Origin of the sequence: Thioalkalivibrio sp. ALJ1 (assembly GCF_000745395.1) — a bacterium.
Classification (GTDB): Bacteria; Pseudomonadota; Gammaproteobacteria; order Ectothiorhodospirales; family Ectothiorhodospiraceae; genus Thioalkalivibrio.
This window is the reverse complement of the sequence record NZ_KN050684.1, coordinates 1,756,547-1,812,284: the sequence shown is the minus strand read 5'-3', so window position 1 is coordinate 1,812,284 and position 55,738 is coordinate 1,756,547. Positions and strand designations below refer to the sequence as shown.

The 55,738-nt window shown below is 65.6% G+C and carries 58 protein-coding genes (1 of these 58 only partly in view); 21 read left to right on the top strand and 37 right to left on the bottom strand.

Features of this window, described 5'->3' with window-relative positions:
• Positions 1 to 599: the final stretch of an L-lactate permease gene (locus F462_RS10915; RefSeq protein ID WP_026181523.1), read on the top strand. 937 nt of this gene lie to the left of the window's left edge; only the last 599 of its 1,536 coding nucleotides appear in the window; its start codon lies off the left edge, out of view; the stop codon is at positions 597 to 599.
• A gap of 17 nt (positions 600 to 616) precedes the next feature.
• Here the strand turns inward: F462_RS10915 and F462_RS10910 are convergent, their stop codons facing one another.
• Positions 617 to 1,312, bottom strand: coding sequence for a DUF4197 domain-containing protein (locus F462_RS10910; protein ID WP_038054066.1), 696 nt, complete (start codon positions 1,310 to 1,312; stop codon positions 617 to 619).
• 141 nt (positions 1,313 to 1,453) lie between these two features.
• On the opposite strand from F462_RS10910, the gene F462_RS10905 reads away from it, so the two are divergent.
• Entirely contained in the window at positions 1,454 to 2,518 is a 1,065-nt protein-coding gene (locus tag F462_RS10905) for an alpha/beta fold hydrolase (RefSeq protein ID WP_038054065.1), read from the top strand.
• Here the strand turns inward: F462_RS10905 and F462_RS10900 are convergent.
• A complete protein-coding gene (locus tag F462_RS10900; protein ID WP_038054062.1) occupies positions 2,515 to 2,967 on the bottom strand; it encodes a hypothetical protein in 453 nt (150 codons plus the stop codon). The genes F462_RS10905 and F462_RS10900 overlap by 4 nt on opposite strands.
• Before the next feature lie 140 nt (positions 2,968 to 3,107).
• On the opposite strand from F462_RS10900, the gene F462_RS10895 reads away from it, so the two are divergent.
• Positions 3,108 to 3,539 (top strand): SRPBCC family protein, encoded by a 432-nt coding sequence (locus tag F462_RS10895; RefSeq protein WP_038054059.1) that lies wholly within the window; start codon positions 3,108 to 3,110, stop codon positions 3,537 to 3,539.
• A 10-nt stretch (positions 3,540 to 3,549) separates the two neighbouring features.
• Here the strand turns inward: F462_RS10895 and F462_RS10890 are convergent, their stop codons facing one another.
• From F462_RS10890 to F462_RS10870, 5 genes are all read right to left on the bottom strand, one after another.
• Positions 3,550 to 4,923, bottom strand: coding sequence for a YihY/virulence factor BrkB family protein (locus tag F462_RS10890; protein ID WP_038054057.1), 1,374 nt, complete (start codon positions 4,921 to 4,923; stop codon positions 3,550 to 3,552).
• 39 nt (positions 4,924 to 4,962) lie between these two features.
• Positions 4,963 to 5,592, bottom strand: coding sequence for a YdbL family probable chaperone protein (locus F462_RS10885; protein WP_018140762.1), 630 nt, complete (start codon positions 5,590 to 5,592; stop codon positions 4,963 to 4,965).
• Between the two features lie 88 nt (positions 5,593 to 5,680).
• On the bottom strand, positions 5,681 to 7,759 hold the full coding sequence (locus F462_RS10880) for a hypothetical protein (protein WP_038054056.1): 2,079 nt from the start codon (positions 7,757 to 7,759) through the stop codon (positions 5,681 to 5,683).
• On the bottom strand, positions 7,759 to 8,550 hold the full coding sequence (locus F462_RS10875; RefSeq protein ID WP_038054055.1) for a YdcF family protein: 792 nt from the start codon (positions 8,548 to 8,550) through the stop codon (positions 7,759 to 7,761). The genes F462_RS10880 and F462_RS10875 overlap by 1 nt, the downstream gene beginning before the upstream one ends.
• Positions 8,551 to 8,574: 24 nt before the next feature.
• A complete protein-coding gene (locus F462_RS10870) occupies positions 8,575 to 9,057 on the bottom strand; it encodes a Crp/Fnr family transcriptional regulator (protein ID WP_018140759.1) in 483 nt (160 codons plus the stop codon).
• Positions 9,058 to 9,164: 107 nt separating this feature from the next.
• Here F462_RS10870 and F462_RS10865 point away from each other — a divergent pair, with 107 nt between their 5' ends.
• Complete coding sequence (locus F462_RS10865; protein WP_038054050.1) at positions 9,165 to 9,623, top strand: DUF6231 family protein; 459 nt, start codon at positions 9,165 to 9,167, stop codon at positions 9,621 to 9,623.
• A 1-nt stretch (position 9,624) separates the two neighbouring features.
• Here F462_RS10865 and F462_RS10860 read toward each other — a convergent pair whose 3' ends face one another.
• Both F462_RS10860 and F462_RS10855 read right to left on the bottom strand, forming a co-directional pair.
• Positions 9,625 to 10,941 carry an MFS transporter gene (locus F462_RS10860; protein WP_038054047.1) on the bottom strand — a complete coding sequence of 439 codons (1,317 nt, stop codon included), beginning with the start codon at positions 10,939 to 10,941 and terminating at the stop codon, positions 9,625 to 9,627.
• Positions 10,938 to 11,624 carry an ArsR/SmtB family transcription factor gene (locus F462_RS10855; protein ID WP_038054043.1) on the bottom strand — a complete coding sequence of 229 codons (687 nt, stop codon included), beginning with the start codon at positions 11,622 to 11,624 and terminating at the stop codon, positions 10,938 to 10,940. Before F462_RS10855 ends, F462_RS10860 begins: the two co-directional genes overlap by 4 nt.
• A 237-nt stretch (positions 11,625 to 11,861) precedes the next feature.
• Here F462_RS10855 and F462_RS10850 point away from each other — a divergent pair, with 237 nt between their 5' ends.
• A complete protein-coding gene (locus tag F462_RS10850) occupies positions 11,862 to 12,311 on the top strand; it encodes a hypothetical protein (protein ID WP_018140755.1) in 450 nt (149 codons plus the stop codon).
• A 120-nt stretch (positions 12,312 to 12,431) separates the two neighbouring features.
• Here the strand turns inward: F462_RS10850 and mnhG are convergent, their stop codons facing one another.
• From mnhG to F462_RS10805, 9 genes are all read right to left on the bottom strand, one after another.
• The gene (mnhG, locus tag F462_RS10845) at positions 12,432 to 12,827 is read right to left on the bottom strand and encodes a monovalent cation/H(+) antiporter subunit G (RefSeq protein WP_038054039.1); all 396 of its coding nucleotides are present in this window, start codon (positions 12,825 to 12,827) and stop codon (positions 12,432 to 12,434) included.
• Positions 12,820 to 13,095 carry a cation:proton antiporter gene (locus tag F462_RS10840; RefSeq protein ID WP_018140753.1) on the bottom strand — a complete coding sequence of 92 codons (276 nt, stop codon included), beginning with the start codon at positions 13,093 to 13,095 and terminating at the stop codon, positions 12,820 to 12,822. The genes mnhG and F462_RS10840 overlap by 8 nt, the downstream gene beginning before the upstream one ends.
• 14 nt (positions 13,096 to 13,109) lie before the next feature.
• Positions 13,110 to 13,583 (bottom strand): Na+/H+ antiporter subunit E, encoded by a 474-nt coding sequence (locus F462_RS10835; protein WP_018140752.1) that lies wholly within the window; start codon positions 13,581 to 13,583, stop codon positions 13,110 to 13,112.
• A complete protein-coding gene (locus tag F462_RS10830; RefSeq protein ID WP_038054036.1) occupies positions 13,580 to 15,079 on the bottom strand; it encodes a Na+/H+ antiporter subunit D in 1,500 nt (499 codons plus the stop codon). The genes F462_RS10835 and F462_RS10830 overlap by 4 nt, the downstream gene beginning before the upstream one ends.
• Positions 15,076 to 15,423 (bottom strand): Na+/H+ antiporter subunit C, encoded by a 348-nt coding sequence (locus F462_RS10825; protein ID WP_018140750.1) that lies wholly within the window; start codon positions 15,421 to 15,423, stop codon positions 15,076 to 15,078. Before F462_RS10825 ends, F462_RS10830 begins: the two co-directional genes overlap by 4 nt.
• The gene (locus F462_RS10820; RefSeq protein WP_018140749.1) at positions 15,423 to 15,848 is read right to left on the bottom strand and encodes a Na+/H+ antiporter subunit B; all 426 of its coding nucleotides are present in this window, start codon (positions 15,846 to 15,848) and stop codon (positions 15,423 to 15,425) included. The genes F462_RS10825 and F462_RS10820 overlap by 1 nt, the downstream gene beginning before the upstream one ends.
• A complete protein-coding gene (locus tag F462_RS10815) occupies positions 15,845 to 18,145 on the bottom strand; it encodes a putative monovalent cation/H+ antiporter subunit A (RefSeq protein ID WP_038054033.1) in 2,301 nt (766 codons plus the stop codon). Before F462_RS10815 ends, F462_RS10820 begins: the two co-directional genes overlap by 4 nt.
• 211 nt (positions 18,146 to 18,356) lie before the next feature.
• A complete protein-coding gene (locus F462_RS10810; RefSeq protein WP_038054031.1) occupies positions 18,357 to 19,055 on the bottom strand; it encodes a TIGR04211 family SH3 domain-containing protein in 699 nt (232 codons plus the stop codon).
• A 110-nt stretch (positions 19,056 to 19,165) separates the two neighbouring features.
• Positions 19,166 to 20,500 carry a hypothetical protein gene (locus tag F462_RS10805; protein WP_038054946.1) on the bottom strand — a complete coding sequence of 445 codons (1,335 nt, stop codon included), beginning with the start codon at positions 20,498 to 20,500 and terminating at the stop codon, positions 19,166 to 19,168.
• A gap of 211 nt (positions 20,501 to 20,711) precedes the next feature.
• Between F462_RS10805 and F462_RS10800 the strand changes: the two genes are divergently transcribed.
• Together F462_RS10800 and fabA are read left to right on the top strand one after the other, a co-directional pair.
• Positions 20,712 to 21,026 (top strand): hypothetical protein, encoded by a 315-nt coding sequence (locus F462_RS10800; RefSeq protein WP_038054029.1) that lies wholly within the window; start codon positions 20,712 to 20,714, stop codon positions 21,024 to 21,026.
• 394 nt (positions 21,027 to 21,420) lie between these two features.
• On the top strand, positions 21,421 to 21,933 hold the full coding sequence (gene fabA, locus F462_RS10795; RefSeq protein ID WP_018140744.1) for a 3-hydroxyacyl-[acyl-carrier-protein] dehydratase FabA: 513 nt from the start codon (positions 21,421 to 21,423) through the stop codon (positions 21,931 to 21,933).
• A 186-nt stretch (positions 21,934 to 22,119) separates the two neighbouring features.
• On the opposite strand, the gene F462_RS10790 is transcribed toward fabA, so the two are convergent.
• Together F462_RS10790 and F462_RS10785 are read right to left on the bottom strand one after the other, a co-directional pair.
• Entirely contained in the window at positions 22,120 to 23,718 is a 1,599-nt protein-coding gene (locus F462_RS10790; RefSeq protein WP_038054027.1) for an alkaline phosphatase family protein, read from the bottom strand.
• A 5-nt stretch (positions 23,719 to 23,723) separates the two neighbouring features.
• The gene (locus F462_RS10785; RefSeq protein WP_038054021.1) at positions 23,724 to 24,305 is read right to left on the bottom strand and encodes a cytochrome b; all 582 of its coding nucleotides are present in this window, start codon (positions 24,303 to 24,305) and stop codon (positions 23,724 to 23,726) included.
• 125 nt (positions 24,306 to 24,430) lie between these two features.
• Between F462_RS10785 and F462_RS10780 the strand changes: the two genes are divergently transcribed.
• The 5 genes from F462_RS10780 to F462_RS10765 all read left to right on the top strand — a co-directional run bounded on the left by F462_RS10780 (position 24,431) and on the right by F462_RS10765 (position 31,477).
• Entirely contained in the window at positions 24,431 to 25,153 is a 723-nt protein-coding gene (locus F462_RS10780; RefSeq protein ID WP_038054017.1) for an HAD family hydrolase, read from the top strand.
• A 148-nt stretch (positions 25,154 to 25,301) separates the two neighbouring features.
• Entirely contained in the window at positions 25,302 to 26,582 is a 1,281-nt protein-coding gene (locus tag F462_RS10775; protein WP_038054015.1) for a metallophosphoesterase family protein, read from the top strand.
• Between the two features lie 7 nt (positions 26,583 to 26,589).
• Entirely contained in the window at positions 26,590 to 30,042 is a 3,453-nt protein-coding gene (locus tag F462_RS10770; RefSeq protein WP_038054012.1) for an AAA family ATPase, read from the top strand.
• Positions 30,043 to 30,278: 236 nt separating this feature from the next.
• Entirely contained in the window at positions 30,279 to 30,434 is a 156-nt protein-coding gene (locus F462_RS13835) for a hypothetical protein (RefSeq protein ID WP_018874864.1), read from the top strand.
• A gap of 182 nt (positions 30,435 to 30,616) precedes the next feature.
• On the top strand, positions 30,617 to 31,477 hold the full coding sequence (locus F462_RS10765) for a PA4780 family RIO1-like protein kinase (protein WP_018140737.1): 861 nt from the start codon (positions 30,617 to 30,619) through the stop codon (positions 31,475 to 31,477).
• A 201-nt stretch (positions 31,478 to 31,678) separates the two neighbouring features.
• Here the strand turns inward: F462_RS10765 and kdsB are convergent, their stop codons facing one another.
• Genes kdsB through cysM form a run of 9 tightly spaced genes read right to left on the bottom strand, consistent with a single transcriptional unit; the run spans position 31,679 to position 38,971 of the window.
• The gene (gene kdsB / locus F462_RS10760; protein ID WP_038054009.1) at positions 31,679 to 32,446 is read right to left on the bottom strand and encodes a 3-deoxy-manno-octulosonate cytidylyltransferase; all 768 of its coding nucleotides are present in this window, start codon (positions 32,444 to 32,446) and stop codon (positions 31,679 to 31,681) included.
• Between the two features lie 9 nt (positions 32,447 to 32,455).
• Complete coding sequence (locus F462_RS10755) at positions 32,456 to 32,650, bottom strand: Trm112 family protein (RefSeq protein WP_018140735.1); 195 nt, start codon at positions 32,648 to 32,650, stop codon at positions 32,456 to 32,458.
• 3 nt (positions 32,651 to 32,653) lie between these two features.
• On the bottom strand, positions 32,654 to 33,676 hold the full coding sequence (lpxK, locus tag F462_RS10750) for a tetraacyldisaccharide 4'-kinase (RefSeq protein WP_038054005.1): 1,023 nt from the start codon (positions 33,674 to 33,676) through the stop codon (positions 32,654 to 32,656).
• Between the two features lie 2 nt (positions 33,677 to 33,678).
• Positions 33,679 to 34,821, bottom strand: a complete 1,143-nt coding sequence (locus tag F462_RS10745) for a glycosyltransferase N-terminal domain-containing protein (RefSeq protein ID WP_038054002.1) — start codon at positions 34,819 to 34,821, stop codon at positions 33,679 to 33,681.
• Between the two features lie 20 nt (positions 34,822 to 34,841).
• Positions 34,842 to 35,270 (bottom strand): ExbD/TolR family protein, encoded by a 429-nt coding sequence (locus F462_RS10740; protein ID WP_018140732.1) that lies wholly within the window; start codon positions 35,268 to 35,270, stop codon positions 34,842 to 34,844.
• Complete coding sequence (locus tag F462_RS10735) at positions 35,267 to 35,905, bottom strand: MotA/TolQ/ExbB proton channel family protein (protein ID WP_018140731.1); 639 nt, start codon at positions 35,903 to 35,905, stop codon at positions 35,267 to 35,269. Before F462_RS10735 ends, F462_RS10740 begins: the two co-directional genes overlap by 4 nt.
• A 29-nt stretch (positions 35,906 to 35,934) precedes the next feature.
• Positions 35,935 to 37,257, bottom strand: a complete 1,323-nt coding sequence (gene rlmD, locus F462_RS10730; protein WP_038053999.1) for a 23S rRNA (uracil(1939)-C(5))-methyltransferase RlmD — start codon at positions 37,255 to 37,257, stop codon at positions 35,935 to 35,937.
• Entirely contained in the window at positions 37,257 to 38,063 is an 807-nt protein-coding gene (locus tag F462_RS10725; RefSeq protein ID WP_038053997.1) for a 3'-5' exonuclease, read from the bottom strand. The genes rlmD and F462_RS10725 overlap by 1 nt, the downstream gene beginning before the upstream one ends.
• Entirely contained in the window at positions 38,060 to 38,971 is a 912-nt protein-coding gene (gene cysM / locus F462_RS10720; RefSeq protein WP_038053993.1) for a cysteine synthase CysM, read from the bottom strand. The genes F462_RS10725 and cysM overlap by 4 nt, the downstream gene beginning before the upstream one ends.
• Positions 38,972 to 39,385: 414 nt before the next feature.
• On the opposite strand from cysM, the gene F462_RS10715 reads away from it, so the two are divergent.
• Positions 39,386 to 40,093, top strand: a complete 708-nt coding sequence (locus F462_RS10715) for a MarC family protein (protein WP_038053987.1) — start codon at positions 39,386 to 39,388, stop codon at positions 40,091 to 40,093.
• Between the two features lie 54 nt (positions 40,094 to 40,147).
• Here the strand turns inward: F462_RS10715 and F462_RS10710 are convergent, their stop codons facing one another.
• Positions 40,148 to 40,912, bottom strand: a complete 765-nt coding sequence (locus F462_RS10710; RefSeq protein WP_038053985.1) for an HAD family hydrolase — start codon at positions 40,910 to 40,912, stop codon at positions 40,148 to 40,150.
• 168 nt (positions 40,913 to 41,080) lie between these two features.
• Here F462_RS10710 and dksA point away from each other — a divergent pair, with 168 nt between their 5' ends.
• From dksA to thpR, 6 genes are read left to right on the top strand one after another with little or no spacing between them, the layout of a single operon-like run.
• Positions 41,081 to 41,533 (top strand): RNA polymerase-binding protein DksA, encoded by a 453-nt coding sequence (dksA, locus tag F462_RS10705; RefSeq protein WP_018140725.1) that lies wholly within the window; start codon positions 41,081 to 41,083, stop codon positions 41,531 to 41,533.
• A 28-nt stretch (positions 41,534 to 41,561) separates the two neighbouring features.
• The gene (gluQRS, locus tag F462_RS10700; RefSeq protein ID WP_026280145.1) at positions 41,562 to 42,500 is read left to right on the top strand and encodes a tRNA glutamyl-Q(34) synthetase GluQRS; all 939 of its coding nucleotides are present in this window, start codon (positions 41,562 to 41,564) and stop codon (positions 42,498 to 42,500) included.
• Between the two features lie 38 nt (positions 42,501 to 42,538).
• Positions 42,539 to 42,712, top strand: coding sequence for a hypothetical protein (locus tag F462_RS13830; RefSeq protein ID WP_018140723.1), 174 nt, complete (start codon positions 42,539 to 42,541; stop codon positions 42,710 to 42,712).
• The gene (locus F462_RS10695) at positions 42,702 to 45,626 is read left to right on the top strand and encodes a sensor histidine kinase (protein WP_018140722.1); all 2,925 of its coding nucleotides are present in this window, start codon (positions 42,702 to 42,704) and stop codon (positions 45,624 to 45,626) included. The genes F462_RS13830 and F462_RS10695 overlap by 11 nt, the downstream gene beginning before the upstream one ends.
• A complete protein-coding gene (locus F462_RS10690; protein ID WP_018140721.1) occupies positions 45,626 to 46,993 on the top strand; it encodes a sigma-54-dependent transcriptional regulator in 1,368 nt (455 codons plus the stop codon). Before F462_RS10695 ends, F462_RS10690 begins: the two co-directional genes overlap by 1 nt.
• A gap of 11 nt (positions 46,994 to 47,004) precedes the next feature.
• The gene (gene thpR / locus F462_RS10685) at positions 47,005 to 47,568 is read left to right on the top strand and encodes an RNA 2',3'-cyclic phosphodiesterase (protein WP_018140720.1); all 564 of its coding nucleotides are present in this window, start codon (positions 47,005 to 47,007) and stop codon (positions 47,566 to 47,568) included.
• Between the two features lie 730 nt (positions 47,569 to 48,298).
• Here the strand turns inward: thpR and F462_RS10680 are convergent.
• Together F462_RS10680 and F462_RS10675 are read right to left on the bottom strand one after the other, a co-directional pair.
• Positions 48,299 to 48,589: a P-II family nitrogen regulator gene (locus F462_RS10680; protein WP_018140719.1), complete on the bottom strand. Its 291-nt coding sequence runs from the start codon at positions 48,587 to 48,589 to the stop codon at positions 48,299 to 48,301.
• A 4-nt stretch (positions 48,590 to 48,593) separates the two neighbouring features.
• Entirely contained in the window at positions 48,594 to 49,541 is a 948-nt protein-coding gene (locus F462_RS10675) for a sodium-dependent bicarbonate transport family permease (RefSeq protein WP_018140718.1), read from the bottom strand.
• A gap of 145 nt (positions 49,542 to 49,686) precedes the next feature.
• Here F462_RS10675 and F462_RS10670 point away from each other — a divergent pair, with 145 nt between their 5' ends.
• The gene (locus F462_RS10670; RefSeq protein WP_038053982.1) at positions 49,687 to 50,265 is read left to right on the top strand and encodes an NAD(P)H-dependent oxidoreductase; all 579 of its coding nucleotides are present in this window, start codon (positions 49,687 to 49,689) and stop codon (positions 50,263 to 50,265) included.
• 107 nt (positions 50,266 to 50,372) lie between these two features.
• Positions 50,373 to 51,629, top strand: a complete 1,257-nt coding sequence (codB, locus tag F462_RS10665) for a cytosine permease (RefSeq protein ID WP_038053977.1) — start codon at positions 50,373 to 50,375, stop codon at positions 51,627 to 51,629.
• 547 nt (positions 51,630 to 52,176) lie between these two features.
• Here the strand turns inward: codB and F462_RS10660 are convergent.
• The 5 genes from F462_RS10660 to F462_RS13985 form a co-directional block, all read right to left on the bottom strand.
• Positions 52,177 to 52,689 carry a phosphatidylglycerophosphatase A family protein gene (locus tag F462_RS10660; RefSeq protein ID WP_018874876.1) on the bottom strand — a complete coding sequence of 171 codons (513 nt, stop codon included), beginning with the start codon at positions 52,687 to 52,689 and terminating at the stop codon, positions 52,177 to 52,179.
• Positions 52,690 to 52,709: 20 nt separating this feature from the next.
• Positions 52,710 to 53,705 carry a thiamine-phosphate kinase gene (gene thiL, locus F462_RS10655; protein ID WP_038053976.1) on the bottom strand — a complete coding sequence of 332 codons (996 nt, stop codon included), beginning with the start codon at positions 53,703 to 53,705 and terminating at the stop codon, positions 52,710 to 52,712.
• 21 nt (positions 53,706 to 53,726) lie between these two features.
• Entirely contained in the window at positions 53,727 to 54,263 is a 537-nt protein-coding gene (gene nusB / locus F462_RS10650; protein ID WP_081911395.1) for a transcription antitermination factor NusB, read from the bottom strand.
• A gap of 47 nt (positions 54,264 to 54,310) precedes the next feature.
• Positions 54,311 to 54,790: a 6,7-dimethyl-8-ribityllumazine synthase gene (gene ribE, locus F462_RS10645; RefSeq protein ID WP_038053975.1), complete on the bottom strand. Its 480-nt coding sequence runs from the start codon at positions 54,788 to 54,790 to the stop codon at positions 54,311 to 54,313.
• Positions 54,791 to 55,262: 472 nt separating this feature from the next.
• On the bottom strand, positions 55,263 to 55,469 hold the full coding sequence (locus F462_RS13985) for a hypothetical protein (protein WP_081610811.1): 207 nt from the start codon (positions 55,467 to 55,469) through the stop codon (positions 55,263 to 55,265).
• Between the last annotated feature and the right edge of the window lie 269 nt (positions 55,470 to 55,738).

Here is a 55,738-nt window from a genome sequence, read left to right as displayed (position 1 = left end):
CACCGGGTGACACCCTCGGGATCGAACTGGGCCAGAGCCTGTCGCCGCTGTACACACCGTATTTCTACTTCGCCCTGGCCCTGATCACGGCGCTGATCCTGTTTCGGGTGAGTCGAGCCTCGCTAGGGGAGGCCGTCGTAGCCACCTGGAGCAAGCTGCGCGTCGCGGCCATCGTACTGGCGTTCATTATCGCCCTAACCCAATTGCTCCTGGTCTCCGGTCAAAATGCCGCGGGCCTGCCCTCCATGCCGCAGGTACTGGGACAGGGCCTGGCCGAACTGCTGGGTGGGACGTTTGTGCTGCTCAGCGCCTTCCTGGGGGCACTGGGCTCGTTCATGACCGGGAGTGCCACGGTCTCCAACCTCCTGTTCGCGCAGCTCCAGGTGGATACGGCGGATGCCCTGGCGATCACCCTGCCCTCGGTGCTGGCCCTGCAGCTGATTGGCGCCGGAGTAGGCAACATGATTTCGCTGCACAACATCGCCATGGCCGCCGCCGCGGCAGGGCTGCAGGCGCGCGAAGGCCAGGTCATACGCGAGACCATCATCCCAGTGATCGTCGTGTGCCTGGGCGCCGGATTGCTGGCGCTGGTCTGGTAAGCGACTCGGCCGAACCGCTACTGGCCGAAATAGTCGCGCAGGAGCTGCGTGGTGCGGGCAGCGGGGTCCTCGCGGATGCGGCGTTCCTCGTCGGCCAGGATGGTGAACAACCCGTCCAGGGCGTGATCGGTCACATAGCGATCCAGATCCACGTCCAGGCTGGACAGACCGGGGATACGGCCCGCGGCGTCACGCAACGGTTGATACACGCGATAGACATCGGCCCGTTCCATCTGCTCGCGCACAATGGGCATGTAGCGCTCGCGCAGGGTCGATTCCGACGCGCCCCGCAGATACTGTGTGGCGGCATCCTCTTCGCCGCGCAACACGCCTTGTACATCCTCCGGGCGCATCTGCCGTATGGCACTGACGAACACCGGAACCGCCTCCTGCGCGGCAGCCTCCGCCGCCCGGTTCATACGCCGTTGCAGATCGTCGACCTCGCTGGCAAAGCCCACCCGGCGCAACGTATCGCCCGCCTGTTGCAGCTCCTGCGGTAGTCCGATCCGAATCAATTCATTGCCCCAGTACCCGTCCTCGCGTCCGGTCCGGTCGACCGTGCGCTCGGTCCCCACGCGCAGCGCCTCGCGGATGGCATCCTCGGCGCGGTCGCCCCCGCCGTTCCCAAGGCCAAGGTCACGCACGTCCAGGCCGGCGCAGGCCGTCAACAGAAAGGGTAGAAGTAGAAACGGGACAAACTTCGATAGGCGCATGCCAGAACTCCTTTGAGGCCAACGCCGTCATCATACACAGCGCACTACCCAACCCCGGAAAGAAACGCCAGCGCATCAACCGCTACCGGTCCATCGCACCGCTTGCTGTACACGCCCAATTGCCCGATCGTGTGGAACGAAATGAAGCCGAAGAACACACATCCATCCCGGCGCCGCCGACGCCTGACCGCCTTCCTGGTATTGCTAGGCGCCCCCCTGCTGGTCCTGGCCATCTGGGTGGGCTGGGCCGAGCAGAACCCGGAACAGGAGCGTGAGCTGCGCGTCGAGGTACAGGACCGCCTGCAGCAGTGGTTCCCTGAGGCGATGGAGTTGCCCGACGAATTGGTCGGCTTCGTGCCCCGCTCCGAGACCTTCACCGCCGACCAACCGCCGGACGTGCTGATGCTGCACGGGCTCGACGAGCCGGGCGATATCTGGGACGCCCTCTCCGAAGCGCTGGACGACACCGGAACCAACGCCTGGGAGTTCCGCTATCCCAACGACCAGGCCATCGACCACAGCACCGACCTCCTGGCCCAGCATTGGGACCAACTCGAGGGTGACGACCCGCTGATCCTGATTGGCCACAGTATGGGGGGGCTGGTGATCCGTGATTTCGTAACGCGTTACCTCCACCCTTCGGCAGCACCGCCGCAGATCGGGGGCCGCCCGGTAGCCGGCGTCATCCTGGTCGCAACCCCCAATCATGGCTCCGAGTGGGCCCGCCTGCGCGTCTGGCTGGAGGTTCGCGAGTGGCTGGCCGACATCCAGGAACAGCGCTTCTCGCTATTTGCGGGCCTGCGCGACGGCACCGGCGCGGCCAAGATCGACCTGCGTCCGGACAGCGCCTTCCTCGCCGATCTGAATGCGCGCCCATGGCCGGAGGGCATACCCATACGCATCATTGGCGGCATACTCCCCGAACCCACCCCAGCGATGCGTGAGAGCCTGGCCGCCCTGGACGACCAAATCGATCTCGAGGCCGTGGCCGGCCACATCAGCGAATGGTGGGAACAGACCGACGAAGAACTGGGAGACGGCGTGGTGCCGGTGGAGTCGCTTACCCTGCAGAGTCACCCCGAACCGCTCATCCTGGAGGCCTCGCACCGCGGACTTCTGGTCCCCGGCCCGCTGACCGACGAACCGCCGGCGATCGACCCCGTGCTGGAGATCGTCGACAAATGGCGCGAGCAGCGAATCAACTAATCTCCGAACAGCCGCTGCCACCAGCGACGGCGGCTTCCGGTGGGCGGCATCGCCGCCTCCAGGTCCACCGGCCGCACCCGCGAGATCACCCAGCCCGGCAGCACACGAAGCCCCGAGGAACCGCAACTCGATCCAAGGTTATTGGGATCAAAGATCTTTATGAATGCCGGGTTCTCGCGGTCATCGACGTAGACAATCCCGCAATACTCCTCGTCGTGGTCCCGACGCAGCAGCGCATCCATCTCGTCGATAAAACGCAAAAAGCGTTCCGCGGGTGCCGGTTCCCGGGGCACCTCTTCACCAACGGCATAGACATACCAGGCACCGTCCGCCCGCTCGCGCAGTTGTGCCCACAACCGATCCAGTTGCTCCCAGTGGAGGATACCGGTCGAACCCGCCTCGAAACGCTGAAGAAAGTCGGGGTCGGGCAAGGGTTGCGCAAGGGACATGCTAGGAATCCGGGGCCAGGGCAGAGAGGGTCATCCTAGGCTGCCGTCCACGAGCCTACAAGCATCCAGCACTTGCATGGAACCCCGCACGCACGGGATGCTCTTAGACGATAGAACCTGGCCGCAAAGACGATCCACTCATGCGAACCATCAACCACGCTACATCCCTGCGCGCCGAGCCGCAGCGGGTCTTCGATCTTCTCAGCCATGTGCCGAACTTCGTGGAGTTGTGCGACCACGTCGAGCACATTGAGGATCTGGGGGACGATTGTTACCGCTGGACCATCCGGGCGGCCGGGATGCGCCTGGATTTCGACGTCGAGGTCTGCAGCGCGATCGCCCCGGAACACTTCGCCTGGCGCTCCATTCGAGGGATTCACAATCGCGGCAGCTACCGGCTGCAGCCAGAAGGCGATGGACACACGCGGGTAGAGTTCGAACTGGAATACAAACTGAACCCGCTGCTCGACGCAGCGGTGCGCCGCGCAGCCCAGTCACTAGTAGATCGGGTATCGGGCCAGCTAATGGCGCGCGCTCAACAACGTCTCGATGCCGAGGCGGCGCGTTCCTGATCGACGCGATTCAGGCGCCGTCGGTCGCAACCGCTGGGCGGGTCTGGTGGCTGCTGGCGAGCAGATCGCGAAGAGTACGGCCGTCCAGGCGCTCCTGCCGCGCCACATCGACTTCCTTCAACGTCGTCTCCACCGCCGGGCTACCGCGTAGCCTCCGGATCGCGTGATCATCCGTGTCCTCGCGCAGGGCCGCGAGGATCTCCTCCACGCGGATGGCATCCAGATCACGCGCCGGCACCAGATGCTGCCCCTCCGCGCCTGCCTTGAGCAGGAGCCCGGCATCCTCCAGACGCCGCGCTGCATCACTCAGCGCATTGCCCGGCACCGCCAGGGCCACCGCGACCTCATCCAGCGTCGGCGCGGGTTTGCCATCATGGAAAAGCTGCCCCACCTGCTGCATCAGATGCAGCCCCATACGCTCGCGGGCCGCACCGGACAGGTGCAACCGCAGGCCGCGTACATTCATGTACTCGGGGTGCTGGACGAAGAAGGCCACGTTCGCGCCGATCAGCAGGATCAACCAGGCCAGGTAGATCCAGATCAGCAGCATGATCATGATGGCGAAGCTGGAGTAGATCGCCGCATAGCGGGTGGAGCCCGCCACCATATTGGCAAACACCCAACCCACGCTCTGCCACAGCAACCCGGCCACCACCGCGCCAACCAGCGCCGGGAGAATCTTCACGCGCGTGTTCGGAACGAACACATAGATAAAGGCGAAGGCGGCGATGATCAGCAAATACGGCACCAGCCGCGAGATCTCGGTAATCAGCATGCCAAAGGGCTCGACCCCGGCAATCGCCTGCATCGCCGCCGACGACATCACCGTGGCAGTGACCCCCAACGCCGAGACCACCAGCACAGGCCCGATCAGGATCACCGACAGATAGTTCGAGAAGCGCTGCGCCAGGCTGCGGCTGTTTTCCACCCGCCAGATGGTGTTGAACGCCAGCTCGATCTTCTGCACCAGCGCGATCACCGTATAGACCAGGAACAGCAAGCCCACAAAGCCGAGTACGCCCACTCGCATGTTGTCGACGAAATCGAGCACGTTGTGCGCAATCTCGACGCCTTGCTCGCCCAGCGGCTCCAGCACGCCAAGCAGGAACGGCTCGACCGCGTTGTGCGCCCCAAAGGCCTTGAGTACCGAGAACGACAGCGCCAGCAACGGCACCATCGATAACAGCGTGGTGTAGACCAGGCTCATCGCGCGCAGGGTCAACTGGCCTTCGCCGACTTCCCGCGCCAGGGCAAACAGGCCCCGCACCATCCCGAGAGGGACCGCCTTCCAGCGCGGGAGCACGGACAAGTCGGTGTCGTGGATCAGCTCAAGGATCCGCCGACGGCGTGCATCCAGTCGTTCGGCCCAGGCTACACCGGCCACGCAACCCCCTTGCGATGATGATCGTGCGTCACGACCCGGCTACTTCTGCTGCCACTGACCGTTGCGATCCTGATACCAGTAACCCGACGGGGCCTCCTCCACCCAGACGCGGGCGAAGGTCTCGCGAATCTGACGCTCCCAGTCCGGGCGGTCATTGGCCCGGGCAATCTCGCGGTACAGGGAATCGCGGTCCGAGTTCTCCTCGCTCACCAGGCGCTGCACTGTGCTGCGATCCCGCAACGGGATCTCGGAGAGATCGCGGATCACCACGTCACCGTTGTTACCGAAACCGATTGCGCCACTGCGCAAGTGCGGCGACAGTTGCGGGGCCCGTTCCCGGATCGAGGCGCGGATGCGATTGATCGCGGGCGTCTCGATCTGCAGGTTCGGGCTTTGTGCCGCCGCCGGGCTCACCAATCGCTCCAGCACCCAAGCCACTACCGGGGTCCCATTCGCTGCCGCCGCCTGACGAACCTCCGGCGCATCCAGGCGCGCACCCGGCTCGGACTCCGGCGTGGACTCGGCGTCCGGCACCTGCAGTGCATCACGCACGATGGCACGAGCCGCCTCCTCCGCCGCAGCGGTGGGGAAGTAAATATTGATGGTCACGCAGCCCGCGAGCAGCGCGAACATCAGGGCCAACCCCGGAACACTCCACAAAGCCTTCATGCCTGTCATTCCTTGTTCGGGCGGGTAATTCCCGCATGTGTCCAATCTACACCATCAACCTGAACCACAACCAAATGCCGAGGCGGGATCATTGCACCGTGGGGCCCTCTCCGGCCTGGATGGTCGCCAGACGATTGATCAGCTCCGGCCAGTCCACCCGCCGGTTGTAACCAATCACCTGAATCTGTGGCAGCCCACCACCCTGCACCAGCACAAACCCACCGTCGGGCCGGTCCGCGACCCCGGAGGCCGTACATACCTCTCCGCGCAGCTCGCAGCGAAAACCCAACCGGCGATAGCTGAAGTTCTCGAAAAAGCGCAGGAAGATGGAGGAAGCCGCCGCCTGGATCCCACCGCCCAACTCGGTGATGTTCTCCACCGCGCGTTGGCTAATGCGCCGGCGGCCCGGATGATCCATCGGCGTCATCAGCTCCAGATCCATGTGAACCGGGGACCAGTCGATCATGACCAAGTCGTTCACATGTCCTGACAACCGTCCCTGAACGCGTCCTATATCGAACGCCCGCGTGACCAGCTCCAGATCTAGCCGCTCGATCTGGGTCGATAACCCAAGCTCCGGGGCATACCCGAACAGATCGTGGATATAGACATCGCGCAAGATGACCTCGCCATCGAACACCTGGACCAGCAAGCGACCATCGACGTTCAGATCCCCATCCTCCAGGCGCACGCGCGGGATCATCCCGGCGATCTGCCCCGAGAATCGAGGCCAGCCCAGGACCTCGGTCAACGGCTCCAGACTGATGGCGCGAATCCCGCCCTGGAACTGCACATCCGGTCCGGTCTCAGTCTGCTGCACATTGAAAGCCCCGATCCGCAAGCCACCATCCAGGATCGGGATCTCGGTCGGCTCCAGAAGCTCCAGGCCCTGTGGGCGCGCTCGTACCTGGGCAACGAAACCCTCGAACGGCAATCCGTACAGATGGGCACCTTCCAGCGCAATCCGGCCCGGCTGACCCGGCACGCTATCCGACCAATCCAGGTCGCCGGACGCGCCGTGGATACCAAAACGCCCACGCCGATCCTCGGCTTCCAGAGAGGACCATTGAGCCCGGGCATTGCGCGGCGCGGACGCCTGCAGCTCTAACCCGACGTTCATGCGCCCCTTCGTCTCCAAATCACCCAGGGGCGTGCCCACCAGCCAGGGAGACAACAGCGCATCGTAAACCACCTCCAACGCCCGGACCTCTGCGTCGAATACGCCATCCAGCCCCCGCTCCGGCGCGAACTCCAGGGCCCGACCGCGCACCGCAAGCGCCTCGCCATAGTCCAACGCCAGCGTGTCGGCACGCCCCTCCTGGGTAGCCGCATCGGCTACCAGGCCACGCGCCGCGAGCACCAACGGGCCATCGGTTTCGACATCCACAAACCATGGATCGACGAAGACCACCCCCGCCGTCAACGAAGCGTCCACATCCCAGCCCCGGGCATCCCCCACGAGCTGGAGACGGCCGTCCAGCTCCTCGCCAGCCTGCAAGCCAAGGGCATCACTAAAGGCGAGGTCGCGTATCACCAGGGTCGCCTGAGAGCGCCTTCCTTCGCGCCAGTCCAGTGTCAGATCCGCGAGGCCCTGTCCTAAGTCGACCGGGAGCTCCAGTGGTAACCGCGGCGAAGCGGCGAGCGCTGCCAGGTCGAACTCCCGCAGGTCGGCGCGCACCTCCCAGCCTCGTGCTGGATCGAGATGCGCACGCACTTCGCCCCGCGCCCCAAACCAGCCAGGCCATGAGCCCACCAAGGTAAGCTCACCGCTCTCTCGCCCCCAGCGCAGGCTCACCAAGGCGCCGCGCAGGTCCAGATCCCCGGCATCGCCCCACAGTCGCGCGGCATCGCAACGTATCTGTGCCCGACTGACCCGCAGATCGGGACACTCCACACGCACCCGCTTCAACACCCCGACGGGCTCGGGCAAGGTGAACTGCTCGGCCCTGACCTCCAGCGACAACCCCGCCTGCGACCACCGAACTCGCGAACTCAGACCACGGGCATCAAGACCATCACGCAACAGCGATTCGATCTTCAAGTCCAGTTGAATGCCCTCCTCCGGGGAAGGCTCGGAATCCGCCGCAACACTCAGGCTCGTCCATCCGCAAAGCAGCAGACCGACCGCCGCAACACGCCACACCGGTGGACGGCGCCATCGCTGCATCAGGCGGAGCCGCTCCGCCCTGGCAAGCGGTCACGCAGGGGCCGCGCCAGCCGGGCGAGCCATTCGCGCAGGGCAAATTGGGAGGTCTCCAGTGCCTCCCAACGCGGCAGAAAGTCCGTGATCTGGCGCGGATCCCCGGTCGGACCACGAAAGCCCGCGGGGGCCGGGTCGGCCGCCATGCCAGCGCGTTCGAAGCAGGCCAGAGCCCTCGGCATGTGAAGTGCCTGGGTCACTACCAGGACTCGTTGCACGTCGCTGTTTTGTAGGCGCTGGCGGGTATGTGTGGCGTTCTCGCAGGTATTGCGTGAGGTGTTCTCCAGCCAGCGCACCGGCACCCCAAGATCACCCTGTAATGCCGCCGCCATCAGCTCCGCCTCCGACCGCCGACCGGGCAGGGCACCAGGACTACCACCCGAGACCAGGATTGGCAGCCCGGTGTCCCGGTGCAGCCGCGCGGCGTGGCGCACACGTTCGTGGGTCTGGGGATTCAGCGCATCACGGCCGCCATCCTCGCCACGCCCGGGCAGGCGCCCGCCCCCCAAAACCACGATGGCATCCGCCCGCCCTACGGCCAGGACCTGATCGCGCAGGTCGCGTTCGATGCTGTGAGCCAGCGGCTGAGCGACAATATTGAGACTGGGCAGAACGAGGGCCAGCAACCCAACCGCCAGCAACGGCCGGCCACCGCGCCAGTCCGCCCGCCAAAAGGCGATGCCAACCAGGGTCAGCACCATGCCGAGCCCCGGTGGCAGGAGCAGGTGTTCGGCGACCGTCTGCAGGCTGGCGAACACGCGGGTCTCGGCTCCCGGCCGCCGTTACTTCTTGCCCGGCGAGTAGAGGTAGTGGGCGTAGGTGGCCACGTCCTCGGAGACCCGACGGATCAGGTGATCCAGACTGATGATTGCGAACTCCAGCAGGTTCACCGCGATGTAGGGCTGCTCGACACGCAGGCGATCGTACATCGAGCGCGACAGGCGCAGCAGGCGCGTATTGTCGCTAAGGGCGCGCATACGGACCCCGCGCGGCACCCGGTCAAAGAAGGACATGGACCCGGCCAGCTCGCCGGTCTGCATGCGGCCGACCTCGATCTCCTGGCTCCCGTCATCGTGGTATAGCGCGGCGGTCCCACTGACCACGAAGAACAGCGACTCTCCGACCTCGCCAATATCGGCGATCACCTGCTTGTGGTGGGTCTCCAGCACCTCCAGGTATTCGAGCAGAACCTCGACCTCGGCCGGCGTCAGCGACGCGGAGATCGGGTGTTTGGAGAGGAATTCGGTCAGCAGTTCCTTGGACATGGAGAGGCTTCCTTCTGACGGGTCCGCAGTAGAAGTGAGAGTCCTTTAGAGTATAACGAACGCGGCCCCGGGACGGGGCCGACGCCGAATACCGGGGGAGGTATCACTTGATCGACATCGACGTCCTGCGCCGCCACCTGCCGCAGCGCCTGCGCGACGGGCGCGCCGTCCTGCTGGTCACCGCCCCAGAGACCGCGGGCAGCCCGCCGGACGTGGAGCAGGAGACGGTGGCGGCATTTCTCGACCGGCCACCCGAACAGCGTATACCGCTGGTGCTGCTTCCGGACACACTCAGCGAACTGGACGTCACCACGGGACAACAACTGCTGGGAGGCCTGCGCGACCGCTGGGCCGACGAGGTGCTAATCCTGCACCGGCTGGACGATCCACGCTGGGACCTGAACGATTTCCTTGCGCTCGGATTCCGGCGTGATCCCGAGGCGGAGGCCGCCGCGCCGGATCACGCCGTCTATCGCACCAGCCTGTACGACTACAAGCTCACCCCGGACTGGCTGAACGCCCGCTTTTGGGCCAACCCGGAGATGTGGGACCGCGCGCGCTGGTGATTCAGTCCTCCGGATTCAGGCGCGGATGCGTCTCCTCGCCCCACCACCAGACCAGGGCGCCGGAGAGGAACATCGCGATCACCACGAACCAGAAGCCCCAGATCACGGAGCCGCCCAGGTGGGCGACGATGCCCAGCCCCAGCGCACCTACGCCATAGCCAAGATCACGCCAGAACCGATAGGTCCCGATCGCCGAGCCGCGCCAGTTCGGATGGGCGATATCCGCCACCGCCGCACTCAGGTTGGGATACAGCAGCGCCATCCCGAAGCCGGTCATCGCCGCGGCAAATGACCACCACAGCACGCCCTCGCCAAGCAATGTGAGCGCCACCCCACCACCGCAGATCCACATGCCCCAGACAATCGGCTGCAGGCGCCCGATGTGGTCAGACAGCCGACCCGTGACGAACTGCGATCCGCCCCAGACGAAGCCGTAGATGCCCACCACCCAGCCGATCGCCGCCAGGCTGAGGCCCTGCTGGTAAAGGAATACCGGGTAGAACACCCAGACCAGGGCATCCACGAACTTCTCCACCAGCCCCGCCTGGCTGAACGCCGCCAGGCGTCGGTCGCGCCAGGACATCAGGGTGAACACCTCCCAGGTGGTCGGTGTGTCGGAAATATTCTTTGGGTAACGAGCGACTGGACCGGTGGACTGCCCCGCAGCATGCCGAGCGCCCTCGGCTTTGGCCCAATCGAGGGTCTCGCGTACGAAGACCGCGGTCATCACGATGGCCAGGGCAATCACCACCAGACCGAAGATCAAGAGACCCATGCGCGGGCCAAGGGCGGCGGCCATGTAACCGGTCACGATCCCGGCCACGGCGACCCCGACATAGCCGGAGAACTCGTTCATGCCCATCGTGAAGCCGCGCTCGTCCGCGCGGGTGATATCCATCTTGGACGTCTGCGTCATCGACCAGGCCAGCCCCTGATTAACGCCCAGCAGCACCGTAGCCGCGATAATCCAGCTCCAGGACGGCGCATAGAGGATCATGAACGGGATCGGGATGGCGGCAATCCAGCCCAGCATCAGAACCGTCTTGCGTCCGAACCGTTCGGACAGGCGCCCGGCCACGAAATTGAGCACCCCCTTCACCACCCCGAAGGCAACCACGAACGCCGTCAGCAGCATGAACGAGCCCTCGGCCACGCCGAACTCGCTCTCCGCCAGCGCCGGCACCACCGTGCGCATCATCCCGATGGTCAGGCCCACGAAGAAGACCTGGATCAGCTGCTGACCAAACTGACCGAGGTTATCCCGAATGCCGTGCGTCAGATGGGCGTAGGCCTCAGTGGCCTTGTGATCGTCGGTCATTCCGTGGCCTCCTTTTGATCCGACTCCATCTCCAATGGCAAGCCTTGATAACGCCATTCGGCAATGCCGTCGTCGAATCGACTGGCGTGGATGCCGTGCTCACCCAGAATCTCCACCGCCTCCCGGGCCATCAGGCAGTAGGGTCCACGGCAATACGCCACCACGGGTCGGTCCTTCGGCAACTCTCCGAGGCGAGTACGCAGTTCATTGACCGGTATCGAGCGCGCATAGGGCAGATGCCCATTCGCATATTCCATGCCCGGGCGCACATCCAGCACGATCAAATCCCCTCGCCGCGCCTGATCCAGCAACTCGGCTCCGGCCATCGGGGCCAGCTCTCCTGGGCCCTCGGCCATCTTCCGGGTAGCGGCCTGTAGTTCAAGCAGCCGCTCCTCGGCAAGCGTGCGCAGCAGCACCCAGAAATCGGCCACATGCTGTTCCACCAGGCGATAGAACATCCGGCGACCCTCACGCCGGACCTCGACCAGACGGGCCTGGCGCAGCTGTTTCAAGTGGGCACTGGTCAGCTTCACGCTCATCTCGGCGTCGGCCGCCAATTGCTCAACACTCTTTTCGCCCTGCACCAGCACCTCGATCAATTCGAGGCGCTTGGGGCTCGCTGCGGCCCGAGCAATGCGCGCGACCTGGTCATACAGCAAATCTTTCAGTTCACGACCCGACATGATTAGTAATTCTAATATTCGTTTGAATACACGATAGAGGGAAGATCAGAGATCAGCAAGGGTGCGCGACGTGGCGGCGCAAAGCCCCTTCGAGGCCGAGTCCGCCCATTTAGTAAGCGATATTTTGACGCCACCGAATAACCGAGTAACGTACTCAGGAACTTCAATTAGAAGTTGCTTACTAACTGAATGAGCTTCCCGTGCCTTCGGGCACCTTCCCCCGAAAAGGAGGACGTTATGAGCCAGCTGATCAACAACTTCCCGGCCGACGGTGTGGTCACCATCAACCGTGTAATCCTCAAGCCGGAATACACCATCGACGACCTGCAGGAGCGGGTCGCGGTGCTCTGCGAGAACGTGAAGACCTACCACTCGGACACGGGCTTCGTCGGCGGCTTCGTCGCCCTGAATTCCGGTTCCGTCTCCAACGAGGGCTCCACCATTGGGCAGGCGGTCGAAAGCCCGATGAAGGACAAGGAAGCGCTGATTATCACCTTCTGGAACAGTTTCGAGGAACACGAAGCCTCGCACCAGAGTGAGACGTTCCAGCCGCTTTTCCAGCAGGTCCTTGAGCTGTGCGAGAACGGGAACGAAGAGATTGCCTACGAAATGCTGTGGTCCGGAGCCGCCTATGATCCGGAGCAGGCGCAGGCCGCACGTGAGGCGAAGGAGACACACGCGGCCTGAGGGTCGCCATCCAGGAACTGTCGTCTCTCCAACGACTGTACCCATTGCCGGGGCCTTGCGCCCCGGCTTTTTTGTGCTCGCCTTACCGCGTATGCCGCTCCCCGTACCGCCAAGCCCGGATTAGCGCCCCGGCTTGTCGTCCTGCGAACCGTCCTGCATCTCGGGGGGAGACGCGAGGGTGTGGGTCTTCTCGTCGTAGCGCCCCTTCAGCTCGTCGGTCTTGCTGTTTTCCCACAGCGGAACACCGACGAAATACCCGGCGCGCCCGATCGCATGGGCGGCCACAGGGGCGGTCAACAGCAGGAAGCCGATCACCGCCACCGCGCGCGTGGTCACGCCGCCGTCACCGAAGTACACCGCGACCCCGACCATCATCAGGCCGGCCCCCAGTACGCCGGCCTTGGTGGTCGCATGCAACCGCATCGGCAGATCCGGCATACGAACCAGACCCAGGGCCGCGACCACCATAAAGGCCGCGCCGACCACCAGGAACAATCCGGTCAGGAACTCAATCATTTTCGCGATGCCCCCCTTTCTCGAGGTAACGGGCAAAGCCGACTGCCGCCAGGAAGGCCGTCAACGCCAGCACCATGGCCACATCGATAAACGGCGTACGGCCGCTGGAGATCACATAGACTGCAATGAAGCCGATGGTCAGCGAGGCAATGAGCTCCAGGGCGACCACACGATCCGGCAGCGTCGGCCCCTGCAGCAGGCGCCAGAACCCCAGCACCAGTGCGAGACTCAAAAGACCATTGGCCGTCAGCAGTGCAATCTCGAACATCGTCACACCCCGCGTTAACGCAGGACCTCCAGGGCTCGGTGCTCCAGGTACTTGATGGACCGAATGACCTCATCCCGGTCCTCCAGGTACATCACGTGGATATAGAGCACCTTCTTGTCGGTGGACACGTCCAGGCTCAGGGTCCCCGGCGTCAAAGAGATCAGATTCGCGACGATGGTGATCTCCCCGTCGGTCTTCGCTTCCAGTGGGAACGCGATGACACCCGGCACCATATGGTGGGTCGGCGTGATCACGTCGTAGGCCACTTTCAGGTTCGACAGGAATAGCTCCCACAGGAAATAACCAATAAACGCGATGAACTTCGGCACCCGCCGCGCGTAACTGGCAAACCCCGGCATGTCGCGCAGGGCAAAGGCCAGCAGCACGTAGCCAAGAAAGAACCCCACCAGCAGGTTCCCGGCGGTAAAGGTACCGGTCAGGAAGACCCAGATCAGGGCCAACGCGATATTCCAGGTCAAGGCGATCATTGGCGGCTCTCCCCGAGGACCGCTTCAATGTATTGCGATGGATCCAGCAGTTGCTCGGCCGACATCGCCGCCATCTGATAGATCGGCTCGCCGTACAGGCCAATGGCCACGGTCATCAGTGCGAGCATGATCACCGGGACCCACATCCAGACCATCGGACCGGAGGTCACATCATCGGTCTCCACGCCTTCCGGCTGGGCCTTCCAGAATACCTCGGCCCAGATCTTGATCATCGAATACAGCGTCAGCAGCCCCACCACCAGTGCGACCGCCACCGCCCAATAGGCCTCGGCCTCGATACCGGCGCGGATGATAATGAACTTGGCGAAGAATCCGGACAGCGGCGGCAGACCGGCCAGCGACAGCGCCGGGATCAGGAACAACACGCCGAGCATCGGGTGGGTGCGATAGATCCCGCCCATCAGCTTCAGCTCGTGGGTCCCCTTCATCACGAAGGTGATCCCGCTGATCAGGAACAGATTCGCCTTCACGATGATGTGGTGCATGATGTAGAACACGCCGCCCACGATAGCCAGCGGCGTGAACAGTGCCAGACCCAGGATCATGTAACCGATCTGGCTAATGATGTGGAATGACAGGATGCGCCGGAACTCGTAGTGCGCCGCCGCCCCGAGCACGCCGGTCAGCATGGTCGCGGCCGCCACCCACAGCAGGATCTCGTGGGTAAAGTCCACCTCTTGATTGAAGATCAGCGTGAACACGCGATAGAGCGCGTACACCCCCACCTTGGTCAGCAGGCCCGCGAACAGCGCGGAGACCGCGACCTTGGGCGTGTGATAAGACGCCGGCAGCCAGAAGAAGAACGGGAACGCCGCCGCCTTCACCCCGAACGCGACCAGGTACAGCATCGCGATCACGGTGACCAGCCCGGTGTCCTCCACCGTAGACAGCTTGTCCGCGATGTCGGCCATGTTCAGTGTGCCGGTCAGCCCGTAGGTCAGGCCGATTGCGGTCAGGAAGATCATCGACGACAGCAGGTTCAGGGTGACGTACTTGATCGCCCCTTCCATCTGCGCTCGCTCCCCCCCCAGGATCAGCAGCGCGAAGGAGGCGACCAGCATCACCTCGAACCACACGTAAAGGTTGAAGATGTCGCCGGTCAGGAAGGCGCCGTTCACGCCGGCCAGCAACAGATGCAGCAACGGGTAGTACCCGAACTTCTCCGACATCTTGCCGATGCCCGAGAGCGAATAGATTGCGGTGGCAAACCCGATGATGCCGGTCAACACCACCATGATCGCCGCCAGCATGTCGGAGACCAGCACGATGCCGAACGGCGCCGGCCACGAGCCCATCTCCATCACCACATGGCCGTGCTCCCAGGTATCGGCCAGCAGCCAGACGGACACCGCCAGCATCGCGCCGGTCCCGATCACGCCGAGGGAGCGCTGCGCGAAGTGCGAGCGCCAGAGCATCACGGACAGTGCGCCAAACAGCAGCGGCAGCACGACCGGAAGGGCCACCGAAATCATCATCGATCGGTGTCCTTCATCTGGTCCATGTCGTCGGCCTGCACCACCTCATAGGCGCGGTGGATCAGCACCACGGCGAACGCCAGCACCCCAAACCCGATCACGATCGCGGTCAGCACCACGGCCTGGGCCAGCGGATCGGCGGATACGCCTTCGGGCACCGTGTCACCCGGTGAAATCAGTGGTGGCGCCCCCGAGGTCATGCCGGCCACCGTGAAGATCAGCAGATTCGCAGCATTCGACAGCAGCACCAGCCCGATCACCAGCTTCACGATCGAACGGCGCAGCATCATGTAGATGGCCGCGGCGTAGAGGCCGCCGACCACGATGGCCATGACGACTTCCATTACTCCTCCGCCTCCGCGAGGGTCAGCATGATGGTCAATACCGAGCCGATCACCACGAGGTACACCCCAATGTCGAAGATCAGCACGGTCGAAAGCTTGATCTCGCCAAACAGCGGCGCGGTGAATTCCCACCACTGCGCAGTAAAGAAGGGCTGGCCCCGGAAAACCCCCGGGATCGCACTGATCACCGCCAGCACCATCCCGGTGCCGAGCACATCGCGCGGATCCACTCGCAACACCTTGCGTGCCGACTGGATATCCATCGAGAACAGGTACAGCACGATCGCGGCGGCCGCGACCAGGCCACCGATAAAGCCACCGCCCGGCTCGTCATGCCCACGCAACAGCAGGAATACGGAGAACAGCAGCAGCAGCGGCAGCAGGAAGTGCCCCGCCGTGCGCAGGATTAGCGAGTGCATGTTCATCGGCGGTCCTCCGCACGGAACCGGATCATCGCGTACACCCCAATCGCGGCCAGGGCCAGCACGAAGATCTCGCCCAGCGTATCCAGCGCGCGGAAGTCGACCAGCACCACATTCACGATGTTCCGGCCATAGCCCGAGGGCACTGACTCATCAATGAAGTACTGCGAGATCGACGGAAACAGGCGCGCGTCCAGGGTGCTCAGGATCAGCAGCGTGATCATGCCGCCCATCACCAGGGCAATGCCGGCGTCGCGGATACGCAGCGCGGTGGACGACAGATTGAGGAAGCCCGGGAGGCGGAACAGCACGAGCACCAGCAGGATCACGGTCAGGGTCTCGACCAGCACCTGGGTAATACCGACATCCGCCGCACTGTAGAGCACGTAGACCAGCGCCACGGTGAAGCCCAGTGAACCCAGCGCGGCGACACCGCCCAAGCGGGATCGGGTCAGCACGGCATACAGCATGGAAGCGACCAGGATGGCGAGGATCGCCATCTCATGGACCTCCAGGCGCTCGAGGTTCAACGAGCCCACCCCAACTCCGAACAGCTGAGCGGTAAAACCAACCAGACCCGCAGTCATGACCACAATCACGATCACGTAGTAGCGCAGGTAGCCGTTCTGCAGCACGCGGGTCTGCCACTCGGAGATCCAGACCAAGCCGTCCATCATCTTGAAATAGCCCTTCTCGGGGCCGTATTCGGCAGCGCGATCCACCCAGGCCAACGCGCGGCGCGCCTGCTCCCAGCGCCAGTACAGCACCCCGCCCGCGACCAGGCTGAAGGCCGAGATCGCCAGCGGCCAGTTGATGCCGTGCCACAACGACAGGTAGCCGTCCACCGGCGCGCCCTGCACGCTGGCCGCCGCGGCGTTGACCAGCCCCTGATCCGCCAGACCCGGCCCCAGGCCGAAGATCAGGCCGAGACTGGCGAGTACGGCAGGACCCGCCAGCATCGCCACCGGGGCATCGTGATGCGGGGTTTTGGGCGTTTCCACCCGTGCCCCGAACCAGGGACGGATACCGACGATCGCGGCCACCGCCACCCCCAGGATCGCAGTCAGCACGGCCAGCAGCGCCAGAATACCGCCCAGACTCGGGGCCTCCAGCACTGCCTCCAGCATCAGTTCCTTGGCGACGAATCCGAACAGAGGGATGACCCCACCCAGCGACAGGGCCGCCAGGATCGCGAACGCCGCCGTCACCGGGAGCGCACTGCGCAGCCCCCCAGTCTGCAGGAAGTCCTTGGCCCCGGCCTCGTGATCGAGAATGCCCGCGACCATGAACAGCGCGCCCTTGTACAACGAATGCGCCAGCAGGAAGGCCATCGCCGCCATCAACGCGGTCTCGGTGCCGATCCCGATCAGCATGGTCAGCGTACCCAGTGCCATCACGGTGGAGTACGCCAGGACCTTCTTCACGCCGGTGGAGCGAAAGGCCAGGAACACACCGGTAAACATCGTCACCGCGCCAAACAGCGCCAGCGTGGTGAACCAGATATCGGTCCCGCCCAGCGAGGGATTCAGGCGCGCCATCAGGTACACGCCGGCCTTCACCATAGTGGCCGAATGCAGGTAAGCGGAAACCGGGGTCGGCGCCGCCATCGCGCGCGGCAACCAGAAGTGGAACGGGACCTGGGCCGACTTGGTGAAGGCCCCCAACAGGATCAGCAACGACAACGGCAGGTACAGCGCATGCTCGCGGACCACGTCGCCGTTGTTGAGGATCTCCGACAGCTCCCAGGACCCGCCGGCCATCGCCAGCATGATGATCCCGGCCAGCAGCGCCAGACCGCCGCCTACGGTGACGAACAGGCCCTGCAGCGCGTACTTCCGCGCGTCCGCGTTCTCGTGGTTGTAGCCGATCAGCAGGTAGGACGTGATGCTGGTCAGCTCCCAGAACACGAACATCGCGACCAGGTTATCCGCCAGCACCAGGCCCAGCATGGAGCCCATGAAGGCGAGAATAATGACGTAGAACCGCCCGAGATCGCGGTGCCCCTCAAGGTAGCGACCGGCATAGGTAACGATGAAAAAGCCGATGCCCGAGATCAGCAACGCGAACAGCAGCGACAGGCCGTCGACCAGGAACGAGAGCTGGATATCCAGCCCCGGCAGCCACGGCCAGACCAGCACAATCGACTCGCCGCTGGAAACGGCGGGCAGGAAGCTAAGGAAGTAAACGAACAGCGCAGCCGGCAACAGGCCCAGCACCCAGCCGCTGGAGCGGCCGGTCACGCGATGGACCGTGGGGGCAATCGCCGCCACCAGGAATGTTGACAGAATCGCGTACAGCATCCGGCCAGCTCAGTCCTTTCGATTCCGCGCCATGGACGCGGCCGCTCGCCGCGCGTGAAGGGTACTGCGTTACCGCTCAACGCCGTTCAGCACGCCTTGAGGCGCGACGCCCAGGTCAAACGGTTGCGGAAGCCTAACGACTCGGGTGGGGCCGCGCAAGAAACTTGATATTCCTCACGTCCGCCCCAGTCAAACCCAGTCGCTCTGGCGTCTACCAGTCGCTGCGGCGCCTACGGGCGGGGATTCGGGTCAGGATGATTCCGAGGATGACCGAGCCCACGGTCACCAGGGCCCCAGTCATGAACCACCTGCGCTGACTGTCGGCCTGCATCACTTCGACCTGGCGGCGATACTCGTCGGCCGAGTCGCGCGCCTCGATCAGGTCCTCTTCCAGACGACGGTTCTCGCGCTGGATCTCCTGCGGGCGTGCCGCAATCTCGCGCAACTCATCCAGCTCGGTTTCCATATCCCCGATCTGTCCCTGCAGCTCGTCACGTTCGCTGGTCAGGGCATTGCGTTGATCCAGCAGCTCCGCAATCCGGCCTTCCTGGTCATCGGATCCTGACCGGATCTCGGCCAGCTCGGCTTCGACTTCTTCCAACCGTTCCCGCGAATGTGGCTCGTCCTGCAGATAGCGTGTCAGGATCCAGGCCTCCGTTCCACTCGGGAGTCGCACCCGACTCCAGCCATCGCCGGACTGCTCCATCACCGTAAGCGGCTGCCCCGCACGCACCGAACTTATGATTCGGTTCTGGTTGGACGGGCCACCGCGCACACCCACTTCCAGCTCTTCGCTGACGTACCGGGTCTGTTGCGCGGAGGCGCCACTCCAAGCCAACACCAGCAAACCACCCAGAACCAGTGCTAGCGCGCGCATCGGCCACCCTCTTATCGTCATGTCTGCTGCCATCTCTTGATTAGTCGGGATCAACGGCGCCGCATTCTACCGCGCGAATCGACCGCCGAGTGGGCGGCGCATGTCAGGTGTTGATCGAGTTCACATTCCCGGCAACGTATGTTTCACGCAAAGCGTTCGCGCACCGCTCGAGACGGGAACGTGATCAGATCAAAGACCACCGGCAACAATCGGCGGATCTGTGCCGCGGTCACCGCCAGCAGATACAACACCCCGGCCAGCAGGGCCAGTAGCAGGCTCAAAAGCCCTCCCAGCATTACCCGGGTCGCCTGCAGTACCCCCACCAGCCACACGGGCGCCAACGCCACAATCAACGGAATCACCAGCCCGAGAAGCGCCCCTACGGACTGCTCGAACAGGTCCAGCATCAATGGTGGGGATTCCTCCCCTTCCAATAGAGTCGCCATCAGCTCCTGACGATAGGCCACCCACTCCAGGTGAAAACCACCCAAACCGGAGATCAGCACGATTGCGGCCAACACCCCGACCGCAACGGCCACCAGTGCCCGGCGCACACCCTCGCTGCCGTCCATCAGGGCTTGCGGCAACAACCTTGAAGCCCCCCGTGCCTCGGCCAACAACCAACCGCTGACCGCTGCGGTCCCCAGCAAGATCGCAACCACAAGATCCGGGAAGGCGACGCCTCCGGCCTCGACCGAGGCCGGAAACTGCGCGCCCAGGGCCGGATCGAACAGACGCTGATACACCACCACTGCGGCCCCGGTCAGCACGAGTCCGGCGACGCCCAGCAGCCATTGGCTACCGGCCTGGGCATATGCTGGCAAATGCCGCTGTGCTGGATGATCACGGCTCTCACACCGTGCAAGCCCATTGTCCAGCCGCTCCCCCTGACGCTGCAGGTCCGCCAGCCTCCGGTGTACTTGTTCCAGCCGCGCGGTCAGCTCGTGCAGCGGTGCTTCCATCCGGCGCCGGGCTGACAACAAGCCACTCGCCATCTGGCGGTGCTCTTCCATCCCCAGTCGCGCGATCCGCAACACGGTTTCCTGCATGTCATGCGCCAGTCGCTGACCCTGAGGATTATTGCTTACCGGCGTGCTGATCAGCGCCTCCAGCCGACTCACCCAGGCCGGCTCGGCGGACAGACGTCCCTCGTCACGCGTAAATGCATCCTCCAGCTCCCGCAGCGTCTCGTGCACCTGCTGGCGCAGGTCCGGGATCTCCGCCAGGTCATGCCCCACCAGATGCCCATAGCGCCGCTCCAGGGCATGGACCGCCACATGCACACGTTCCGCCTCCAGGCGCGCCAGATGGGTGTGGTGCCAGCGCAAGGCCGCGTCGCGCAGGTGCAGGACCTGGCGCCGTAAGGCGCAAACCAGGCGTGTAGCGCCACCCGTCACCCCCACCAACAACCTCCGCAAGGGTCGCCGTGCCAGGTCCAGCACCACAATCGCGACAACAACCCCCAGCACCCAAAGCAACACAGTGACGGCCACGGCAACCCCTTGCTTGTTGTTCTTTTACCTCATGGTCCGTGCCCGCCATCCCCAGCGCAACTCCGAACTCCATACGGCCCGCCGATTATGTCGGATCATCCCCGCAGATGCCCGTTCTCGACCAGACCCGTGGATCTTAGTCTCAAGTTTGTGCCACTGACGCCGATACTCGACTTAAATCCCCGGAGACTTCGCGATGCTCAGCCTCGACCTTCTGCCAGCCCCACTACCGGCCCGCACCGAGAATCCCGCCTGGCTGGATGCCGGCTTCACCGCCGGCTGGCTTCCGGCCTTTCGCGACCGCCAAACCGGCGAAGTACACGCCAGCCACCTAGAAGATGGCCGTCTGGCCTGCACCCACATCCTGGATACAGTCCCTTCACACTGGGTCGCCGAACGCGACAATAAGGGCCGCCCAGGGGCACTGGTCGCCGACATCCAGGCCGGTTACCTGCGCGGCGATCGCTTCTTTACCCTCGCCGAACTGCTACGGTATCCCTCCGACGCCTGATTAAGGAAACACTGATTACTGTGCACGCTCGCGCTCGAGTCGCTTTTGCGTGCGAACAAGGCGCGGTGACTGCCGTGCAGTCATTCTGCACAAGGGAACCGCAACGCCGTTCCCACGCCCGTTTTGATCAACAACGGGCGGCCGAGCTCCTGGTTTCAATGACTTGTGGGATTGACACCCCAGGTTCCCCGATCCGGCGTTGCGGCCCTTGCCGGTAGAACCAACTACCGGCTGCGGACCGCTCCTGGTCTCGGAAAACCTGGGATGCCAACGCGGACGTGCGATTCAATCAGCGTCTCCTTAAGGGCCATCAGCGCGCCACCGAAACCCGCCGCAATTGCTTTTGTGCGCGGGTTTCGGTCCAATACCGGCCTTTTCCCCGAGCGGCGCTCCCATGCAGAAGAATCAGTACGATCGCGACGAACTCCTGGCCTGTGGCCACGGCAACATGTTCGGCCCCGGCAATGCCCAGCTACCGGTCCCCAACATGCTGATGATGGACCGCGTGCTGGAGATCAACAGCGACGGTGGCCAGTACGGCAAGGGCGAAATGATCGCCGAGCTGGATATCCATCCCGATCTGTGGTTCTTCGCCTGCCACTTCCCCGGCGATCCGGTGATGCCCGGTTGCCTTGGACTGGACGCCATGTGGCAGCTCGTCGGCTTCTATCTGGCATGGCTGGGCAACCCAGGCCGCGGCCGCGCCCTGGGCGTCGGCGAGGTCAAGTTCACCGGTCAGGTCCTGCCAACCGCCAAGAAGGTCACCTACCACATCGACATGAAGCGGGTGATCTCGCGCAAGCTGGTGCTCGGCATCGGCGACGGCATCGTCAAGGTCGACGGGCGGCCGATCTACGAGGCCCACGACCTCCGCGTCGGCCTGTTCACCTCCACCGAGAACTTCTAGTCCCACCGGCTTCCGCCATCGCGAGCGCGGGAGCCGGTGTTCTTTGTCCTCCCACGTTTCCTTGCCTCCGACCCGCCGCGTGCCTCGCGGTGGCTGGTCCTGGTTCGGCCTCTGTGTTTACGGTGCCTTCGGTCCACACAAACACCGGAGGACGAACCAGGACCAGCCACTACCAGGCAGACGGAGTCACCCATCCACTTCGGAGGACGCGCCGAACGCGTCGTGCAGCCAGCCTCGCAGGGCATCAAACCCGTCTTCGGCAAACTCGGACGGGGGCTGCATCCCCGGCACAAAGCCGCGCTCGCGGAACGGCTCCAGCAACTCTGGATCGCCCGAGATCACATGCACCGGCACCGCCCAGCTCGCGTCCTGGCCAGTGACCAGGGCGGCCGGCTGATGATCCCCCAGCATGAAGAACAGCGCCTCGTCATCGACATGCCGCACCGCATAGGCTCCGGTGACCTCCAGCGAATAGCGCACCGACTCCGCGTAGTACTCCCGCACCCGATCAAAGTCCCGCCACAGGGCTTCCGGCGTCGGCCCCTTCCCGGCCCATTCGTGGAACACCTCACCATCGCCGATCGTGTCCCAGTCCTCGATCACGGGGAGGATTGGTGTCCACGGCGCATGCGAACTCACCAGCGCCAGCATGGCGAAGACCGGCTCATCGCTCGGGGCCCGCACCCGCTCCTCGAAGAACGACCAAGTGTACTGATCCGGCATGGTCACCCAGAAGAAGGGCGGGCCCGCGTAGTTAAAGGCATGCATATCGACGATCCGGTCCCAGCCAAACCAACGCCCTTCGGGCCAGTCGAGCTGAATGGCCGGGGCCAGCATCGCGGTGTGATGCCCGGCTTCCTGGAAATCCTGCACCAACGTGTCGCGCGGTTGTGTCTGCAATGCCGCGTAATGCCCGGCGTAGCGCACCTGCAGGCCGGCGAGCAGCGAGGCCTGTGCCAACCAGGACTGTCCGCCGGCAATCGGCGCCTCCAGCACTCCGGTCGCCACGTGCAGATCGGCGGCCTCCAGATCGGCCTTGAGCGCGTCGAGTACGGGACGAATGACGGGCGCATAGCGATCGTCGAACACCGCCGAGACCCCATAGGACTCGATCAGGCCCAGCGTCACGTCCACCCCCGAGAGTCCCGGGAGCGGTTGCGCAGTGGCCTCGTGGGACAAACGCTGCAGTTCATCACGGAAGCGGCGATTATCGGCGGCGGCGCCCTGTGCGGCAGCCACCTGTTGCGCTACCAGTCCCGCGCCAGGCGCCACCGTCCCGGGAGGCGCAACGCCACGCAGGTCCGCCAGGGTCCCGACCAATCCCGCGACCAGCAGGCCCGCCGCAGCGGCCGCTGGCACTCGCTGCCATCTCGAGCCGCCCGATGAAAGTGCGAACAGACCGCGGTGGGCACCCCAGATCACGGCCATCAAGCCCACCACTAGCGCGATTCCCAGCAAAATAGTGGCGAGAAGGCCGAGATTGCCGGTGACCAGACGGTACACCGCATCCAGCAGGATCCAGTCCTGCCAGACGTTCAAGGGGCGTGTGAGGCTGGCCCGGGTGAGGGCGTCAAACAGGGTCAGCACCACCAGAGAGAGCAGTATCAAACCAGCGGCCCAGGCCAGAAAGCGGGCCAAACGGCCCGCCGGAAGCAGGGCAAAAAGCCCGGTCAGGAACAACGCCTCCCATGCCAGCCAGTGCCCGCCGAAGGCCGCGTACTGCGGGACCTCAAGCGCCAGCAGGACGATGTTCAGCGCCGCCAATACCAGTAGCAAGCGCAGCATGACGGTCAGGACCGATACCCGCCGAAAGTCATCCGCTGCATCACACCGTCCCGACGCACCAGCGCGTGATGTAACGCCGCCGCGATGTGTCCCAGCGCCAGCAGGGTAATGGCAATGCCCAACGCCCGGTGCCAGCCAAACAGGACCTCCGACAACGCCTCGTTCTCCGGGAACAACCCGGGCAGGAACAACGGACCCAACTGCACGGGGTAGCCGCCGGCAGCGGTGGCCCACCAGCCGATGACCGGCATCACGATGAGTAGCACATACAACAGACCGTGTACGGACTCGGCGGCGATTCGTTGAGCCCGCGGCAGCGCCATGGCGTAAGGCGGTTTGCCATGACGCAGGCGCAGGCCCACTCGCGCCACCATCAGAAACAGGATCAGCACGCCGAAGGACTTGTGCCAGGTATAGATCCGGTCCGTCCCCGCCGCTCCAAATCGCTCCTGCAACCCCTCGAACCCAAACCAGCCAATCGTTCCGCCGAGTACCAGCGCACCCAGCACAAGGGCAGCGATCAACCAGTGCAGGACCCTTTGGCTGCGGGCGTAGCGCGGCCAACGCTGGGCATTTTCGGTATCCATATCCTGCTCCCACTCAAACCGGTCTTCAAAATGCAGAGGGTGTTCGTTGATCGCAACCGGAAGGGTTTCCCCAACCCCACTGGCGGCATGCCCCTCAAGGCGCGCAGCGCCGCTAAGCTACGGGCATGCTACCGAAGAATCCACCCGACCTGTCCGGCATCCGGTGCCTGACGTTCGACCTCGACGACACCCTGTGGCCGGTGATGCCGGTGATCCATCACGCCGAGGCGCGGTTCTATGCCTGGCTTCGCGAGCATGCCCCGGCCGTTTGTGAACGGTTTGACGCCGAAGCGCTGATCCAGGCGCGCACAGCCTTCATACGCGCCGCGCCCGCCCACGAGCGACATGACCTCACCCGCCTGCGCAAACAATGGCTGCGCGAGCTAGCCGACACCTGCGGCTGCTGTCCGGATCACCTCTCCGGCGAGGGCTTCGAGGTGTTCTGGCATGCGCGCAACGAGGTCACGCCCTACCCCGAGGCGCAGGATGTCCTCGAACAACTGGGTCGGCACTTCCGGCTCGGTGCGATCAGCAACGGCAACGCCGATGTCTTTCGCACACCGCTGGGGCACCATTTCGATTTTGCGATCGCCGCCGGCGAGGCCGGGGCCGCCAAACCGGACCCGCGCATCTTCCACCAGGCCCGCGAGCAGGCGGGCGTGACGCCTGGGGCCATCCTCCACGTCGGCGACGACAGCACCGCCGATGTGCTGGGCGCCCTGCAGGCCGGCTTCCGCGCCGCCTGGTTCAACCCGCAATCCCTGCCCTGGGAGCACGGTCACCCTCGCCCTTGCCTGACCCTCGGCCGCCTCGGCCAGCTCCCCCACCAGCTCGGCCTCGAAACCTGACCCCGCGCACGACCACACCCGTGGGAGCCTGCTTGCAGGCTCCCACAAGGGCAGAACCGATGAAGGGACCCATCCCATGCTCCGGGATTGGCTTTACCCCACGATTCTTCCAAACTGCGCCCATGACCCCGACTGCCTCCCCGCGTCCATGAAGCTCCTGTGCGTGGGCGATATCCACCTCGGCCGCCAGCCCTCGCGCATCCCGCCGGCGGTGGACGAGGCGCTGGGTATCGCGAACCTCAGCCCGGCCGCTGCCTGGCGCCGCACCGTCGACTACGCCGTGGAACAGGACATGGACGCGGTGCTCCTGGCCGGCGACGTGGTCGAACAGGAAGACGACTTCTACGAGGCCTACCGCGACCTCCGAGCAGGGGTCGAACGCCTGACCGAGGCGGGCATACGTGTACTCGGCGTTGCCGGCAATCACGATGTGCAGGTCCTTCCACGGCTCGCCGAATCCCTGCCTGCCTTCGAGTTGCTGGGCGCCGGCGGACAGTGGGAGACCCGCGACCTGCACCGCGAGGACGGTGAGCGCCTGCGGGTGGCCGGCTGGTCGTTCCCCGATGCACGCGTCACCACCAGCCCGCTGGAGGGCGACTTCCCCAAGGCGACCGACTGCCCCACCGTTGGCCTGCTGCATTGCGACCGCGACCAGTCCCGCAGCCCGCACGCCCCGGTGCGCAGCCGAGACCTGGAGGCGGCCCCAGTCGAGGCCTGGCTGCTGGGCCATATCCACCGCCCCGACTCACTCGCCGCACCGCGACCGATGGGCTATCTGGGCTCCCTGACCGGCATGGACCCGGGCGAGCCCGGCCGCCACGGACCCTGGTGTCTCGAGATCAACCCGGATGGCCACCTGGCCATTGAGCAGATTCCACTGGCACCGCTGTACTGGCATACGCTCGAGATCGCCGTGGATGGCCTGCAGGAAGCGGCCGACATCCACCGCCGCGTGACCGAGGCCCTGGAAGCCCTGAATGCCGAGCTGGAAACCTGGAATCACGGCCCCGCGGCCGTGGGTTGCCGTCTGCGCTTCACCGGGCGCAGCGATCAACGCCATGCCCTGGAGCGCAGCCTGCATGCCGACGACCCACGCACCACTCCGCAGGACTTTGGGGGCAGGTTGTATTTCGTCCACGACTGGCGCCTGGACGCCGTGCCTGCCGTGGATCTCGAGGAGCTGGCCGCCGGCAGCGACCCCGCTGCACTGCTGGCCCGCAAGCTCCAACTGCTGCAAGGCCCGGACACCACGGCCCGCCGCGAATTGCTGGACCAGGCCCGCGAACCGCTCACCCAGGTGATTCACGACCCGCGCTATCGCGCCCTCGCCCCCGACACCCCCGATGACGAGGTCATCGCTCGCCAGCTGGAGGCCGCCGCCCTGCATGCCCTCGACCGGCTCCTGCTCCAGCGCGAGCACGAATCGTGAGGGCGGCATGAAACTGGACTCACTGGATATCGTCCGGCTGCCGGGCATCCACCCGGGCTTCCGTCTGGATGCCCTGGGGCCCGGCGTGAACGTGATAGTCGGCCCCAACGCCTCCGGGAAATCGAGCCTGGTGCGTGCCGTGCGAGCGGTGCTGTATGCGCAGGAACTGCGCCAGACAGGCGTCCACATCGAGGCCTCCTTCGTCGAAGACGAAGGCCCGCTGCAGGCCCATCGGCTGGGGACCGATCTGTACTGGTCCCGCAATGGCGAGCGCATCGAGGCGCCCGCGCTGCCGGATGCTCGCTTCATCGACTGCTACACCCTGCGCATCGAGGACCTGCTGAACGCCGACCACGGCACCGAGCAGGAGATCGGTCAACGCCTGGCCCGCGAACTGGCCGGTGGCTACGACCTGCCAGCCCTGCGCGACGATCCTGCGCTCAACCTGAAGACCACCCACGCGCGCAGCGAGTCGCAAGCGCTGACCGCTGCGGAAAAGGAACTGCGCGAGTGTGCGCAGCAGCAGCGCGGCCTGCAGCGCGACGAGCAGCGCCTGGACGACCTGAAGGCGCAACGCGAGCAGACCCAGCTCGCCGCGCTCGAGGCCGACCAGTACGCGCGGGCCCTGGACCTGCTGGGGGCCCGCCGCGAACACCGGGATCTCGAGAGCCGGATGGTGTCCTTCCCGCCCGGCCTGGACGTGCTTCGCGGCGATGAGCTGCAACGCCTCGCCCCGCTGCAGGACGAGTTGCGGCGTCTGGAGGACGAACAGCAACACGCCCGTAAGCGCCTCGAGGAGGCCAGCCAGCGCCGCGAGGAAACCGGTCTGAACGACCTCGAGCTGGACACGGATGCGGTGGACGACCAACGCCCCGCGGTGCGCCGGCTGCAGGAGTTGGAAGGACGGCTGGAACAGGCCTCGAGCAAGCTGCACGAGGCCCAGGTGACGCTGGACCAGGCCAACGAAGACCTGGGCGGCACACCGGGGTCCGCACCCGCTCTGGACCCGGACACGCTCCACCGGGTGGAAGAGGCCTTGGAGGCCCTGCGTACGCTACGGGCCGGCTTCGAGCGGCGCGAGGAAGAACTCGCGAGCCTGCCCCCGGAGGAGGACACCCTCCCCTCAGTCGACGCGCTGCGGCGCGGGCGCGACGAGCTGTTGCATTGGTTGGGCGCTCCAAGCCCGGCACCCTGGACCGGCCTGCGCCGTCTCGCCGCCGGGGTCGCTCTGGGCGCCGCGGCCGCCGCGATCGGCACGGCAGCGATGCTGGTGCACCTCGCGTTCGCGGCACTCGCGCTACCAGTCGCCTGGGGCACGTACATCCTCGTCCGCCCAACGACCGACAACATCCCGCGCGAGGCTGCAAAGGCACGCTTCCGTGATACCGGCCTCACACCCCCCGCAGACTGGGAGACCGACCCTGTCCGCCAGCGCCTTACCCTGCTGGAACAGGAGTTGGAAACCGCAGAGACCGGGCGGCGAACGGCGGAGCGGCGCGCCCAACTTGAACGCGAACTCCAGGAACGTCGCACCGCCCGGGACCAGGAAGAGGAACGGCTGAGCGCCATCGCCCATCAGGTCGGCTTCGACCCCGGCCACCTGGATGCCTCGCTGCAGCGTTGGGTCCACCTGAGCGCAAACCACGACCGGGTCCGTCACGCCGTGAACGCGGCCCGTTCCGAGCAGGAACGCCTGGCGACCGAGCGGGATACCACCCGGACCCCCGTCATCGCCTTTCTGTCCCGCTATGCCGTCGCCCCTCCAGACCCGGCCCCCTCGGCCGACAGCCTGGCCCAGCGTCTGGATCGCCTTGCGGCACGACTGCAAACGCGGGACACCGCGCAGCACGAAAAAGAGGCCGCCCGGCGCGACCTCGAGCGGGCGCAAGCCAACGCGATCCGGACCCGCGAACAGATCGCCACACTCTACAAGGACGCCGGTCTGGAAGATGGCGATGAACCGACCTTGCGCGAGCGGCTGCGCCAGTGGCCAGGCTGGCAGGAACTGAGCGCGAAGTTGGGTCAGGTCCACGAGCGCGAGCGCGACCGCCGACGCCACCTCGAAGACCGCCCGGACCTGCTGGAGGAAGTCGAGGCTAACGACGCGGAGGCTCTGGAAGCGAAGCTCCAGGCGCTGCAAGACCAGGCGGCCGCCCGCGATCAACTAAGCGAGGAGATCGCCCGCATCGAGGCCGCGATCGACCATGCCGGCCACGCGCGTCAGCTGGAAACCGCCCGCGCCCTACGCGAACAGGCCCGCGATGCCCTGTCGGAGCGCCTGGATCAAGCCCTGTTCGCCACGGCCGGGAACTTCTTGCTGGATCAGGTCGAGGCCGAACACGAACAGTCGGTGCAGCCCGCGGCCCTGCGCCAGGCCCGCGAGTGGTTCCAGCGCTTTACCCGCCATCAGTACGAGCTGCAGTTCTCGCCTCACACCTCAGCGCGGTTCACCGCCCGCGAGACAGCCAGCGGGTCCACCCGCTCGCTCACGGAGCTTTCCAGCGGCACACGCATGCAGCTTCTGCTGGCCGTGCGCATCGCCTTCGCCCTGGAGGCCGAGCGCGGGCTCAGCGCGCTCCCGCTGTTCCTCGACGAGGCATTGGGCACGGCCGACCCGGATCGCTTTCGGGCCGTGACGGAAAGCCTGCAGGCACTGGCCCACGAGGCCGGCCGCCAGGTCTTCTACCTGACCGCCCAACCCGAAGACGCCCGTTACTGGCAGGCGCAGGATTCCAACGTCGAGGTCATCGATCTGGCCGCACGCCGCTGGGGGCAGCAAACATTGGCCAGCGACAAACAGTTGGCCTTTCCGGAATCCAACCCCGTACCCGCCCCCGGCCGCGATGCGCCCGAAGACTATGCCCAGCGGATCGGCGGCGTCCCGCTGATCGACTGCTGGCAAGACCCGGCCCGCATCCACCTGTTCCACCTGCTGCGCGACCGCCTGGACCTGCTACACCACTTGCTGGAACTGGGCGTGGATCGTCTGGGCACACTGGAATCACTGTTACAAAGCCCGGCCGATTCCCTGTTGGAGTCCACCGACCAACAGATGCTTCTGGCACGCAGCGACGCCGTCCGCGCCTGGATTCGCGCCTGGCGCCAGGGTCGCGGCCGCCCGGTGGATCGCGCTGCCCTGGAGGCCTCCGAGGCGGTCAGTGCGACCTTCATTGACGCGGTCGCCGACCTGGCCACACAACTGAATGGCGCAGCCGAACCCCTCCTGCGCGAGCTTGAAAACGGCACGGTCAAGCGCTTCCAGACCAGCGCCCGCGAGCGCCTCGAAGAATGGCTCAACGATAACGGCTACATCGACCCAAGCCCCGTCCTGACCGATGTCGAACTCGAACACCGCGTGATCGCGACCCTCAAGCCCCACCATTCCACACCGGAAGCCGCCGTCACCGAAGGCCAGACCCTGGCCCGCGCCCTCCAGACCGCGTTGTTCCATCCCGCCTGAGTGGCGCAATGACGGAAGCCCGAAAAGCGTGAACAGGAAGATAATGGTGGTCGAGCTTAGGATCACCCGGTCATGCCATCAGGAACCTGCTTACGCTTCTTGTCTTCCTGTTACCGGCCCTTGACCTTCAATGTGCGCTGACCCCCGCCGCGAGGATTCGGTGCTATTGTGGAGAGACCACAATTCGTGACCCCCCCGCCTTGCTGGCGAAACCTCAATGGAGACCCTGCTGCCCTATGGCCAAACCGAACTACCAATACGAAAAACGCCAGCGCGAGCTGAAGAAAGCCGCCAAGCAGGAAGAGAAGCGCCAGCAGAAACGGGCACGCAACCAGCCGGATGGCGCATCCGGCGCCCCGGAGGATCCACCCCATGAAGACCATGGATCGTAAGCGTGACAACAAGAAGAAGGCCGAAAAGAACATAAGGCAACACTGAGCAGTGTTGCCTTAATGGAAAAACGCGCCGCCAAGGCGGAAAACACAAGCCCAAGGTCTTTCTACCCTAGTTTTGGAACACGCGCCGCCGGCCCCCCGGGTCGGCGTCTTTCGTCCCGCCGACCCAGTACGCACTCATGAAAACCCCCAAGATCCTCCAGCCGCTCGTCGAAGACGGCGTAATTGATGACGTCCTCGCCCAGTTGCAAAGCGGCAAAGAAGCCAACATCTATATCGTCAGCAGCGGCGGTGAGACGCGCTGCGCCAAGGCGTACAAGGAAGCCAAGCATCGCGGTTTCCACAAGCTGGCCGAGTACCAGGAGGGCCGCAAGGTCCGCGGCAGCCGCGACGCGCGGGCCATGGCCCGGCGCGGACGTCATGGCCGCGAGGTCGAGGAAACCCAGTGGAAGAACGCCGAGGTCGAGGCGCTCTACCGCCTTGCCGACGCCGGTGTACGGGTACCGGCCCCCTACGGTGTATTCGACCGCGTCCTGTTGATGGAACTGGTCCTGGACGCCGACGGCAACACCGCGCCCCAGCTGCACGAAGTCGAGATGACAGCCGATCAGGCGCGCGAATGGTTCGCCTTCATGATTCGCCAGATCCAGCGCATGCTGTGCGCCGGCCTGATCCACGGCGACCTGTCCGAGTACAACGTACTGGTGGATGCGCAGGGGCCGGTCATCATCGACCTCCCCCAGGCCGTCAATGCCGCCGGCAACAACAACGCCTTCCGCATGCTGCAACGCGATGTGAACAACATGCGCGCGACCTTCGGCCGGGCCGCTCCCGCGCTGCTGGAGACGGAGTACGCCCACGAGATTTGGGAGCTGTTCGCCAACGGCGATCTGACGCCGGAAACGCCGTTGACCGGCCACTTCGAGCACAGCGAAGAGACCGCCGACGTCGAAGGCGTGCTCGACGAGATCGAGGACGCGCGCCTGGAGCACGAGGCCGAGCTGGCCGCGCTCGATCCAACCCACCCGGATAACCAGTAAACCGCGGGCCTGCGATTTCCGGGCCCGACCCTGGTTAGGATCGAAGCTTCGTTGACGTCCATTCGCCTGCAAGCAGGCTCCAACGTGGGGCAAGACCTTGCAGGAGCCTGCTTGCAGGCGAACATCGCGGCGAGTCCGGCCGAATCAGCGGCATTTCCGCCGCCCGCGAAGGATAGGGCCGATCAGGAGTCGGTCAGCGCACTACACCCGGGTCGTGCCGGAGAGGAAGGCGTCGACGCGATCCAGGTCCTCCGGCGTATCCACGCCCGGGGGATGGGCCTCGGACCGGCGTCCCACCTGAATCCAGGCACCCATCGCCAATGCCCGTAGTTGCTCCAATTGCTCCAGCCGTTCCAGTGCCGCCGGCGGCTCGGCACTCATGCGCCGGAGAAAGCCGGCGCGGTAGGCATAGAGGCCCAGATGACGGGTCGCCTGATCCAGCGACGGGCTCGCCCCCGCACGATGGGCTTCGCGATCCCAGGGGATGGGGGCACGCGAGAAGTACAGGGCCCGCCCCTGGTGGTCGGTCACGAGCTTGACCTGGTTGGGGTCAGCGAGGTCCTGGGCACAGCGGATCGGCACCCCCAGCGTCGCCATATCCGCCTGCGGGGTCTGCTCCAGCAGGGCCGCCAGATCATTCAGCAGTGGCCCCGGGGTCAGGGGCTCATCCCCCTGCAGATTCACCACAATCGACTCGTCGCCCCAGCCCTCGGCGGCCGCAACCGCGGCGATCCGATCAGTACCGGAGGGCAGTTCGGGATCGGTCAGGAAGGCTTCCGCACCACACTGGCGGGCGACCTCCAGGATGCGTTCATCATCCCCGGCCACGATCACACGGCTCGCGGCACTCTCCCGCGCCCGGCTGATCACATGCGCAATCAATGGCCGCCCGGCTACCGCTGCCAGCGGCTTGTCCGGCAGCCGATTGGAGGCCATGCGGGCCGGGATCACCACGACAAAACCGGTCATGCCGCGCACTCAGGCCTCGCGCCAGCGTTCCTTCTCGTCTTCCGAAAGGGTGCGCGCTTCGTCCTCCAGCATGACCGGGATGTCGTCACGGATCGGGTAGGCGAGCCCCGCCGAGACGGAGATCAGCTCCTGGTTCTTTTGGTCGTACTTGAGCGGGCCCTTGGTGACCGGGCAGACCAGAATATCGAGCAGACGCTTGTCCATGCATTACCCCAGGTGTTTGAGCCGACTGACGGTCTCCAGACGCGCGAGCAGCGCCGGCTCGAAAGTGGTTGGCAACCGGGCCGCAATCGGCCAGTACCAGTGATTGTCCTGCGCAAACGACCGGCATTTTACGGCATCCTTCTCCGTCATCAGAACCGGCAGGTCGTCGTCGAAACGGATCTGATGCGGCAGGAAGCGGTGATGATCCGGGAACGGATGCCGAATGATACCGATCTTCGCCGCCTCCAGGGTACGGAAGAAGCGTTCCGGGTCCGCGATTCCCGCGACCGCATGGGCATCCCGCCGGGCATATCGGCTGGGCTTGCGCGACTGCTCGGCCCCGTCCACCCGCTGCAGGCGGCTGGCAGGGACCAGCTCCATCGGGACCTCGCCGGGTTCCGGTTCGCCGCCCGTGACGATCACGAAGTCCGCCCGTTCCCGCGCCCGCTTCGGCTCGCGCAACGGCCCGGCCGGCAGACACAGGCCATTCCCGAACCGACGGCGCCCATCGACCATCAGGATGGTGATGTCGCGCGGCAGCCGGTGATGCTGCATGCCGTCATCGGCGATCACCACGTCCACACCCTGATCCGTCAGCGCCCGCGCCCCGCGCACACGATCCCGGTCCACCTGCACCGGCACCCCGGTGCGCCGGGCAATCAATAGCGGTTCGTCCCCGACCACCACTGGGTCGGACTCGGGCGTTACCGCAATCCCGGCCACATCACCGCGACCCCCATACCCCCGGCTCACGATGCCGGGACGATAGCCAGCGGCACGCAGGCGCTTGGCCAGCCAGACCGCCATTGGGGTCTTGCCGCTGCCGCCCAGGGTCAGGTTCCCGACCACGATCACCGCCTTCGCCGGGATCGTAATATCGCGCCGGGCCTGTTCCTGACGCTGGCGATTCCACTCGGCGAGTCCGGCATACACCAGCGAAAGCGGGAACATGGCCGCCGCGAACGGTCCGCGCTGACCCCACTGGTCCCACAACCGGGCCCCAAGCCACGCCTGGAAAGAGCCCATGGCTACCAGTCCCAGACCTGCTGCAATACAGCATCAAAGTTGGCATCCACCTGGCGCCGTTCTTCCCAGAAACGCCGCCGGGCCTCATCGCCCTGCTGCCGCCGCGCCGCCGGATCGTCGCGCAGGTCGTTCCAGGCCCCCAGCACAGCATCGGGCGCGTCCAGCACCGGGCAGGGTACCTCGGCATCCGGCGCCTCGCCCAGGCTCACCGCCGCACCTCCGGCCAGGCCCTGCCACAGTGCCTGGCGGTCGGGTGCGGCCAGGTGCACCGCATGAGCCGCACTGGCCGCCGCAGCCAGCCAGCGCCGGTCGTCCAGATGCAGGATCGTGCCTGGCGCCAGCGGCGACCGGTCCCAGCCGGAGATCGCGAGATCGGCACCCGGCAATTCGGACCGCGGTGCTTCGGGCTCATCGTGCAGACTCGCCAGCAGGATGTCGGTCCCGCCCCAGCCCGACGCCTGCCAGGCCGCCTGCCAGGCTGGCCAGTCGCCTGCCGTGCCATGCCACCACCACAGGCGCTCCACACGACCCCCAACCAGCGAGCGCAGGACCACATCGGCCTGCGCCTCGACAAAGCGCGCCTGGGGATCCGCCGGAGGCAGGGTCGTCCCTCGAGCCTCCGGTGGCCAGCCCTGCTCCGCTTTCGCATCGACGGGCCAGAACCCGGCGACCGCGGGTACGGTCCCGACGGGTGGTGCCGTATTGACCGCAATCACCGGGACGGCCGTCGAGCGCAGCAGATTTGCAGGGGTCTGCCCGCCGGCGAGCAGGATGCCATGGGGCTGAAACCGCTCCAGCACCCGCCGCACCACTCGCGGCCGGTCACAGGGCCCATAACCGACCCCGACCTTCCGAAACGGCTGCATGTGGCGTTCGAAGAGCGCCGGGTAGTCCTGCTCGAAGGTCAGGACAATGCGCACGTCGTGGCGTTTGTCACGCACCGCCCCGAGCAGCTCGATCCCCAGGCGCACGTCCTCCGGCGTACCCCCCGCCTTGACCCAGATCAGCCGCCCACGATCCGCGGGCGGCGTCAGAAACCCCCGTCGGGCCCGGGCCCGGCTGCCGTCGCCCTTCCTGTAGTCCTTCCAGATTGCACGCCATACCGGCAGCAGACGGTCCCCGTAGCCCGCCGCCTCATCGGCCATGAATGCACCCCGGAGCTTGATCAATCGTCCTCACCACCACTCCCCAAGGTGGCGATGGAGACCGAGGTGATACCCAGGCGGCCGACCACGTCCAGGGCGCGCACGACCGACTGGTGGCTGGCGTTGGCGTCGGCGCGGATCAGTACCGGGTCATCCTCACGGCCCTCGCGGGCCTCGGAGAGCACCCGCTCCAGAGTCTCGGCGCGGCGGTTGATCAACTCCTGGCCGTTGATGAAGTAATTGCCGTTCGCGTCCACCACGATGTCGATCCACGCACGCTCGACCGCCTCGGCCTCGCGATCGGCTGAAGGCAGCGTCAGTTCGATGTCCGCGTGCTGATCGAAGGTGGTAGAAACCATGAAGAAGATCAGCAGCAGGAACACCACATCGATCAGCGGCGTCAGGTTGACGCCCGGTTCTTCCTGGCGGCGTGGCGTACGGAAGTTCACGCCTTCGCCCCACCCTCGACCGCACCGGCCTCGCGCTCGCCGTGGATCACCTCGACCAGCTTGGTGGCCTCCTGCTCCATCTCCAGCACCAACTCGTCGATATGCCCGCGGAAGTAGCGGTGGAAGGCCAGCGCCGGGATGGCCACGCCGATCCCCGCGGCGGTGGTGATCAGGGCCTGCGAGATCCCGCCCGCCAGGTCACGCGGACTGCCAACGCCGATCTCGGTGATTACGGTGAACACCTCGATCATCCCTACCACGGTCCCCAGCAGGCCCAGAAGCGGCGTGATCATCGCAATGGTGCCGAGCGTGTTCATGTAGCGCTCGAGCTCATGCGCAACACGCCGACCGGCCTCCTCGATGCTCTCTTGGGTGATCTGTCGGGCCCGGTCATGGGTCGCAAGCCCCGCCGCCAGGATCGCGCCCAGGGGCGAGCCGGCCCGCAGGCGCTGGATATCGTCCAGCTTGAGCCCCTGCGTGCGCATCTGTTCCCACACCGAGGTCAGCAGACGCGGTGGCACCACACGCGAGCGGCGCAATGTCCACAACCGCTCCAGCACGATGGCCACGGCCAGTACGGAACACAGCAGGATCGGCAGCATCAGCCACCCGCCCGCTTGTACGATCTCCAGCATGCAATCCCCCTCGGGTAGCGGTGCGCGCGTCAGGCGCGCCGGAATACGGCCATGGATTCCACGTGCGCGGTGTGCGGGAACATATCCATGATCCCGGCCCGCTCCAGGCGATAGCCATGATGATGCACCAGGCGCTCGGCGTCACGGGCCAACGTCGCCGGGTTGCAGGAGACATAGACCATGCGCTCGATGTGCTTCGGCGCCAGGGCCTCGATCACCGCGGCGGCACCGGTGCGCGGTGGGTCCAGCAGGACCCGGTCAAAACGCTCGCCCAGCCACGCGGCATTCTTCAACGCCTCCACGTCGTCCAGGTCCGCCCGCTCGTAACGGGTATTGGCAATGCCCTGGTCGCGGGCATTGCTGCTCGCCCGCGCGAGCATCGCATCATCCACCTCGACCCCGACTACCTCGGCCGCGGTGCGCGCCAGCGGCAAGGTAAAGTTGCCCAGGCCACAGTACAGGTCCAGCACCCGATGGTCCGGTTGCAGATCCAGCGTCGCCAGCGCCTGCGGGACCATCTTGCGGTTGATACCCGCATGCACCTGGATGAAATCCGTCGGCATGAACGGTACGGACACGCCGTAGTCCGGATGCCGGTAGACCAGAGGCTCGATGGGACCGGCCAGCGGCTCCACCGTGTCCGGGCCGCCGGGCTGCAGGTAGAGCTGGATACCCTCGGACTCGGCCCAGGCCGACAGTCGCTCGGTATCGGCCGGCGACAATGGGTCCAGGTTGCGGAAGATCAGCGCCACGCGCTCGTCGTCGTCCACCGCGACCTCGATCTGCGGCAGACGATCGCGTGCCTGCAGACCATCCATCAACTCGCGCAGCGCCTGGATACGCTGGCCCACGGCCGGGTGCAATACCTCGCAGTGGGTCATCTCGGCCAGGTACGGACTCCCGCGCTCGCGAAAACCAACCAGCACCCCGCCCTTCTTCGGGACGTACTTCGCGCCCAGGCGCGCCGTCCGGCGATAGCCCAGCGTGGTGTCCGTCAGCGGTTCGAAGCGGGCCTCGGGGGTCACGTGGCCGATACGCTCCAGGGCATCGAACAGGGCCTGCTCCTTGATCGTACGCTGGGTCTCGATCGACGCATGCTGCAGCTTGCAGCCACCGCACAGGCCGAAGAACTCGCAGGGCGGCTCGACTCGGCCCGCGGCCGGCTCCAGCACCTCGACCACCTCGGCGGAATCGAAGCGGCGCTTGCGCCCGGTCTGCTGGGCCATCACCCGTTCGCCCTTCAGCGCCCCGTGGATGAAGCAGGCCTTGCCGTCGCGGCGGATCACGCCCTGACCGTCCAGCGTGACCTCCTCGATGGTGGCCTCGAACGGGATCTTGTCGATGTGTGCCATCAGTCCGTGCGGCCGGCCGGCTGCCAGGCGTCGAGGAATTCCCGGTGGTGGGGCGCGCCGCTGGCCTCCAGGTACTCGGCCAGCTGCTGCTGCCGGCTGGCCAGCGCGGCGTCGGTCAGATTGCCGCGCATGTACTCGAAGCGCAGCCAGACCAGATAGGTGTTCAGCACGTCGTGCTCCACGTAGTCGTGGATCTTGGCCTGACGTCCGTCGCGCCAGGCCGGCCAGACCTGGGAGCCGTCCATGCCCAGCTTGCCGGGAAAGCCGAGCAGGCTCGCCATCATGTCGAGGCTGGTGACCGCGCGGCCCTGGAAGCCGGCGAGCACGTCCATCAGGTCCACATGGCGCCAGTGGAAGCGCGACAGGTAGTTGTTGTAGCGGAACTCGCGATCGTCGTCGCCCTGCTCCCAGTAGCGCGGGGCCTGCACACCGTTGACCAGCGCGCGGTAGTGCAGCACCGGCAGGTCGAAGCCGCCGCCGTTCCAGCTGACCAGCTGCGGCGTGCGCTTGTCGATCACATCGAAGAACTGGCGCAGCAGCTCGGCCTCGGTCGGCGCCTGGCCGTCCTCGCCCTCGCGCCCGAACGCGGAGAGCTTCAGCGCGTCGCCGCCCTGGTAGAGCACGCCGATGGAGACGATGCGGTGCAGCGGGTGCTTCAGGAACTCCGTGCCGGCCTGCGCGCGGCGCAGGGCGAACAGCGCCTCGGCCACCTCGTGATCGCTCAGGCCCTCGAAGTCGTGCAGACGCCGGGCGCCGTCGATGTCGGGGACGGTCTCGAGATCGAAGATCAGGACCGGGGCGCTCATGACGGGAACACGCCGGTGGAGATGTAGCGGTCGCCGCGGTCACAGATGATCGCGACGAAGGTCCCGCCTTCGGTCTGCGCCGCGAGCCTCAGCGCAGCGGCCACCGACCCCCCGGAGGAGACCCCGGCGAAGATGCCTTCTTCTGTGGCCAGGCGGTGCATGGTGTCCTCGGCCTCCTCCTGGGTCACGTCCACGGTCTGGTCCACCCGAGAGGCCTCGAAGATGGTCGGCAGGTACGCCTCCGGCCAGCGCCGGATGCCGGGGATGGACGATCCCTCGGTGGGCTGCACGCCGACGATCTGCACGCTGGGGTCGCGCTCCTTCAGATAGCGCGACACCCCCATGATGGTGCCGGTGGTCCCCATCGCCGACACGAAGTGGGTCACCGTGCCCTCGGTGTCGCGCCAGATCTCCGGCCCGGTCCCGATGTAGTGGGCCTCGGGGTTGTCCGGGTTGCCAAACTGGTTCAGCACCCGGCCCTTGCCCTCAGCCTCCATCCGGTCGGCCAGATCACGCGCGCCCTCCATGCTCTCCTCGCACGAGACCAGCACCAGTTCGGCGCCAAAGGCCTTCATCGAGGCGCGGCGCTCGGCGGACATGTTGTCCGGCATCACCAGGATCATGCGATAGCCCTTCATCGCCGCGACCATCGCCAGCGCGATGCCGGTATTGCCGCTGGTGGCCTCGATCAGGGTATCGCCGGGCTGGATGTCCCCGCGGCGCTCGGCCGCCTGGATCATGTTCAGCGCGGGCCGGTCCTTGACCGAACCGGCGGGATTGTTGCCCTCGAGCTTCACCAGCACGGTGGATGGCAGATCCGCCGCCATGCGCTGCAGGCGCACCAGCGGCGTGTTGCCGACAAAGTGCTCGAGGGTCGGGAAGGATTCAGGATGCAGGCGTTTCTTCATGCGCGCAGAGTATAACGACCGGGCCCCGTCCCTGCCCATGCACGCGACGGTCCGGCGTCGGGGCTTCCCATGGAGATTGCTTCGTCGCGTTGCTCCTCGCAATGACGCGAAGGCGACACCGTCATCGCGAGGCGCGCAGCGCCGTGGCGATCTCCATGGGCGCCCTCGGCGCTTGCCAGGACCGACGTTGGGGGTTGCGTCCGGAGGTTACTCGCTGCGCTCGCCCTTCGGGCCGGCCTGCGGCCGTTCAACGCGCTTCGCGCTTTTGTGCCACGGCCCCTGCGGGGCCTCGCAATGACGTCGGAAAAGAATACTGTCATCGCGAGGCGCGCCGCGCCGTGGCGATCGGTGTGACCCGACCACCTGCGCGATCCCACCTCGCAACCTTGCAGATTCCGGCCTAAGCTCGAACACATGCTTGTGTTGCTCGAATACCTGGTCGTCACCTTCCTGGCGGTGTTCGTGATCGTGAACCCGCTGACCACGGCGTTCATCTTCACGGCGATGCTGCCGCGCGCCTCGGAGGAGAAGCGCCGGGCGATCGCACTGCGCTCGGTGAAGGTGGCCACCTCGCTGCTGTTCGCCTTCGCGCTGCTGGGCGGGGTGATCTTTCAGCTGTTCGGGATCACCCTGGCGGCGTTTCGCATCGCCGGCGGCATCATCCTGTTCGGTATCGCGATCGGCATGATCCGGCAGAAGGGGGCGACCGAGAAGGAGACCGCCGAAGAGGTGAAGGCCGACAAGGGGCAGGTGACCGAGGACATCTCGGTGATCCCGCTGGCGATCCCGTTCATGAGCGGCCCGGGCGCGATCGCCACGGTGATGATCCTGACCAGCGAGGCCCCGACGGTCTACCACACGGGGCTCGTGTTCCTCGGTGTACTGGCCTGCATGGTCGCCTGCTACTACGCGATGATCTATTCGCGCTACATCGTCCAGTACCTGGGCGACACCGGGAAGGACATCCTGACCAAGGTCTTCGGCCTGATCCTCGCGGTGCTGGCGGTGCAATTCGTGATCAATGGTATGAGCGATGCAGCGGTCGGCTTCCTTCTGGACACCCAGGTGCTCGACGAAACCGAGGTCGAGGACCCGCGCCTCCCGCCACGCGACAACGACTGACCCCATGGCGTACGCATCCCACCTGGGACGCGATCAGCCCACGCGGGCCCGACCCTACGCTCTGGCGAACCAGTCACGCAGGGTGGCAATGTCGAGCACTGCGCCCGGTAGCGCCGGGCCGGATAACACACAGGCCGGTGAATCCACCTCACCCAGGCCATCCAGAACCGCCATTGCTCCGGCAAAATCCTGGTCTCGCGTGTAATCGTTGGTGGTCACGACCACCTCCAGGCCGGCACCCCGCGCGGAGCGCACTCCGTTATCGGAGTCCTCCAGTGCCAGGCAGGCCTTTGCGGGCAGATCCATCGCGTTCAGCGCATGGGAAAAGATGTCCGGGGCGGGCTTCTTGGCAGGCACCACATCGCCGGCCGCGATTACCTCGAATCGGGATGGGCCCTCTTTCCCCAGCGTGGCCTCCAGCAGGGCCGTGACATTCTCGGGGGTTGTGGTGGTCGCAATCGCCAGACGCAGGCCTTCGGCCTCCGCCTCGTCCAGCAAGCGGCGCACCCCAGGGCGCAACGGGATCGCACCGGTCTCGAGCAGGGCGACGTAGTGGCGCGTCTTGGCTGCGTGCAGTTCGCGAATTCGGTCATCAATCCCTGCCTGTTCGAGGATCGCGGGATGGTCCTCGGACAGGTATTGGCGAATCCTTTCCTTACCACCGGTCACCTTCAGCAACTCGCCGTAGCGGGCAACATTCCAGTCCCAATCCAGACCGGCCTCCGCGAATGCCTTGTTAAAGGCAATGCGATGACCGTCCCGTTCGGTGTCCGCCAGCGTGCCGTCCACGTCAATGATCAGCGCCTGCAATTGCGTCATCCCGTATTCTCCATGTCCTTATCCATCTCACTGAAACTCCAGGCCATGCACGGATTCGCGGGCATCCTCAATTGCTACCGGGCGCAAGCTGTCATGGCACGGGACTTGCCCAACCCGCCGGACTCTGGTACTAAGTGCGCCTCATTTTTCCAGCCGGAGAAAGGCCGCATGGCTGCAGACAACAAGACCGCCAAACCCTCCACCCAGCACATGGTCGCCGGGGGTATTGCGCCCTACCAGCCGAAGCCGGACGAAGAGTACATGAACTCGGAGCAGCTGGACCATTTCCGCAGCCTGCTGCAGGCATGGCGCCAGGAATTGGCCGAGGAAGTGGATCGCACCGTGGGCCACATGCGCCAGGATGCGGCCAACTTTGCCGATCCGGCAGACCGGGCCACGCAGGAAGAAGAATTCGGCCTGGAGCTGCGTGCCCGCGACCGCGAGCGCAAGCTGTCGAAGAAGATCAACGAGGCCCTGCGCAAGATCGACACCCACGACTACGGGTACTGCGAGACCTGCGGCGTGGAGATCGGCATTCGTCGCCTGGAGGCCCGCCCCACGGCCACCATGTGCATCGACTGCAAGCAGCTCGACGAGATCAAGGAAAAGCAGCGGGCGTAAAGCACGCCACGGTCATTCGGCCTCGGCCGTGACCCCATCGCACCGGAATGACTCCGGCTACGTCGGGCGCTTCGCCCCGACCCCCTCGGGGCCCCTCCATGCCGGTTCACTCCTAGCGGCAGTGGTTTCCTGGCTGGACGCCCGCCATCACGGCGGGCGCTGGCATCTTCGGATCGACGACATCGACGGCCCGCGTGTGCGGCCCGCAGCCGAGTCCCTGATCCTGCAGACACTGGAGGCCCTGGCCCTGTGCTGGGACGGCCCCCTGACCCACCAAAGCGACCGCACCCCGGCGTATGAAGCCGCACTGGACACCCTTCTGAACGGTGACCACGCGTTTGCCTGCGCCTGCTCGCGGCGCGACCTGACCGCGACTGGCCAACCGGGTTGGGAGGGTCCGGTCTATCCCGGCACCTGCCGTAACGGGCTCCCCGCTGGGCGCGAGGCACGGGCCGTGCGCGCCCGGGCGCGGCAGCGCTACTGGGAGGTAGAGGATGGTTTCCTGGGGCTCGTGAGCTTTGACCTTGAGGCCCTGGGTAGCGATTTCGTGATTCGTCGTGCCGACGGGATCTTTGCCTATCAACTGGCGACGGTGGTCGACGATCTGAAACTGGGCATTACCCACGTCGTCCGAGGCATCGACCTATTGGGTTCCACCCCCCGGCAGCTACAGCTCTACCAGGCCCTTGGGCATACCGGACCCCGGCATGCCCACCATCCTGTGCTGGTGGCCGGTGACGGGGCCAAACTGGCGAAGGCCACTGGCGCCGTCGGCGTGCGTACGGACGCCGTGCGACAGGAACTGGCTGCGATCCTGACCCGCATCGGACTGGCCCCCTCCGACCCCTCCACTCCGGATACACCGGAACAGCAGCTGAGCGAGGCCCTTAGCCGCTTGCGAGACTCGGGCCTGCGCGATCTTCTGCCGCTGTCGGCAACCCTGCCCGTTGGACCTGACAGGCGGTAGACTGCCGCCATGCCGCGCTCGCGACCACAATCGGCCCCATGTTGAGTTCCCGCGCCATCCTGGTCGCCGTGCTCGGGGCTCTGCTGTTCCTGAGCCCGCTGGTACCCTGGGTCGCCCATCTCGCCCCCGCATGGTGGTGGCCGTTTGTCGCCTGGGCGGCTTTCATCGGCGTGATCGCCCTCGCCTTCGCCGGGGTGCAGCGTGACCCTTAGCCTGGGTCTGCTCTACACGGTCGGCGTCGCCTACCTGGCCTTGTTGTTCGGCATCGCCTTTCTGGCCGACCGCGTACCCCGTATCGGTCGCCTGGCCGCCAACGGCTGGGTGTTCAGTCTGTCGCTGGGCGTCTACGCCACCTCCTGGACCTTCTACGGCAACTTGGGCTTTCTCGCTGATCAGGGCTATCTGTATCTGACGATCTATCTCGGTGTGACCCTGGCCTTTGCCGCCACCCCCTGGCTGTTGCGACCGATCCTGCGTCTGACCCGCGAGCAGCAGCTGACATCACTGGCGGATCTGTTCGCCTTCCGCTACCGCAGCCGGATGACCGGGCCTGTGGTGGCCCTGTTCATGCTCGCCGGCGTGCTCCCGTATATCGCCCTGCAAATCAAGGCCGTCGCCGAGTCGGCCGCCGTGCTGACCGCGGAGACCCCACCCCACCTGCTCGCCCTGACCTTCAGCGCTACCATCGCGCTGTTCGCGATCCTGTTTGGCGCCCGCCACATCGCACCGCGCGAGAAGCATGCAGGGCTGGTGCTGGCCATCGCCTTCGAATCCATTATCAAGCTGATCGCCATTCTCGGTATCGCGGGTGTGGCCCTGTACGCCGTGTTCGGCGGATTCGGCGGCCTGTCCGACTGGCTCACCGAGCATCCCGAGGCCGTCGATGCCCTGTACGAACCGGTCCGTCAGGGTGGCTGGTTCGCGATGATGATCCTGGCCTTTGCGGCCGCGTTCCTCCTGCCGCGCCAGTTCCACATGCTGTTCACCGAGAACATCAATCCGAGGGCCCTGAACACCGCCGCCTGGGCCTTTCCGGCATTCCTGTTATTGCTGAACCTGCCGATGCCCATCCTGTTCTGGGCCGGCAACGCCGCGGGCCTGGAGATTTCACCCAACTATTACGCCATTGGTATCGCCGGGCTTCTGGAGTCTCCCAGCCTGGCCATGTTGGTCTTTATCGGCGGGCTGTCCGCCGCCAGTGCAATGATGATCGTGACCACCCTCGCACTGGCCCATATGGGCACCAACTACCTCTCCCCGCTGACGCGGCTGCACGAAGAGGAGCGCACCGCCAATCTCTACACCCGCCTGCTTTGGGGACGGCGCATCTGGATCGTATTCATTATCGGGCTCGGCTATGCCTTTTACGGTCTGTTGCAGGTGGTGGAGGGTCTGGCCCAGCTGGGCCTGATCTCGTTCGCCGCCGTGGCCCAACTGCTTCCAGGGCTGATCGGCTTAATGCTGTGGAAACAGGCAACCCGGGTCGGCTTCCTGCTGGGTTTGACGGCTGGCATTGCCGGCTGGGCATTCACCCTGGTGATGCCACTGCTCTCGGATGCCGGCATCGCCACTGGTCTGCCCGATCCACAGCACCTGCTGGGTGCCGAGATGCTGGATCCGTGGACCTTCGCCCTGATGTTGAGCCTGGGAGTCAACGCAATTTTGTTCGTCATTGGCTCGGTATTGACGCGGCCCAACCGCGAGGAGCTCGAGGCCGGACGGGCCTGCTGCCCCAACGAATCGGCCGGTGGTGGGGCCGGCCTGCCCCTCGCCGGAGACGTGACCGAGATGGAGACCGCGCTGGCCGCAACCCTGGGGCCGGGCGCCGCGCACCATGAGGTCCAGCGGGCCCTGGACGACCTGGGCCTGCCTCGCCATACACGCTCCCGCAGCGACCTTCGACACCTGCGGGAGCGTATTGAACGCAATCTGTCCGGCCTGCTAGGGCCGGTACTGGCACGGATGATCGTCGATCAGCATCTGCGTCTGGACGCCGCCGGACGCCATACGCTGAGCGAAAGCCTGCGCCTCATCGAGGAGCAATTGGAAACCCGTTCGCTCCCGCTATCCGGCCTGGCCGCCGAACTGGATGCCTTGCGCCGGTTTCACCGTCAGATCCTGCACGAACTCCCCCTGGGGGTCGCGAGCCTGACCAACTCCGGCGAGATTACGGGCTGGAATCAGGCCCTGGAACAACTGACCGAGGTCACCACCGAGATCGCCGTGGGCCAGAACGTCGGGCAGCTCGACAGCCCCTGGAGTGGACTGCTGACCGCCTTTCTCGAGAGCCCGGACCGGCAGTGGTACAAGCTGAACGTGGAACTGCCCACCGGCAACCGGCGCCTGAACCTGCACCGCTCCGAGTTGCAGGATGCCCACGGCCAGGTGGATGGCCGCGTGGTCCTGATCGAGGATGTAACCGAACGTGCCCAGATGGAATCCGAAATCGCTCATGGCGACCGCCTCGCCTCCATCGGCCGCTTCGCCGCCGGGGTGGCCCACGAGATCGGGAACCCCCTGACAGGGATCGCCTCCCTGGCCCAGACCCTGCCGCTGGAGGACGACCCCGACGAGATCCGCGGAATCGCCGACGACATCCTGGCCCAGACCCGCCGCATCAACGTCATCGTGCAATCTCTGATTACCTTCGCTCATGCTGACGAGGGCCCCTCAGCCGGTCACTTCGAAACCATCGCCCTGGACGAACTCCTCGCCGAGGCCATCCGCCTGACCCGACTGGCGGGACGCAAGGACCTGCGATTCTCGACCACTGGGCTCGAAGGCCTCCACGTACGCGGCTCGCATGCGACGTTGCTGCAGGTCTTCATCAACTTGCTAACCAACGCCGAACAGGCCTCGCCCGAGGCCTCCACGGTCGTGATTGCCGCACGTACCCATGGCCGCCACGTGCAGATCACGATCGACGACGCCGGGCCTGGAATCGAAGAAGCCAGCCTGGAACGCCTCTTCGAGCCATTCTTCACAACCAAGCCGGCGGGCCAGGGCACTGGCCTGGGCCTGCCCGTGGCCTACAGCATTGTTCGCGATCACGGTGGTACCCTAATAGCCGCCAACCGCCCCGAAGGCGGAGCCCGTTTCCTGTTAACCCTGCCGCGCCAAGGCTGATGACCCGCATTCTCCTCGTTGACGACGAAGCCCCGATCCGCCGCGCGGTGCGCCGGTTCCTGGAGCATCACGGCTTCGCGGTCGGCGTGGCCGAAAACCTGGCCGAGGCGCGAGCCTTGGCGGCCGCTGACCCCTACGACCTGCAACTGGTGGACCTGCGCCTTCCGGATGGCGAGGGCATCGAGCTCCTGCCCGAATTCACTCGCACACCCACGGTCATCATGACCAGCTATGCATCGGTTCCTTCGGCGGTGACCGCGATGAAAGAAGGCGCGGCCGACTATATCGCCAAGCCCTTCGATCACGACGCCCTGCTGCTGACCCTTCGGGCCGCGCTGCGAGAACGCGCGGAACGCGACCGCCCAACAACCGAAGCGACTGACGAGGATGCGGAAGCGCCATCCCATCCCGGCCTGGGGCTAGTGGGCGAGAGCGCGGTCATGCAACAGCTACGCGATCAGATTCGGCGGGTGGCCGCGACCCATTCCACGGTGCTTTTACGTGGCGAGTCCGGCACCGGGAAAGAGCTCGCCGCACGTGCCCTGCACGAGCTGAGCCCACGGGCCAGCGGCCCGTTCGTGGCGGTCAACTGCGCGACGATCCCGGAAGGTCTAGTCGAGGCCGAGCTGTTCGGTCACGCCCAGGGCGCCTATACCGGGGCCGTCAAGGCGCGTACGGGTCTGATCCAGAGCGCCCATGGTGGCACCCTTTTTCTGGATGAGATCGGCGAACTCGCGCCCGCTGCCCAGGCACGCCTGCTGCGTGTGCTGCAGGACGGCGAGATCCGCCCGGTCGGGGCCAACGAAAACCTGAAGGTGGATGTACGGCTACTGGCCGCCACGCACCGGGATCTCGAAACCATGATCGCGGAACAGACATTCCGCGCCGACCTTTACTACCGATTACGCGTGCTGGAGTTGTCCATACCGCCATTGCGCGAACGCCGCGAGGACATCCTCCCCCTGGCCCAGCATTTTCTGGAAAACCTGCCCACTTCCGGTCCGGCTCCACACCTGACTCCAGAAGCGCAGGAGGCCCTGGGGACCCACGACTGGCCCGGCAACGTGCGCGAACTGGCCAACGCCCTAGAGCGCGGCTGGGTGCTGAGCCCGGATGGTCACATCGCACCGGAACAAATGGGCTTGTCGACCCATTACGAGACCACCGTGGACGACGACATCCCCAACCCCGCGTTCCCCACGCGGCGCAAGGGAAAAGGCTCGAGCCTCAACGAGTACTTCCGCCAGTTCGTGCAAGAAAATCAGGACCGCATGACCGAGACCGAGCTGGCGCGGGCGCTCGGCATTAGCCGCAAGACCTTGTGGGAACGTCGCCAACGCGAGAATCTTCCCCGTCCACGCTCCTGATCGAGCCGCCGATGGACACCCCCGCCGAAGTCCGACCCGACGTTCGGCGCGTCTTCCTGGCCCTTTGGCCCGACGAACACACCCGTGACGCCCTGACCGCGCTGGCTCACGATCTCGACGGCCCCGGGCGTCCGGTGCCCCGAGACCACCTGCACCTGACCCTGGCCTTTGCCGGGACGGTGCCGACCAACCAGGCCGACTGCCTCGCGGCCCGCATCGGCACACTGGCCTGCGCCCCGATCGACCTCTCGCTAGACCATTTGGGGTATTTCCACGGCCCGCGCATTACCTGGGCCGGACCGACGAGCCCGCCACCCGCGTTGGTGACGTTGGCGAACGCGGCACGGCTCCTGTGCAACGACTGCGGTATTCAGATTGGCGCGCCGCATCCCTTTCGGCCACACCTATCCCTGCGCCGCCATGCGGCACCGCCCCATCAGGAAGCGATCCGGCCGCCTATCCTGTGGACAGCCGATACCGTGGTCCTCGTGGAATCGGGACAAAACGGCCACCCAGGGCCTTATCGCGTCCTCGCCCGATGCGGCACGGATCACCCCTCGTACGGCCCACCATAGGCGGACCGCATCACGACCGGATTTCGACGCAGTGCGCCCGTGACGGGCTCAGGTTCAATCCGTCGGCGGAAGGTTATCCCCACCCGAGGGCTCGGCCGGCTCGGCGGGATCCGCGGGCTGCCCGCCCGGCTGTGGGGTACCCGTATCGGGCTGCGTGGGCCTTTGATCGCCCAGGGGCGGCGGATCATCCGGCTGACCCTGGGGTTGCCCCTGCCCGCCGGGCGGAGTCGCAGGCCCACCCTGGCCCGGTGGCTGCTGACCGCCGGGCGGCTGCTGCCCTCCCGGAGGTTGTTGTCCATCCGGCCCCTGGCCTGGCGGCATGTCTTGCCCACCGGGCTGACCTTGACCCGGCGGCATTTCTTGCCCGCCCGGCTGACCCTGACCGCGCGGCATACCGCCCTGGCCCGGCGCCGGCTCGCCCCCTGCGGGAGGGGCACCGCGCTCGGCGGGGGGAGTGCCCTGCCCCATACCACCTTGTCCCATACCACCCGGTTGCCCACCTTCCTGTGGGGCCTGAGCGTAGGCCGTGCCCGCTACAAACAGGGAGCTAAGGGCAACGGTGATGGCTGTGCTGCGAAATTTCGACATTGGGTACTCCTCCTCGGGCCAGTACGGCCAGATTTTCGAACCCAATGGGTAACAGGCCTGCGCCCTGTACCTCAAACCCCAGACCCGAGTTCCAAAGATTTTCGCGAACCATTTCACTTCATGGCCAATCGGCCACGAAGGTTCAATTCTTCAGCACCACCGGACTCGTGAACACCAGCAGCCCATAGTCCGCCTCGTATTGCTCCTTCAGGCGGGCGGCGATCCGATCACACAGTTCTGCGCTACCGATCACCTCGAGCTTGATGTTGCCACCCTGTCGCCAATTGCCACGGCGCTTGCCGTGCTTACCCCAGCCACGCGCATCGGTGACCGTATAACCGGCCGCGCCCTGACTGCGTACCTCGTCGATGAGCATTTCCTCCAGGATCGCTTCGGCCATGACCGTCAACAGAAACATGTCGTCCGATTGCATCGAGCTAGCCTCCTAGCGAGTACAGGGTCTGAGCCATCCAGAAATACAGCGGAACGCCCACGAAAATGTTGAACGGGAAGGTCACCCCCAGCGAGGCACCAATCGACAATGCGGGGTTCGCCTGGGGCACCGCGATACGCATCGCCGCCGGTGCCGCGATATACGACGCACTGGCGTACAACGTGGCCAGCAACACCGTCCCGCCCATGCTCATGCCCAGCCCCCAGCCGAGCATGACACCCAGGATCGCCGAGACAATCGGCATTACGATCGCAAAGGTGACCAGAAAGAAACCATACTGGCGTACATCGGCAATCCGACTGGATGCCACCAGCCCCATCTCCAGCAGGAACAGCGCCAGCACGCCCTTGAAGAGATCGAAGAACATGGGCTCCAGGGGTTCGATGTGAACAGGGCCGGCGATAAAGCCAATCACCAACCCCCCGACCAACAGAAAGATACTCTTGCCGAAGAAGACCTCATGCATGGTCTTGCCCCACCGGGTCGGCCCCTTCGCCCCCGCGCGCGCGAGCAAGATGCCGATAATCAGCGCCGGCATCTCCAGCAATACCAGGAAGACCACCATGTGGCCCTCGTAATCGATCCCGCGTGATGCCAGAAGCGCCACTGCAACCGAAAAGGTCACGACCGAGACCGAGCCGTAATGCGCCGCGATCGAAGCCGAGTCCGCCAGTGGCATCCGCCCCAGCCAGCGCAGCACCGGAAACGCAATCAGCGGGATCAAAGAACCCACGGCCAACACCGCGAGCCCTGGCAGCAGCAACGGAAGAAGTTCACTCTCCGCGAGCTTGACCCCGCCCATCAGGCCGATGGCCAACAGCAGATAGATCGACAGCGCCTCGTAGATCGCCATCGGGATCTTCAGATCCGATTTGGCGAGCCCCGCGATCGCGCCCAGCAGAAAGAACAGTACAACCGGATCGAATGCCATCTCGCCTCCGTGGGCAGACGCGTTATCCCTACCATTCGCTCCTTAATCCTAGGCCAGAGCCCGCAGGAGTAAAACCGTCCGCCACACCCGCGCGGGGCGACTGAACTACCCTCCGGGGTAAGGGAAACACTGCGAGGAACATCCCATGACCCGCATCCTGATACTGCAAGGCCATCCCGACCCCGACGAAGGACACTTGGATCATGCACTGGCCGGTGCCTACCGCGAGGGTGCGGAAGAGGCCGGCTTCGCCGTGGACGCCTACACCATCGCACATCGGGATTTCCCGCTGCTGCGCAACCAGGCCGAGTTCCTGTCGGAAACCGTGCCCCCCGCGATCCTCGAAGCCCAGGAACTGATCGAGGCGTCCCATCACCTGGTACTGATCTATCCGCTCTGGCTGGGCGACATGCCATCCGGGGTCAAAGGGTTCCTGGAACAGACCCTGCGCCCCGCCTTCGTCGCCGATGGCGACATGAACCGCCTGCGGCATACCCGCCTGAAAGGCCGCTCGGTCCGTATCGTCGTCACCATGGGCATGCCGGCTTTCGTCTACCGCTGGTGGTTCGGCGCCCACAGCCTGAAGAGCCTGGAACGCAACATTCTGCACTTTTGTGGGTTCGGGCCTGTGCGCCACACCCTGATCGGCCAGGACGGGGGCGATGCCGCCTCCCGCGAACGCTGGTTGCACCGTATGCGGGCTCTGGGCGCTCAGGCCCGCTAGCCCCTTCCATCCTGGGGCGATAGTGTCGGGCCCCGCGCACCGATACCCGGTGTCCCTTCGGACCCACGGTCGGTACACTCGCCCGGTCCCCCGACCGGCCGTCCAGCGTGCCTCACAACGACCATCCGCTCAGCGAAGTCCCGGCCCAGGCCCGCAAGGGGTTCTGGTCGATCACCGTCGTCCTGTTCGGCTTCACCTTTTTCACCTCGACCCTGTGGGCCGGTGGCTCCCTGGGCACGGCCTTCAGCTTTGGCGAGCTCATGCTGGTGATCGCGCTCGGCAACCTGCTGCTGGGCGCCTACGCGGCCACCCTGGCCTATATCGGCTGCAAGAGCGGGCTACACACCGTGCTGATGGGCCGGTTCTGCTTCGGCGAGTGGGGCAGCAAGCTGTCCGACGTGATCCTGGCCTTCACACAGATCGGCTGGTACGCCTGGGGCACCGCCACGGTCGCTATGATCCTGGTGGAAACCACGGCCCTACCGGAGCCGATGGAGACCGGTCTGATGGTGGTGTTCGGGCTGGCCTTCTGCATTACCGCGATGATCGGTTATCGCGGCCTGGACTGGCTGTCGCGTGTCGCGGTGCCTGTCATGCTGATGTTCATCCTGTTCACGCTGTACACCGGGTTTGGCCAGGCGGGCGGCGTCGGCGGGCTGCTTGATCAGGAGCCGACCACGGAGATGGGCTTCGGGGCCGCATTGACTATCGTGATCGGCACCTTCGTTGGGGGCGCCACCCTGGCCACCAACTGGACCCGGTTCGCCCGGACTCCGCGCATCGCGGTCATCGCGACCCTGGCGGCGTTCGTACTCGGCAATGGCCTCATGGTCCTGACCGGCGCCCTTGGGGCACTGGTCTACCATGAGGTGGATATCGTACACGTGATGCTGGCACAGGGCTTTGTGGCGATGACCGTCACCATGCTCCTGCTGAACATCTGGAGCACCCAGGACAACACGATCTACAACTTTGGCGTGGCCGGATGCAACCTGCTGCGCACCCAGCGCCGCCGCCTCGTCACGGTACTTGGAGCCGTGATCGGGACCGGCCTCGCGGTCCTCGGGATGTACGACTACCTGGTCCCGTTCCTGATCCTGCTGGGCACCTTCATTCCGCCCCTGGGGGGCGTGATCATGGCCGACTTCTGGCTACGCCATCGGGGCCGCTACCCGGCCCTGGAGCACGCGCAGCTGGCGTCCTTCCATTGGCCGGGTCTGCTGGCCTATGGGGCCGGGTCCGTCGCTGCGTTCTACTCGCCCGTGGTCCCCCCAGTCATCGGGGTCCTGACCGCCGCCCTTGCCTACATGGTCCTGACGCATTCCAGCCGGCCACGACCCATCGGCACCGGACACCGGCCCTGACCGGCCCGACCTGACGTCGAGGCCGATCCATTCGGCATGGTTCCACTCGGCACGACGCACAGAAAATCCCCGGCAAGCGCAACAGTCCCGTCACGACCGCACCGGGGCTCCTGACACTGCGGGCACTACAACCCCGGCGTGGGGGGCTCGGGAAGGTCCGACGGGTCCGGCAGGTCGGAGGGGTCCGGCAACGGGCCATCACCCGGTGACGGGGCATCCGAAGGACTCGGCGGTTCAGGCAGATCGGGGCCACCGCTCCCGCCACGGCGCTGTCCCGGTGGCGTCCCGCCATGCCCCGGCGGGGGCTGGCTCCCGGCCGGGGTATCACCACTAGCGCCCGGAGATCCGGAAGGGGGTCCACCGGGGCTTGGCTGCGCCTGTGCACTTCCAACAGCGAGCGGCGCCGCGAGCAACACGGCCAATACCCAGCCATTCGATGTCTTCATGTCACGCGCTCCTTGTGTGGGCTCTATCCGTGTGTCAGTCGACTGGCCACCGGTGTTCCACCCGAGACCTCAACCTGACAAACGCGTCACATGGTCAAGGCCTATGTTGCAACAACCAGCTGCTGGAACAGCGCAGCCAGAATCACCAGGGAAAAACCGGCATACAGGCCCGCGACTACGTCATCCATCATGATCCCGTGACCGTCCTGCCACTTTTCATCAAAGTAGTTCGCCGGCCAGGGCTTGAGAATGTCGAACAGCCGGAACAGCACAAAGCCCACGACCACCCACATCAACCCCGCGGGCGCGAAGGCCAACGTGATCAGCAGACCCGCCCATTCGTCCCAGACAATGCCGGGGTGGTCGTGCACGCCCAGCTTGCGAGCACTCTCGCCGCAGATGTGAAAGCCGGCCATCACCACGATGACGGTCACCGCGAGATAGGCCCACTCCGGGAAATTCATGATCGCGAAATACAACACCAGCGCCGCCAGCGAGCCGGTGGTTCCGGGCGCCCAGCGCGACAGGCCCGACCCGAAACCGAAGGCCAGCAGGTGAATGGGATCGCCGAATACGGTCTTTGCCGACGGCATCTTGGGCTTGTTCTGCGACATGACTCCCCTTTGCTTTCTTGTTATTTCAACCCGGCGAAATGATCGTGCCCCGCATGCCCGGCGTCCAGTCTCATGCCATTTTCGTCCACCACTTCCACTGCATTGCCCTCGACAAACTCTCCAATGACGGTGAGCGCGCTATCCACGCTGAAGGCCAGCAGGTCCAGTGATTCACCCGGGGGCAGTGCGAATAGAAGCTCGTAGTCCTCCCCACCCGCAAGCGCCAGTTGACGGGCCTGTGTGTCCGGAAGGCTGCCCAGGAGTGGGTCCCAGGGAGTGACCGGCCAGTCGACCCGCGCACCACAGCCCGAGGCGGCACACAGGTGGCCAAGGTCGGCCAGGAGCCCGTCGGAGACGTCGATCGCCGCACGCGCGCGATTGCGCAGCATGCGGCCCAGCCCCAAGCGCGCTTCGGGCCAGAACAGGCGAGTCAGGCCCGGGTCCGCGGAATTCGGTACGGATCCGCCCCGGTCCCGGCGCTCGCCTTCCATCGCCAAGCCGGCAGCAGCACCACCCAGTGTGCCACTCACCACCAGGCGATCACCCGGACGCGCGCCCGAACGGCGCAAGGCCTGCCCGGCCGGCACCTGTCCCAGAACGGTGACGCTGATCGAGCGGGGTCCGCGATTGGTATCGCCACCTACCAGCGCCACCCCGGCAGCCTCTGCCAATGCGAGGAACCCCTCGCTGAATCCTGCCAGCCAGGCATGATCCACCTGCGGCAGGGTCAGGGACAGGACCACTCCCAACGGGTCGGCCCCCATCGCAGCGAGGTCGCTCAGATTCGCCGCCAGCGCCTTGTGCCCGAGGCTTGCCGGCGGGTGATCAGGGAAGAAATGGGTGCCCTCAACCAGCGTGTCCACACTGACGACCAGCTCATGACCACTCTCGACGGCCAGCAAGGCGGCATCATCGCCAATGCCCAGCCGCACGCAAGACATGGCCGAGCCAGCCGCCGCGGCCGGCTCGGCAAAGTAGCGTCGGATCAGATCGAATTCGGACTCAGGGCCGGACATGGGGGAGCACGCCGGCCGGATTCAGCGCGGAGCGGAACGCTCGGGACCGCGCAGATCCGCGGAAAGCCGGTCCAGTACGCCGTTGATGTAGCGATGCGATTGCTCGGCCCCGTAGCGCTTGGCCAGATCCACGGCCTCGTTGATGACCACGCGATAAGGCACCTCGATCCGCTCGGCCAGCTCCCATTGTCCCAGCCACAAAAGCGCATGCTCCACCGGGTCCAGCTGATCCAGAGGACGCCCGAGGTAGGGTTCCATGCGGGCATCCAGGGCCTCGCGGTCGCGGGTCACCCCGATCAGGAGCTCGCGGAAATACTCCGCATCCGCCTTGGCATGTTCCTCGTCATCACGGAACTCCGCCAGGATGTCCTTGGGGTGGGCGCCGGTCATCTGCCAGGAGTAGAGCGCCTGCATCGCCCGCCGCCGTGCGAACGAACGCGCATGCCGCGCCCGCTGCTCGGGCGTGCTACGCGGGCGCCGGGCTCGACCGGACTTGCCGGGCTCGGCGTCCTTGCGCGGGGTCCGGCTTTCGGGGCGGGGATCGGAGGGTTCAGTCACGGCAGACCTGTTCGGATGGGCGGATGACACTCGGGCGATGTGCGGAATCAACCGCGCAGCTTGCGCATCAGGCTGACCATCTCGATCGCGCCCATCGCGGCGTCCGCACCCTTGTTGCCGGCCTTGGTGCCCGCGCGCTCGATCGCCTGCTCGATGGAGTCGGTGGTCAGCACGCCAAAGCTGATCGGCAGATCCTCAGCCATCTGCACCTGCGCCAAGCCTTTGGCCGCCTCGCCCGCGACGTAATCGAAATGCGGGGTCGAGCCCCGGATCACGCAGCCCAGCGCAATCACGCCATCGTACTGTCCTGAACGCGCCATGGCCTGCGCCGCCAGCGGCAACTCGTAGGCGCCCGGAACACGGGCGATGGTCAGGTTCTTCTCCTGCGCGCCGTGACGCTTCAGGGTGTCCACCGCGCCTTCCAGCAGGCGCTCCACGATCAGGCTGTTGAAACGCGCCAGCAGCAGGCCATAACGGTGATTGGCAACGTCGGTGAAGTCGCCTTCCAGGGTCTTGATGTCGTGCATGGTTTCATTCCGATTGAGATGGAAACGAGGCGGCCGTTCGGGGCCGACCCGCGGGGCCGAGTTGCAAAGGCCGCCTAGTGTAGCACCGCGAACCCGCGCGGTAGAGCGCGCCCGCCCGAATCGCGCAGCGGGCCGCCTGCCATGGCGCTGACTGGCCCTGCATATGGCGCCGGTATTTTCAGTGGCCTCGGCCCGGAGTCCCGCTCGATCATCGCGGACCCTTCTTCATCGCTCGGTGGTTGACGGTCCCTTCGTTGGGTCACCTGCCTGTTCATGGCTGGTCCTGGTTCTGCATCCGGTGTTTACGTGCCTCCGGTCCGCATACTGCCGTGCGCTGACTCGCCAGCGCGCCCCGAGGCACTTTCTTGCTTGCCCAAGAAAGTGCCCAAAGAAGGGCACCCGGATTTCGCCCGGGAACCTCGCTCCGGACGCGCTGGGCCGGCGGCGCTGAACTCGCTGCGCTGCGCTTCGCTCAGACATCCAGCGCCTTCTCCCGGCCCATCACGCCCTCCACGAGGGGCTCCATACGGGAAGGGAAGGTCAAGACAGAGGGTATTCCGGCCCCACGACACCACAACAGGCATTGCTGCCCGAAAGCCCCCCGGCGCCCGCCCGCGGGCGCGGCACGCAACGGCCGCAGGCCGAGCGTGCCCAGGATGTCGGAACCGCCTGCCTCCAACCATTGGCAAGAACGTCGGGATCGCCGTTGTTTGGACCTACCCCCCGTTGTCGTCGCGCCGAGCGGAGAGGGTTTTCGCGGGACGATTCTAAATACAAACGGGGCGCTGGATGTCTGAGCGGAGCCGAAGGCGCAGCGAGTTCAGCGCCGCCCGCGAAAACCCTCGGAGCGAGGGAAACCCCGGCCCGCGCAGCGGGCCGGGGTCGCGGCAGTCGGGCGTGTTTCTTGGGTACTTCTTTGCACGAGCAAAGAAGTACCTCGCGGCGCGC

What these genes read in the sequence shown, in the direction of transcription:
- F462_RS10910 (WP_038054066.1), bottom strand. Translation starts at nt 1,312, where the DNA reads ATGCGCCTATCGAAGTTTGTCCCGTTTCTACTTCTACCCTTTCTGTTG.
- F462_RS10905 (WP_038054065.1), top strand. Translation starts at nt 1,454, where the DNA reads ATGAAGCCGAAGAACACACATCCATCCCGGCGCCGCCGACGCCTGACC.
- F462_RS10900 (WP_038054062.1), bottom strand. Translation starts at nt 2,967, where the DNA reads ATGTCCCTTGCGCAACCCTTGCCCGACCCCGACTTTCTTCAGCGTTTC.
- F462_RS10895 (WP_038054059.1), top strand. Translation starts at nt 3,108, where the DNA reads ATGCGAACCATCAACCACGCTACATCCCTGCGCGCCGAGCCGCAGCGG.
- F462_RS10885 (WP_018140762.1), bottom strand. Translation starts at nt 5,592, where the DNA reads ATGAAGGCTTTGTGGAGTGTTCCGGGGTTGGCCCTGATGTTCGCGCTG.
- F462_RS10880 (WP_038054056.1), bottom strand. Translation starts at nt 7,759, where the DNA reads ATGCAGCGATGGCGCCGTCCACCGGTGTGGCGTGTTGCGGCGGTCGGT.
- F462_RS10870 (WP_018140759.1), bottom strand. Translation starts at nt 9,057, where the DNA reads ATGTCCAAGGAACTGCTGACCGAATTCCTCTCCAAACACCCGATCTCC.
- F462_RS10860 (WP_038054047.1), bottom strand. Translation starts at nt 10,941, where the DNA reads ATGACCGACGATCACAAGGCCACTGAGGCCTACGCCCATCTGACGCAC.
- F462_RS10855 (WP_038054043.1), bottom strand. Translation starts at nt 11,624, where the DNA reads ATGTCGGGTCGTGAACTGAAAGATTTGCTGTATGACCAGGTCGCGCGC.
- F462_RS10850 (WP_018140755.1), top strand. Translation starts at nt 11,862, where the DNA reads ATGAGCCAGCTGATCAACAACTTCCCGGCCGACGGTGTGGTCACCATC.
- mnhG (WP_038054039.1), bottom strand. Translation starts at nt 12,827, where the DNA reads ATGATTGAGTTCCTGACCGGATTGTTCCTGGTGGTCGGCGCGGCCTTT.
- F462_RS10840 (WP_018140753.1), bottom strand. Translation starts at nt 13,095, where the DNA reads ATGTTCGAGATTGCACTGCTGACGGCCAATGGTCTTTTGAGTCTCGCA.
- F462_RS10835 (WP_018140752.1), bottom strand. Translation starts at nt 13,583, where the DNA reads ATGATCGCCTTGACCTGGAATATCGCGTTGGCCCTGATCTGGGTCTTC.
- F462_RS10830 (WP_038054036.1), bottom strand. Translation starts at nt 15,079, where the DNA reads ATGATGATTTCGGTGGCCCTTCCGGTCGTGCTGCCGCTGCTGTTTGGC.
- F462_RS10825 (WP_018140750.1), bottom strand. Translation starts at nt 15,423, where the DNA reads ATGGAAGTCGTCATGGCCATCGTGGTCGGCGGCCTCTACGCCGCGGCC.
- F462_RS10820 (WP_018140749.1), bottom strand. Translation starts at nt 15,848, where the DNA reads ATGAACATGCACTCGCTAATCCTGCGCACGGCGGGGCACTTCCTGCTG.
- F462_RS10815 (WP_038054033.1), bottom strand. Translation starts at nt 18,145, where the DNA reads ATGCTGTACGCGATTCTGTCAACATTCCTGGTGGCGGCGATTGCCCCC.
- F462_RS10810 (WP_038054031.1), bottom strand. Translation starts at nt 19,055, where the DNA reads ATGGCAGCAGACATGACGATAAGAGGGTGGCCGATGCGCGCGCTAGCA.
- F462_RS10800 (WP_038054029.1), top strand. Translation starts at nt 20,712, where the DNA reads ATGCTCAGCCTCGACCTTCTGCCAGCCCCACTACCGGCCCGCACCGAG.
- fabA (WP_018140744.1), top strand. Translation starts at nt 21,421, where the DNA reads ATGCAGAAGAATCAGTACGATCGCGACGAACTCCTGGCCTGTGGCCAC.
- F462_RS10790 (WP_038054027.1), bottom strand. Translation starts at nt 23,718, where the DNA reads ATGCTGCGCTTGCTACTGGTATTGGCGGCGCTGAACATCGTCCTGCTG.
- F462_RS10785 (WP_038054021.1), bottom strand. Translation starts at nt 24,305, where the DNA reads ATGGATACCGAAAATGCCCAGCGTTGGCCGCGCTACGCCCGCAGCCAA.
- F462_RS10780 (WP_038054017.1), top strand. Translation starts at nt 24,431, where the DNA reads ATGCTACCGAAGAATCCACCCGACCTGTCCGGCATCCGGTGCCTGACG.
- F462_RS10775 (WP_038054015.1), top strand. Translation starts at nt 25,302, where the DNA reads ATGAAGCTCCTGTGCGTGGGCGATATCCACCTCGGCCGCCAGCCCTCG.
- F462_RS10770 (WP_038054012.1), top strand. Translation starts at nt 26,590, where the DNA reads ATGAAACTGGACTCACTGGATATCGTCCGGCTGCCGGGCATCCACCCG.
- F462_RS13835 (WP_018874864.1), top strand. Translation starts at nt 30,279, where the DNA reads ATGGCCAAACCGAACTACCAATACGAAAAACGCCAGCGCGAGCTGAAG.
- F462_RS10765 (WP_018140737.1), top strand. Translation starts at nt 30,617, where the DNA reads ATGAAAACCCCCAAGATCCTCCAGCCGCTCGTCGAAGACGGCGTAATT.
- kdsB (WP_038054009.1), bottom strand. Translation starts at nt 32,446, where the DNA reads ATGACCGGTTTTGTCGTGGTGATCCCGGCCCGCATGGCCTCCAATCGG.
- F462_RS10755 (WP_018140735.1), bottom strand. Translation starts at nt 32,650, where the DNA reads ATGGACAAGCGTCTGCTCGATATTCTGGTCTGCCCGGTCACCAAGGGC.
- lpxK (WP_038054005.1), bottom strand. Translation starts at nt 33,676, where the DNA reads ATGGGCTCTTTCCAGGCGTGGCTTGGGGCCCGGTTGTGGGACCAGTGG.
- F462_RS10745 (WP_038054002.1), bottom strand. Translation starts at nt 34,821, where the DNA reads ATGGCCGATGAGGCGGCGGGCTACGGGGACCGTCTGCTGCCGGTATGG.
- F462_RS10735 (WP_018140731.1), bottom strand. Translation starts at nt 35,905, where the DNA reads ATGCTGGAGATCGTACAAGCGGGCGGGTGGCTGATGCTGCCGATCCTG.
- rlmD (WP_038053999.1), bottom strand. Translation starts at nt 37,257, where the DNA reads ATGGCACACATCGACAAGATCCCGTTCGAGGCCACCATCGAGGAGGTC.
- F462_RS10725 (WP_038053997.1), bottom strand. Translation starts at nt 38,063, where the DNA reads ATGAGCGCCCCGGTCCTGATCTTCGATCTCGAGACCGTCCCCGACATC.
- cysM (WP_038053993.1), bottom strand. Translation starts at nt 38,971, where the DNA reads ATGAAGAAACGCCTGCATCCTGAATCCTTCCCGACCCTCGAGCACTTT.
- F462_RS10715 (WP_038053987.1), top strand. Translation starts at nt 39,386, where the DNA reads ATGCTTGTGTTGCTCGAATACCTGGTCGTCACCTTCCTGGCGGTGTTC.
- F462_RS10710 (WP_038053985.1), bottom strand. Translation starts at nt 40,912, where the DNA reads ATGACGCAATTGCAGGCGCTGATCATTGACGTGGACGGCACGCTGGCG.
- dksA (WP_018140725.1), top strand. Translation starts at nt 41,081, where the DNA reads ATGGCTGCAGACAACAAGACCGCCAAACCCTCCACCCAGCACATGGTC.
- F462_RS13830 (WP_018140723.1), top strand. Translation starts at nt 42,539, where the DNA reads ATGTTGAGTTCCCGCGCCATCCTGGTCGCCGTGCTCGGGGCTCTGCTG.
- F462_RS10690 (WP_018140721.1), top strand. Translation starts at nt 45,626, where the DNA reads ATGACCCGCATTCTCCTCGTTGACGACGAAGCCCCGATCCGCCGCGCG.
- thpR (WP_018140720.1), top strand. Translation starts at nt 47,005, where the DNA reads ATGGACACCCCCGCCGAAGTCCGACCCGACGTTCGGCGCGTCTTCCTG.
- F462_RS10680 (WP_018140719.1), bottom strand. Translation starts at nt 48,589, where the DNA reads ATGCAATCGGACGACATGTTTCTGTTGACGGTCATGGCCGAAGCGATC.
- F462_RS10675 (WP_018140718.1), bottom strand. Translation starts at nt 49,541, where the DNA reads ATGGCATTCGATCCGGTTGTACTGTTCTTTCTGCTGGGCGCGATCGCG.
- F462_RS10670 (WP_038053982.1), top strand. Translation starts at nt 49,687, where the DNA reads ATGACCCGCATCCTGATACTGCAAGGCCATCCCGACCCCGACGAAGGA.
- F462_RS10660 (WP_018874876.1), bottom strand. Translation starts at nt 52,689, where the DNA reads ATGTCGCAGAACAAGCCCAAGATGCCGTCGGCAAAGACCGTATTCGGC.
- thiL (WP_038053976.1), bottom strand. Translation starts at nt 53,705, where the DNA reads ATGTCCGGCCCTGAGTCCGAATTCGATCTGATCCGACGCTACTTTGCC.
- ribE (WP_038053975.1), bottom strand. Translation starts at nt 54,790, where the DNA reads ATGCACGACATCAAGACCCTGGAAGGCGACTTCACCGACGTTGCCAAT.